Raw genomic sequence first — 55,123 nt, 5'->3', positions numbered from 1 at the left:
GTGGCCGCAGGCAACGACCGGGCTAGAGGGTCCTCCGCTCTGCGGTCTCCGGCCCGCTACGATGGCCTGACCAGCGGCCGTTGCTGAATGGTATAAGCAGAGGTTTTAGGTGCCTCGGGGCTTTTGCCCATGTGGGTTCGACTCCCATCGGCCGCACAGCACAGAGGGGCCGCCCCACCAGGCGGCCCCTCTTCCGTTGCTCAGCCCAACAGCTCCCGTATCACCGGTACCAGCCCCCGGAACGCCTTCCCCCGGTGGCTGATCGCGTTCTTCTCGTCCGGGGTCAGTTCCGCGCAGGTTCGGGTGTCGCCGTCCGGCTGGAGGATCGGGTCGTAGCCGAAGCCGTTCGTGCCCGTCGGGGCGTGGCGCAGGACGCCGGGCAGGCGGCCCTCGACCACGCGTTCCGTGCCGTCCGGCAGGGCGAGGGCCGCCGCGCAGGCGAAGTGGGCGGCGCGGTGTTCGTCGGCGATGTCGGAGAGCTGGGCGAGGAGCAGGTCGAGGTTGGCCTTGTCGTCGCCGTGGCGGCCGGCCCAGCGGGCGGAGAAGATGCCGGGGGCGCCGCTGAGGACGTCGACGCAGAGGCCGGAGTCGTCGGCGACGGCGGGCAGGCCGGTCGCGCGGGCGAGGGCGTGGGCCTTGAGGAGGGCGTTCTCGGCGAAGGTGACGCCTGTTTCGCGGACGTCGGGGATCTCGGGGTAGGCGTCCGCGCCGACGAGGTCGTGGGGCAGTCCTGCGTCGGCGAGGATCGACCTGAGTTCGGTGATCTTTCCGGCGTTGCGGGTGGCGAGGATCAGGCGGGTCATGGGGTCCAGTATCGCCAGTCGCCGCAGCGGTGCGTTACGGGGTGCAGACCTTGGTCAGTTCGCCGGCCGCGTCGGTGACGGGGCTGAGGTCGGGGGTCTCGTCGCCGTTCCTGACGGCCGTACGGACGTTGTCGACGGCTTTGCCGAGGCCGTCGACGGCCTCGTTGACGTCGGTGTTGTCGGTCCTGTCCCCTATTTTGTCGAGGTTGTTCTCGATGGAGTTGAGGGACTGGTCGAGCCGGCTGGGGTCGTTGGAGGCGTTCTCCACGGCCTGCTGGAGGTCGGTGACGCTGTCGGCGATGACGTCGGCGGTCTGGACGCAGTCCAGGGCCGTGGTGACGGCGTCGCAGCCGGTGGTGAGACCGGTGGTGAGTGCGACGGCCGCGACGGCGGCGGCGATGGCGGTGCGGCGGCCTCGGTGGCGACTCGCGGACATGGCTGTGTTCCTCCCCTGGGCAGGCCCGAGGGCCCCCGTTTGCCGGCCGGGCGCACGGTGGTGGGCCGTGCGCCCGTATGCGTAGGGACGCGGGGGCGGGCGGCCGGGTTGCCCGTACGGCGGCCCTTGTTGGTGCGCCCTTCACGTCGGAGCGTTTCCGCTTCGACGGGGGTGCCGGGCCGCTACTTGTCGGTGGCGGTGTCGAGGGCGGCGCGCTGGAGGGCGGCCAGGTCGGTGCAGCCGGCGACGGCCAGGTCGAGGAGGGAGTCGAGTTCCTCGCGGGCGAAGGGTTCGGCTTCGGCGGTGCCCTGGACCTCGACGAAGCGGCCGTCGCCGGTGCAGACGACGTTCATGTCGGTGTCGGCGCGTACGTCTTCCTCGTAGCAGAGGTCGAGGAGCGGGACGCCGCCGACGATGCCGACCGAGACGGCGCTGACGGTGCCGGTGAGGGGCTGGCGGCCGGCCTTGATCAGTTTCTTGCCCTGGGCCCAGGCGACGGCGTCGGCGAGTGCGACGTAGGCGCCGGTGATGGCGGCGGTGCGGGTGCCGCCGTCGGCCTGGAGGACGTCGCAGTCGAGGACGATGGTGTTCTCGCCGAGTGCCTTGTAGTCGATGACGGCGCGCAGTGAGCGGCCGATGAGGCGGCTGATCTCGTGGGTGCGGCCGCCGATCCTGCCGCGGACGGATTCGCGGTCGCCGCGGGTGTTGGTGGCGCGCGGGAGCATGGAGTACTCGGCGGTGACCCAGCCTTCGCCGCTGCCCTTGCGCCAGCGCGGGACGCCTTCGGTGACGGAGGCGGTGCAGAAGACCCTGGTGTCGCCGAAGGAGACGAGGACGGAGCCTTCGGCGTGCTTGCTCCAGCCGCGTTCGATGGTGATCGGGCGGAGTTGTTCGGGGGTGCGGCCGTCGATTCGAGACATGGCGTCGAGCCTAGTGGTAGATGCGGAAGGGCCTCCTCCCGCGGTGGGAGGAGGCCCTGTCCGGTGAGCGGGCGGCCCCGGGGGGCGGGTGGCTCACATCATGTCTTCGATCTCCGCGGCGATCGGGTCGGCGTCGGTGCCGATGACGACCTGGATGGCGGTGCCCATCTTGACGACGCCGTGTGCGCCGGCGGCCTTGAGGGCGGCGTCGTCGACCTTGCTCGCGTCGACGACCTCGGTCCGGAGGCGGGTGATGCAGCCCTCGACCTCTTCGATGTTGTCGATGCCGCCGAGCCCGGCGACGATCTTCTCAGCCTTGGTGGCCATGCTCTGTCTCCCTGATCCGAACCGCTTTTTCGCAGTAACCCACAGTTGGCCCATCTTCGCGAGCGGTCCTGCCGTGGGTGCCGAAGGATGGCGTGCACGACAGCGAGAACCGTCCGCCGACTGGTCTACACCACCGGGTGGACGGTCGCCAAACGCGGGTCCGGCCGGGAGGAGTTCGGATGAGCGCCAGCGGCGCCGCTACCGCCGATGGTGGTGTGAACCCCGTGCGGGTGCGGTGGAACAAGCTGTTCCAGGGGCTGCAGAAGATGGGGCGCAGTCTTCAGCTGCCCATCGCCGTGCTGCCGGCGGCCGGCATCCTCAACCGGCTGGGTCAGCCGGACGTGTTCGGGGACGAGGGGCTCGGCTGGACGAACGTCTCGAAGGTGATGGCGGGTGCGGGTGGGGCCCTGCTCAACGGTGAGCTGGGGCTGCCGCTGCTGTTCTGTGTGGGTGTCTCCATCGGCATGGCGCGGAAGGCGGACGGTTCGACGGCGCTGGCGGCCGTCACGGGGTTCCTCGTCTACTACAGCGTGCTGCGGCAGTTTCCGGAGGGTTGTCCCGCGGGGGCGAAGGCGATTCCCAACATCGGCTGCCAGGCGACCGTGGACGGCACGGTGGTGGCGTTCACGTTCCAGAATCCGGGGGTGTTCGGCGGCATCGTGATGGGGTTGGCGACGGCGTTCTTCTGGGCGCGTTTCCATCGTACGAAGCTGGTGGACTGGCTGGGTTTCTTCAACGGGCGGCGGCTGGTGCCGATCATCATGGCGTTCGTGGCGATCCTGTTCGCGGCGCTGTGCCTGTGGGTGTGGCCGCCGATCGGTGACGGGCTGGAGAGTTTCAGCAACTGGATGAGTGATCTGGGTGCGTGGGGTGCCGGGGTGTTCGGTCTGGCGAACCGGGCGTTGCTGGTGATCGGGTTGCACCAGTTCCTGAACGTGCCCATCTGGTTCCAGTTCGGTTCGTACACGAAGCCGGACGGGACGGTGGTGCACGGTGACATCAACATGTTCCTGGCGGGCGACCCGAACGCGGGGCAGTTCACGTCGGGGTTCTTCCCGATCATGATGTTCGCGTTGCCGGCGGCGGCGCTGGCGATGACGCACTGTGCGAAGCCGCACCGCCGCAAGGAGGTGGGGGGTCTGATGCTGTCGGTGGCGCTGACCTCGTTCGTCACGGGTATCACCGAGCCGATCGAGTACTCGTTCCTGTTCGTCGCGCCGGTGTTGTACGTGGTGCACGCGGTGTTGACGGGTGTGTCGATGGCGGTGACGTGGGGGCTGGGTGTGCATGACGGTTTCAGTTTCTCGGCGGGCCTGATCGACTACGTCATCAACTGGAATCTGGCGACGAAGCCGTGGGCGATGATTCCGATCGGGCTGTGTTTCGCCGCGGTCTACTACGTGGTCTTCCGGTTCGCGATCACGAGGTTCGACCTGAAGACTCCGGGGCGGGAGCCGGAGGACGAGGTCGAGGACGTCACAAAGGTCTGACGCCGTAGTCGAGTTGGGCCCCCGGACCGTCGGTCCGGGGGTCTTTCGACGTGCTCGTGCCGTTTTGGCGGCGGCTTTCGAGGGGGCGGGAGAGGGCACGGAGCGTAGTGCTCCGGTTGCAGAACTAGCGGGTTCCTTATACGGCCTTCACCGTGCTAAAACATGGTCTACACCACTGAGTGGTGTAGACCACCACCCGATGGAGGAAGTATGAGCTCCGCCACCGCGACACCGGCGGCCCCCGCGAAGAAGCGAGGATCCGGCCTGCTCCAGGGCCTGCAGAAGGTCGGCCGCAGCCTGCAGCTCCCGATCGCCGTACTGCCGGCGGCGGGACTCCTGCTCCGCTTCGGCCAGCAGGACATCCACGACAAGCTGAACCTGCCGGACAAGGTCACGGCCGTCTTCGCCACCGCCGGCGGCGCGATCTTCGACAACCTGCCGATGCTGTTCTGCATCGGTGTCGCGATCGGTTTCGCCAAGAAGTCCGACGGCTCGACCGCGCTGGCCGCCCTGGTCGGCTTCCTGGTCTACAGCAACGTCCTCAAGGCGTTCCCGGTCACCGAGGCCAAGGTCCAGTCGGGCGCGGACATAGCCGCGACCTACAACAACCCCGGTGTCCTCGGCGGCATCGTGATGGGTCTGCTGAGTGCCGTCATCTGGCAGCGCTTCCACCGGACGAAGCTGGTGGACTGGCTCGGCTTCTTCAACGGCCGCCGCCTGGTGCCGATCATCATGGCCTTCGTCGGCACCGTCCTCGGTGTCTTCTTCGGTCTGGTGTGGGAGCCGATCGGTGAGGTCATCTCCAACTTCGGCGAGTGGATGACGGGTCTCGGCTCCTTCGGTGCGGCCCTGTTCGGCCTGATCAACCGTGCGCTGATCCCGGTCGGCATGCACCAGTTCGTGAACTCCGTCGCCTGGTTCCAGATCGGCGACTTCAAGGACTCCGCCGGTGCCGTCGTGCACGGCGACCTCACGCGCTTCTTCGCCGGTGACCCGACCGCCGGTCAGTTCATGACGGGCTTCTTCCCGATCATGATGTTCGGCCTCCCGGCCGCCGCGATCGCCATCGCGCACAGCGCCCGCCCCGAGCGCCGCAAGGCCGTGCTAGGCATGATGATCTCGCTCGCGCTGACCTCGTTCGTGACGGGTGTGACCGAGCCCATCGAGTTCTCGTTCATGTTCATCGCGCCGCTGCTCTACGTCATCCACGCGGTGCTGACCGCCCTGTCGATGGCGATCACCTGGGCGCTCGGTGTGCACGCCGGCTTCACCTTCTCCGCGGGCTTCATCGACTACGCGCTGAACTGGAACCTGGCGACCAAGCCGTGGCTGATCATCCCGATCGGTCTCGTCTTCGCCGCGATCTACTACACCGTCTTCCGCTTCGCCATCACGAAGTTCAACCTCCCCACCCCGGGCCGCGAGCCCGAGGAGGAGCTGGAGGACCTCACGAAGGCGTGAGCCCCGGCCGTACGGCATGACGAAGGCCCCGGAACCGACCAGGTTCCGGGGCCTTCGCGCGGGGTGCGTCAGATCTCGTACGACGCCCTCGGCTTCGCCAGTTCCACCGGGCCGTCGAAGGCCGCGCGCGCGTCGGTGAGGTTGACCCGCGGGTCGGTCCACGGGGGGATGTGGGTGAGCACCAGGCGGCGGGCGCCCGCCCGGGTCGCCGTCTCGCCCGCCTCGCGGCCGTTGAGGTGCAGGTCGGGGATGTTCTCCTTGCCGTGCGTGAACGCCGCCTCGCACAGGAACAGGTCACTGTCGCGGGCGAGCTCGTCCAGCGCGGGGCTGACGCCGGTGTCGCCGGAGTACGTCAGGGTCTTCCCGCCGTGCTCGACGCGGATGCCGTACGCCTCCACGGGGTGGGCCACCCGCTCGGTGTGCACCGTGAACGGGCCGATCTCGAACGTGGACGGCTTGACCGTGTGGAAGTCGAAGACCTCGCTCATGGAGGAGGCGGTGGGGGTGTCGGCGTAGGCGGTCGTCAGCCGGTGTTCGGTGCCCTCGGGGCCGTAGACGGGGAGCGGGTCGCAGCGGCCGCCGTCGTGGCGGTAGTAGCGGGCGACGAAGTACGCGCACATGTCGATGCAGTGGTCGGCGTGCAGATGGCTGAGGAAGATCGCGTCGAGGTCGTAGAGACCGCAGTGACGCTGCAGCTCGCCGAGGGCGCCGTTGCCCATGTCGAGAAGCAGCCGGAAGCCGTCGGCCTCTAGGAGGTAGCTCGAGCAGGCCGATTCCGCGGACGGGAACGACCCCGAGCAGCCGACGACGGTGAGCTTCATGAAGCAGAAACCTCCGCTGGCGGGGAACTTTTCTGGAAAGGAGACGGGGGTCGTGCGGTGCGTCGAGCGTAAGGCGCAAAACGTCGGGTCGCTCCTCCGCCAAGGGCTGTTGTGGGCGAACTCACCTGTGGTGTCACCGGTTCGGCTGGAAGAGGGGTGCATGAGGTGTGAGAGAGGGCGCGCGACGGAGATCGCGCGCCGGTAACGTCTTCGGCATGAACACGTCCTGGTGGCTCGCGCTCGTGGCGGTGATGCTGCTCGCCCTGGTGGCCACGCTGGTCGACGGCTGGGGGCGGGGGCACCGGCCGAGGGGCCGCGGAAGCAGACCGCCGGGGCGCCCGTCGGGACCGCGCGGGCGGGCGGCGGCGCCGCGGGCGGCGGAGATCTGGTGGGCGAACGTGCCCTTCGAGGACGGCCGCGGAGCGGGCGGGCCCCCGCGCGGGGCGGGTGGCGGGCGGGCGAAGGACCGGCCGTGCCTGGTGCTCGCGGTGCGCGGGCGGCGGGCGACCGTCGTGAAGATCACCAGCAAGTACCACGGGGAGCGGCCCGGGGTGATCGCGCTGCCGCCGGGCGCCGTCGGGGACGCGCAGGGCCGCGCCAGTTTCCTGGAGACGGACGAGCTGCGGGAGGTACCGGTGGGCGACTTCCGGCGCCGGGTGGGGGTGGTGGACCCGGTCCTGTGGGACCAGGTCCGTCACCTCGCGGGCTGAGCCGGCCGGCGGCTCACGCCCAGAGCTGGCCGTGCAGGGTCTCGATGGCCTCTTCCGTGGTGGCCGCCGTGTAGACGCCCGTGGAGAGGTACTTCCAGCCGCCGTCGGCGACGAGGAACACGATGTCCGCGCTCTCGCCCGCCTTGACGGCCTTGTTGCCGACGCCGATCGCCGCGTGCAGGGCGGCGCCGGTGGAGACACCGGCGAAGATGCCCTCCTGCTGGAGCAGCTCGCGGGTGCGGGTGACGGCGTCGGCGGAGCCGACGGAGAAGCGGGTGGTCAGGACGGAGGCGTCGTAGAGCTCCGGGACGAAGCCCTCGTCGAGGTTGCGCAGGCCGTAGACCAGGTCGTCGTAGCGCGGCTCGGCGGCGACGATCCTCACGTCCGGCTTGTTCTCGCGCAGGAAGCGGCCGACGCCCATGAGGGTGCCGGTGGTGCCGAGGCCCGCGACGAAGTGGGTGATCGAGGGCAGGTCGGCGAGGATCTCCGGGCCGGTGCCGGTGTAGTGGGCGCCGGCGTTGTCGGGGTTGCCGTACTGGTAGAGCATCACCCAGTCGGGGTGCTCGGCGGACAGCTCCTTGGCGACGCGTACGGCGGTGTTGGAGCCGCCCGCGGCGGGGGACGGGATGATCTCCGCGCCCCACATGCCGAGCAGGTCACGGCGTTCCCGCGACGTGTTCTCGGGCATCACGCAGACCATGCGGTAGCCCTTGAGCCTGGCCGCCATGGCAAGGGAGATGCCGGTGTTGCCGGAGGTCGGCTCCAGGATCGTGCAGCCGGGGGTGAGACGGCCGTCCTTCTCCGCCTGCTCGATCATGTGCAGGGCCGGGCGGTCCTTGACCGAGCCGGTCGGGTTGCGGTCCTCCAGCTTGGCCCAGATGCGGACGTCGGCGGACGGCGAGAGCCGCGGCAGGCGCACCAGAGGGGTGTTGCCCACCGCGGCGAGCGGGGAGTCGTAACGCATGGGTGCGCTACGGCCGCTCAGGCCATGCCGCCGGCGACGGCCGGCAGGATCGTGACGTTGTCGCCGTCGGCGAGCTTGGTGGAGATGCCGTCGAGGAAGCGGACGTCCTCGTCGTTGAGGTAGACGTTGACGAAGCGGCGCAGTTCACCGCCGTCCACGATGCGGGCCTGGATGCCGGTGTGCCGGGTCTCGAGGTCGGCGAAGAGGTCGGCGAGGGTCTCTCCGCTGGCCTCCACCGCCTTCTGGCCGTCGGTGTACTGGCGGAGGATGGTCGGGATGCGGACCTCGATGGCCATGGCTCAGGGCTCCTGTCGGATGGTGTCTGGTCGGTGGGCGCGCGGCGGCGGCACGGGCGCGTGGTCGTGCGCGGAGTGGGGCGGTCGCCGCGGCTCACGGCCGTACGGCGGCGGGGCCGGCGTCAACAGATGGCGCTGGCGAGCCTGCACAGGTCGACGTGCAGCCGCGCCACGAGCAGTGTGCCCGGCGTCTTGTCGCTCACGTCGTGGAGAACCATGGGCTCATCGTATCGATTCCCCCTCGGGCTCCTGGAATGTGATCTCACTCTTCGGACACTTTTCGTCCGAGGTACGAGATCAGTACGTCTCCACCACCCTGACCTCCTCCTCCGTGACCTCTCCTTCCACGATCCGGAACGAGCGGAACTGGAACGGGCCGGCGTCGTCGGTGTCGGCGGTGGAGACGAGGACGTAGTGGGCGCCGGGCTCGTTGGCGTAGGAGATGTCGGTGCGGGAGGGGTGGGCCTCGGTGGCTGTGTGGGAGTGGTAGACGATCACCGGCTCCTCGTCGCGGTCGTCCATCTCGCGGTAGAGCTTGAGGAGGTCCTGCGAGTCGAACTCGTAGAACGTGGGCGAGCGGGCGGCGTTGAGCATCGGGATGAAGCGCTCGGGGCGGTCGGTGCCCGCCGGGCCCGCGACGACCCCGCACGCCTCGTCGGGGTGGTCCGCGCGGGCGTGGGCGACGATCTGGTCGAACAGGGCCTGGGTCAGGGTCAGCATGCGGGTCAGGATAAACAGGGCGGCCGAGCGTGCCGGGGGGTGGTGCGCGGCCGCCCCGTACCGGTGGGCGGTACGGGGCGGCTCGGATGCCGGACAGGGGGTCCGGAGGGGTGTCAGCGGACGTTCGCCGGTTCCGGTTCGCGGCGCTCGGCGATGCGCGGGTCGCGGCTCCTGAGGACCGCCCAGCCGATGCCGAGGGCGACGGCCCAGCCGGCCATCACGTACAGGCAGACGCGGGAGTCGGCGTCGTAGGCGATGAGGCCGGTGACGAAGAGCAGGAACGCGATCGCGACGTAGGAGCACACCGCGCCGCCCGGGGCGGGGAACGAGGAGGCGGGCAGCCGGCCGGCCTCGACGGCGCGCCGGTAGAGGACGTGGCTGATCAGGATCATCAGCCAGGTCCAGATGCCGGCCGCGGTGGCCACCGAGGTGACGTAGCCGAACGCCTTCTCCGGGACGACGTAGTTGAGGAGCACGCCGATGCCCATGAAGGCGACGGAGACGGTGATGCCGAGGGCCGGGGTCTTGGTGGCCGACAGCTTGCTGAAGGCGCGCGGGGCCTCGCCGTTGGCGGCCAGGGTGCGCAGCATGCGGCCCGTGGAGAACATGCCCGAGTTGCAGGAGGACAGGGCGGCGGTGAGGACGACGAAGTTGACGATTCCCGCGCCGGCCGGGATGCCGATCACCGCGAAGGCCTTCACGAACGGGCTGACGCCCGGGGCGAACTCCGTCCACTTCACGACGCAGAGGATGACCGTGAGCGCGCCGACGTAGAAGAGGGCGATGCGCCAGGGAAGGGTGTTGATCGCCTTCGGGAGCGTCTTCTCGGGGTTCTCGGACTCGCCGGCCGTGACGCCGACCAACTCGACGGCGAGGTAGGCGAACATGACGCCCTGGAGGGTCATCAGGGACGAGCCGACGCCCTTGGGGAAGAAGCCGTCGAACTGCCAGAGGTTGGCGACCGCGGCCGTGTCACCGGCGGAGCTGAAGCCGAAGGTGAGGACGCCCAGGCCGATCACGATCATGCCGATGAGGGCGGTGACCTTGATCATCGAGGCCCAGAACTCGATCTCGCCGAACACCTTCACGGAGATCAGGTTGGCGGCGAACAGGACGACCAGGAAGACCAGGGCCGACACCCACTGCGGGACGGACGGGAACCAGTAGTTGATGTAGATGGCGGCGGCGGTCAGTTCCGCCATGCCGGTGACCACCCACATCAGCCAGTACGTCCAGGCGGTGAAGTAGCCGAAGAACGGGCCGAGGAACTCGCGGGAGTACTCCGCGAAGGAGCCCGACACCGGGCGGTAGAGCAGCAGTTCGCCGAGCGCCCGCATGATGAAGAAGATGATCACGCCCGCGAGGGCGTACATCAGGATGAGGCTGGGGCCCGCCTTGGCGATGTTGGCCCCGGCGTTGAGGAACAGGCCGACGCCGATGGCGCCGCCGATCGCGATCATCTGGACCTGGCGGCTGCCGAGCCCGCGCTCGTACCCCTCTCCGGGGGCGTCGCCGTGCGCGGCCTCACTGCCGTCGTGTGCCGTACCGACCTGCGACGAGGTCATGTGTGGTGCGCCTTTCTCCATGCCGGTCCGCGCCAGTCCCGTGGCGTCGGATCGGATTCCGGTCCCCCCGGACAGGTGGAGCTTCGTGCCTGGCCGGCGGTGACCGGCTCGGTGGCGCACCCGGCCGGGCATGGGTGGTGCCGGCCGGGCGGTCGTGAAGATTTATCACGGCCGCAACAGAGATCACCCGGGCGCCGTGTGGCGCGGGTCACGGGGAGAACCGGACAAACGGAGCCCGCGCCCGCATAAACGGCCGGACCGGTAATCTGATCGTTATCCGGATTTGAGCGTCCGCTGAGCGAACAATGGGTGAGGCCGAACCCCTCCGCGAGAGCGGCGGACTCAGGGCATGAGCGTCGAGACGAGCGACTCCTGGAGACCGCCCAGCCACAGGTACGCCATCACCATCGGCTTGCGCGGGTCCTCGTCCGGGAGCCGGTAGAGCAGGTCGGTGTCGTCCTCGTCGCTGATGTCCAGCCGCGAACCGATCGCCAGCCGCAGGTCGTTGAGGGCCCCGAGCCACTGCTTGGACTCCTCCGGCGCCAGCTTCAGCACCGCCCCGCCGTCACCGGCGGAGGTCAGCAGGTCGAGGGAACGGATCACGGCCAGAGCGCTCTCCCGCTTGCCGGCCCGCAGGTCGTTCTCGGTGTAGCGGCGGAACTCCGAGGAGTGGGCCCGCTGCTCCTCGGCGTCGCGCGGCCCCGGGCTCGCCTCCGGGTCGCCGTAGGCGTCGGGGAAGAGACGGCGCAGCACCGGGTCGGCGGGCGGTTCGCTCGGGCCCTCGGCGAACAGCTCGGCGAGCGGGTCGTCGCCCGCGTCCTCGGCGGGGCCGGGGCCGATGAGCTCCAGGAGTTGCACGGCCAGCGAGCGGATGATGGAGATCTCGACGTCGTCGAGGGCGACGGCCGCGCCGCCGCCGGGGAGCGGTTCGAAGTGTCCGGGCATCAGGGGATATCGCTACTTCCGGTCCTGCTGGAGGGTGGCCCACAGACCGTAGCCGTGCATGGCCTGCACGTCGCGTTCCATCTCCTCGCGGCTGCCGCTGGAGACGACCGCGCGGCCCTTGTGGTGGACGTCGAGCATGAGCTTGGTGGCCTTGTCCTTGCTGTAGCCGAAGTACGACTGGAAGACGTACGTCACATAGCTCATGAGGTTGACCGGGTCGTTGTGCACGATGGTGACCCAGGGGACGTCGGGCTCGGGTACGGCGAAGACCTCCTCCGCCGACTCGGTGCGTTCGATCTCAAGGGGAGCGGGTGACGTCACAGTGCCCATGCTGCCACCGCAGGGGGGTGGTCGCACAAACCGGCTGCGTGCGCTGTCCCGCGAACGGGTTCGCGGACCAAATCGTCAGAGTGACGAAATGGGGGTAGGATCCGTCGGCATGAACACAGCGGACCTTGGCCTGCCGGTGGACGTTCCCTCGACGGCACTCTTCACGGACCAGTACGAGCTCACCATGCTGCAGGCCGCTCTCAGGGCGGGCACCGCCGAACGGCGCAGCGTGTTCGAGGCCTTCACCCGCCGGCTGCCGGAGGGGCGCCGGTACGGCGTCGTCGCGGGCACCGGCCGGGTGCTGGACGCCGTGGAGAACTTCCGTTTCGACGCGGACGTCCTCGGATTCCTGCGCGCGCGGCAGATCGTCGACGAGCCGACCCTGGAATGGCTCGCCTCCTACCGCTTCGGCGGTGACGTCTGGGGCTATCCCGAGGGCGAGGTGTACTTCCCGGGCTCGCCGATCCTGCGGGTGGAGGGCACCTTCGCGGAGTGCGTGCTCCTGGAGACCGTGATCCTGTCCATCCTCAACCACGACTCGGCGATCGCCGCGGCCGCCTCCCGGATGTCCTCGGCGGCCGGCGACCGGCCGCTGATCGAGATGGGCGCCCGGCGCACCCACGAACTGGCCGCGGTCGCCGCCGCCCGCGCCGCCTACGTCGGCGGCTTCACCACCACCTCCGACCTCGCGGCCGGGTTCCGCTACGGCATCCCGACCGTCGGCACCAGCGCACACGCCTTCACCCTGCTGCACGACCACGAGCGGGACGCCTTCCAGGCCCAGGTCGACTCACTGGGCCGGGGCACCACCCTCCTCGTCGACACCTACGACGTCACCGAGGCCGTCCGCGCGGCGGTCGAGGTCGCCGGGCCCGAGCTGGGCGCGGTCCGCATCGACTCCGGCGACCTGCTGCTGGTCGCGCACCGGGTACGGCAGCAGCTGGACGAGCTGGGCGCGACCGGCACGAAGATCATCGTGACCTCCGACCTCGACGAGTACGCCATCGCCTCGCTGGCGGCGGCGCCCGTGGACGCGTACGGCGTCGGCACCCAGCTGGTGACCGGCTCCGGCCACCCGACCGCGTCGATGGTCTACAAGCTGGTCGCCCGCGCCGAGACCTCCGACCCGAAGGCGCCGCTGGTGGCGGTGGCGAAGAAGTCCAGCGGCGGCAAGACCTCCGTCGGCGGCCGCAAGTGGGCCGCGCGCCGCCTGGACGCGTACGGGGTGGCGGAGGCGGAGGTCGTCGGCACCGGCCCGGTCCCGGCCGAGCTCGCCGACCGTCAGCTGCTGGTGGAACTCGTCAAGGGCGGCGAGGTCGTCGCCCGGGAGCCCCTCGACGTGGTGCGGGAGCGGCACGCGGCCGCCCGCGCCAACCTGCCGCTGTCGGCGGCCCAGCTCTCGCGCGGGGAACCGGTCCTTGCGACGGAGTACGTACTCGGGCACTCGGGTAGCTAGTGGGGGTGTCCTCCCCGACTCGGGGTGGGGCACCCGGTTCCGACCCCTCCCCTACCGCCGTCGAAGTCAATAGGCTCGGAAGCTCACCGGCCGGGCCCGCACCCCTTCCTCTCCCGACCTCATAGTCGAAGGACACCGACCATGCGCCGCGCCTTGATCGTCGTAGACGTGCAGAACGACTTCTGCGAGGGGGGCAGCCTCGCGGTGACCGGGGGCGCCGACGTGGCCGCCGCCATCACCGAGCTGATCGGGCAGGCGCCCGCCGGCTACCGGCACGTGGTGGCGACCCGCGACCACCACATCGCCCCCGGCGGACACTTCGCCGACAACCCCGACTACGTCCACTCCTGGCCCGCGCACTGCGTGGCCGGCACCGAGGGCGTGGGCTTCCACCCGAACTTCGCCCCGGCCGTCGCCTCCGGCGCGGTCGACGCCGTCTTCGACAAGGGCGCGTACGCGGCGGCGTACAGCGGCTTCGAGGGGCAGGACGAGAACGGCGTCTCGCTGGGCGACTGGCTGCGGGCCCGGGAGGTCGACGAGGTCGACGTCGTGGGCATCGCGACCGACCACTGCGTGCGGGCCACCGCGCTGGACTCGGTGCGGGAGGGGTTCCGCACGCAGGTCCTGCTCGACCTCACCGCCGGAGTGGCCGAGGACACCACCGGACGCGCCCTGGAGGAACTGCGCGGGGCCGGGGTGGAGCTCTCGGGGAAGCCGGTCGTCTGACCCGTTCCGTCGCCCGGCGTGGGCGGACCGGTCCGACCGGCCGTCCAGGGTGCCCTGGACGTCAGTGCGTCGCCAGGCGGGCTCCCGACAGGGCGGTGAAGGCCCGCCAGGCGGACGGCTCGCACGCGCTGATCTCCCGCCACACCAGACCGTCCGGGTGGTACAGCACCGCGGATATCTCGTCCGGCGTCGGCGGTGCCGCGTTGCCTCGCAGGTAGATCGCGCGCAGCCCCAGATTGCGGAGCCTGGTCAGCGCGCGGGCCCGGTTGACCGCGTGCACCAGCACCCGCACCCCGGTCTCGCCGCCGGGTGCCGGAGTGGGCAGGTTCAGCGCCACCACGACACTGCCGGTCGGCAGCTTGCAGAAACCTCCTGCGGCCATGCGGTCATACCCCCGTGCGATTCGGTGTCAATAAGTCAGCCACAGGACGCACCTAAACACGATCGGCGGCAACCCGCCAGGGGGTCACCGCCGATACGCTTCTGACCTGCGAAAACAGAGGTTACTTCGCGGAAGGACCAACCTTGAGCGAGATCGTCGAGCCGCTCAGCGGCTCCTTGACGACCGTGATCCGGGTGTTGGTGTCAGTGATCTTGACACCCGCGTACGGGTTCGACGCGTCGTAGTACGACGACCTGCCGTCGTCGAAGACCGGGACGCCGGCACGCGCCTTGATCTTCGTCGCGACGTCCGCCTTGTGCAGGGTGATCGCGTCCGTCGGGTACCAGCCGAAGGTGGAGTCGAAGGCCTGGATGCGGTTGCGCATCAGGGTGCCGTCGGACCACTTCAGCGGGGTCGGGTGCGAGTCGATCGGGAGGATCAGGCCCTCACCCGGGTGGGCGCTGGTGTTGTCGTCCGCCTGGGAGGTGTCCCACTTCCAGATGAGCAGACCGTTCTGGTAGGCGTAGTGCTCCACCCAGTCCGGACGGGTCGTCGAGAAGCCGTAGTTGTACGGGCCGACCTTCAACACCTTGTCGTACGACACGTACTGGCGGTTCTCGGCGATGTAGTACTGGTCGTAGTCGTCCGTGATGGACGTGCCGATGCGGGAGAAGCCGCTCGCCGTCCAGGCGGCGTCCGCGGACTCGGCGTTGTCGGCGAAGACGGTGGCGCCGTCGGCGGTCACCGTGATCTCGTCGGCCGCGAAGCCCTTCTGCGCCACACCGCCGTCGGTCTGGTAGCGGAAGCGCACGTCGATCTTCTTGCCCGCGTAGGCGTCGAGCGGGTACGTGAGCTTCTGGTAGGCGGCCACCGTGCCGGTGAGGGCGGGCTTGTCGCTGCCGTCACGCGTGATGGGGGTGCCGTCGGCCAGAGTCCCGTCGATCGGCGTCCAGTTGGCGCCGTCGGTGGAGACCTCGGTGTAGAGGTAGTCGTAGTCCTGCTCGATGTCCCACCAGCCGTCGAGCGTGAGGCTCGCGGAGCTCTTGCCGGTCAGGTCGACCGAACGGGACAGGGAGTTGCGCAGGTCGTTGCCGCTGCCGCTCCACCACTGCGTGCTGCCCTGGGCGGGGGCGACCACCTGGGTGGTGACCTCCTTCTTCGGCAGCTGGACCACGAGGGACTGCGGGTTCTTGGTGTTGTACTCCGCCACCCCCAGCGTGTGGTGCGAGCGGGCGCCGGCCTTGGCGGTGTCGTAGTCGAGCCAGCCCAGCTGGAGCTTGTCCCAGGCGTTCATGTCGCCGGGGAGGTCGCCGATGGAGTCCTTGCCGGTGCCGAGCCAGGAGCCGGACGACATCAGGGTCCAGAAACCGGTGGAGTTCTCGCCGCCCGCCGTGTCGTACTCGTCGGGCAGGCCGAGGTCGTGGCCGTACTCGTGGGCGAAGACGCCCAGGCCGCCGTTCTCCGGCTGGATGGTGTAGTCGCCGACCCAGACGCCGGTGTCACCGATCTGCGTGCCGCCGAGCTTGTTGGTGTCCGGGCCGGTCGCGCCGGCGTCGGTGCCGAAGGCGTACCAGCGGTGGGCCCAGATCGCGTCCTCGCCCTGCGCGCCGCCGCCCGCGGACTCGTCCTCACCGGCGTGCACGATCTGGAAGTGGTCGATGTAGCCGTCGGGCTCGTTGAAGTTGCCGTCGCCGTCGTAGTCGTAGCGGTCCCACTGGTCGAACTGGGCCAGCTCCGTCTTGATCTCGCCGGCGGTGTCACCGGCCGCCTCGCGCTCGGCGACCCAGGCGTTCACGCCGTCCTGGACCGCGTACCAGGCGCCGGTGGAGGCCTTGTTGGAGCCGTAGCGGGCCTCGTTGTAGGGGACCTTGACCCAGTCGGTGACCTCGCCCTCGACCGAGTAGCGGCCCGAGGACTGCCTCTCGTAGTACTTCTTCAGCGACTCGGTCTTCTTGCCGGTGCCGAAGTACAGGTCCTGGAAGTGCGCCTGGTTGTAGTCCGCCCGCCAGGCCGTGCTGTTGTCCTTGGCGCGGTCCGGCGCGGCGATCTCGTTGTGCGCCGGGCCCGCCGTGCCGCCGTAGCGGCTGTCGGTCTTGTCGCCGAACTCGACCAGGATCGTGAAGATCTTGTCCGTCTTCTCCCGGCCCAGCTCGACGTACTTGTCCTTGCCCTTGAGCTTCACGACCTTCGAGCCGTTGTGGTCCTTGACGGACGCGGTGCCCGATATGACCTGGTCCAGCGCCTCCTGGTACTGGGCCTCCTGAGTCTTCGTCAGGGGTCCGTCGAGGTCGTGCTTCTTGCTCCTGACCGGCTGCGGATCATGCCGGTCCACCGCGGCGTTCGCCGCGGATCCGCCGTCCGCGGCCTGTGCCACGGCGAACGCAGAGAACGTGGCCGAGGCCGCCGCGAGGGCGACGACCGTCGCTGCCGTTCTGAACGTCCAGGTTCTACCCGTCACTTGATGCCTCCCCTAACGCGCCCGGCCGCACGGAAGGGGGGTCCTGATCAAGGGGGTCCTGATCAACGAGGTCCGCGGGCGGTATACGCGTGTAGTCAAGTGACGACATTTGACTACTGGTTTACGAGAAAAGACAGACCTTGACTTGGACAGAACAATTGCATTATTAGGAGGTGGCGTTCGCATTGCGGACACGAGACCGTAACGAACAGGCGCGCGAGAGGGTCCACTTGGTGGACGTCATGACTCCGTGCGCCCCCTGTGCACCGGCACTGTTGGTTAGGTCACGCTTACCGTTCGTTCCCCTCGGGCATGCAGCCGATTAGAGTCGTTTGGCGGAACGCCCCGCATCGGCGGAAAGCCAGGCCGACGACCCCCGTGGACCCCCACTTCCGAGGACACGATTGCCATGCCTCGTCCGACTGCCGCACAGCTCGCCTACGGTTCGTTCACCGTGATCTTCTCGACGCTCGCCATGCTGCTGCTGTCACAGACGAGTTCGGGCCTGGGGATCGCGGTCGTCGCCACCGCGGGGCTCGCCCTCGGCCTCCTCGTCGCCATGACGGTCCCGCTGCCCCGGCAGAGCGCCGCCCGGGCACCGCGGCCCGTCACGGCCGCGCAGCAGGCGCCGACGCCCCTGCGGGCCCCGGTCGCCGCTGTGGCGTCCGAGCCGGTGCACGAACGCGCCGCGTCCTGAACCCGCCCGGCGCCCGCCGGTGCCGGACCCGCTCGGTGCCGTCCGGCGCGGGCCCGGCCGGCCGGTGGGTCAGCCGGTCCTGACGACCACCGTCTTGGCCGCCTTGTCGTGCAGGCCCTGCTTGTAGGGCTTGTCGAAGAAGCTCCAGCCGCCCGCGATCGCGGTCCAGATGCAGGCGCAGCAGAAGGCGAACGGGATCCACAGCACCGCCGAGCGGACCAGCATGGTCTGCACGGAGGGCGTGGCGCCGTCGTCCAGCCTGGCCACCCGCATGCCCAGCCACCTCTTGCCGAGCGTCTGCCCCGACCTGCTCATCAGGACCGTGTCGTAGGCGATGTACAGGACGGCTGCGGTGAGGGACTGCGCGAAGGACCGGCCGGCCTGGAAGTCGTTGCTGTCCACCTGGTACTCGCGGACGTTGAACGCCCAGGTCAGCAGCCATACGACGATACCCACGAGGATCATGTCGATGATCCGCGCGAGCGTGCGCTTGCCGCTGTCCGCGAGCGGCGGCATCCCGGCCAGCGGGTCCGAGGGGTACGGACCACCGCCGTAGGGACCGCCACCGCCGTAGGGGTCACCCCCGCCGGGGCCGCCGCCGTAGGGACCGCCACCGCCGTAGGGGTCACCCCCGCCGGGGCCGCCGCCGTAGGGACCGCCACCGCCGTAGGGGCCACCGCCGGCCTGACCGCCGCCGTACGGGTCGCCGCCGTACGGGTCGCCCTGGTGGGGCGGGGGCGGGCTGCCGGACGGGGGGTGCGGGCCCGGTCCGGGAGGGCCGGACGGGGGCCGCTTCCGGAACGGGTCGTCATCCGGTGGCTGCTGACCGGAGCCGGGAGGCGGTTCGCTGCTCATGGCCCGAGTCGACCGCGAACCCGCCGCCTCCGCATCCGGCGAGCGGCCGTACGGGGGACCGGACCGCGGGCCGGCCCGCCCGCCTCCCGCGCCGGGTGCGGTCAGCCCGCCACGAACGTGTGCGCCGCCTTGTCGTGCCAGCACTGGTGCCAGGGCCGGTCGAACAGGCCCCACAGGACTCCCACTACGCCCACCAGGAGCAGTCCGGGCACGCTGTAGACGAGCCAGCGGCGCAGCGCCCCGCCGAAGGTCGGGGGCTCGTGCGCCTCGATGTCCCGCACCTGGAGGCCGAGCAGCTTCTTGCCGAGGGTGCGGCCCCATCTGGCCGTGGGCAGCGCCTCGTAGAGCACGCCGAAGACCAGCAGGACGGCGAGGACGGCACCGAGGTACACCGAGGTCGTCCCGTCGAGCAGCCAGACGGTGACGGTCCGGCCGGACAGCTTGGCCGCGTCGATCTTCTCGTCGACGTGGTCGAGCGCCCGGGTGCCGAGCGGCCTGATGTCGTCCGGCGACAGCGCGCCCTTAGCGATGACATGGTCCCCGGAGGACTCGCCGCGCAGGCGGCGGCCGATCCACGGCACCAGGTACTCGCGCGCCCAGTGGACGTCGTCGCGCCGGACGTCGAGGGTGCCGCGGGGCGGGAGCAGCGGCCAGGGCTGCTCCGGGTCGGCCGGGATCTCCAGGCCGAGGGCCTGGCCGGCGCGCAGTGCCACGCGGGTGTGGCCCTCAGGCGACAGGTGAAGGCGGTCGCCGTCCCAGGCCCGGCGGTCCTGAACGGTCTTCAGGGACCACAGGTCGAGGACCGGACAGCCGTACCGGTCGGCCACGGCCCGCACATGGCCGTTGTAGGTGGCGATCTTGCCGCGCAGATGTCTCAGCACGGGGACGCCACGGGTGTCGAAGCCGGTGGTCACCATGACGGTGCCGGCGACCGCGGCGAGCCGGGCGACCGCCCGCTCGAAGCGCTCGGCGACCTCGTCGGGGTCGGTACCGGGCCGGATGATGTCGTTGCCGCCGGCGCTGAACGACACCAGGTCGGGGGCCATGTCGACGGCCCGCGGAAGCTGGTCCTCGATGATCTGGTCGAGGAGCTTGCCGCGCACCGCGAGGTTCGTGTAATCGAAGTCGCCCTCGGGACGCCGGTCCGCGAGAAGTACCGCGAACCGGTCGGCCCAGCCGACGAACGCCCCGTCGGGGCCCGGGTCGCCGACGCCCTCGGTGAAGCTGTCCCCCAGCGCCACGTACGACCCGATCACTGATGTGTTGTCACTCTTCGAACCGTCTGCCACATCGGCCCATGATTCACCTTCGGATGTGACCTACGCGATCGTAGGAAGGGGCTGACCAGCGGTGAGATAAGCCACTCGTAAAGTGTTCCCCAAGCCCGGAATAGGCTGCTGGTCAGGGCTGTTGACGCGACGACCGCCACACCCGGAAGCCGGTGATCCGGAAATGGCTCCAGGTGGTCCGGAAGGCGAAGTGCCCACTCGTGTACGGCTGCGGGTCGGTGTAGTCGAAGACGAGCCGTCCGTTGTTCCACCATCGCACGGTGGAGCCGTCGGACACGATCCGCACCTGGTTCGGCCGGTTCGCCACCAGCAGCGGCTCGGTGTAGTCGCGGACCAGCGGGCGCACGCCGGGTTCGCCGACGTAGCGCCGCAGGCGGGTGGTGGTGTTGCCGTTGGCGCCGTAGCCGACGTAGTACGTCGTGAGGTGGTCGTACTCCGCGAGCGCCCCGCTCCTCGGGGTGGCGAAGAGGTCGCCGGGCGAGCGGACGTCGACCGCGTTCCAGAAGTTGTTGAGGTCGGAGACCCGGTCGTTGACCCCGCCCCGCGCCACGGGCGTGGCCGTGTACTCGATGGCATAGGGGCCTTCGAGCCGCTGCCTGAACCAGATCGTCGCCCCGGCCGGCACGTCGACCTCCAGGGTGCCGCGGGAGGCGGTGACGGTGCCGCCCTGCTCCAGTTCGACGGCCCACCGGCCGAGGCCGTGGCGGAAGTCGTCGTGGGCGATCAGACGGCGGTGGCTCGCGTCGGCGGCGGGAGCGAGGGCTGCCAGGGCGGCGCCCGCGGTGAGGGCGCCGAAGGCTCTGCGCGTGGTCGTCACGAGGGTGCGGCTCCTTCGGCGGGAGGGACGGGTCAACAGTTTCGGGACAGAGCGGCTCTGCGTGCCGCCGAGGGTTCGGCGGACGTCCCACGACGGGGAGAAAGCGCTTGCCCCACAACGGAGTTCACTCTGTCCCACCCGGCCCCGCCTGTCGACACCGGCGGGCGCCCCGCCACACGACCGCAACACGGACGATCATGGCTGCCGTCCACCCGGGGCGACGCGGACGATCACGACGGCCGTCCGCCCGGGGGTAGCGCCGTGCGGAACCGCGGACATACCGAAGGCCGGACCCAGGGGATAGGGGTCCGGCCTTCGGCAGCGTGTCAGGCAGGGGTGGTGCGGGTGGTCAGCCCACGGCGACGCCGTGCGCGCGCAGGTAGGCGACCGGGTCCACGTCGGAGCCGTAGTCCGGCGTGGTGCGGATCTCGAAGTGCAGGTGCGGGCCGGTCACGTTGCCGGTCGCACCGGAGAGGCCGACCTGCTGTCCGGCGCTGACGGTCTGGCCGGCCGAGACGGAGAGCTGGGACAGGTGGCCGTACTGCGCGTAGTAGCCGTCGGCGAGCTTGATGACGACCTGGTTGCCGTAGGCGCCGCCCCAGCCCGCGGAGACGACCGTGCCCGCGCCGACGGCCTTCAGCGAGGTGCCGGTCGGGACGACGAAGTCGACGCCGGTGTGGTAGCCGCTGGACCACATGCTGCCGGCCACGTGGTAACCCGTGCCGACGGCGCCGCCGCTCACGGGAAGCGTGTAACCGCTGGAGGTGCTGGTGGAGTCGGCTGCCTTGGTGGCGGTCGTCACCTTCGACGAGGACGAGGCGGACGACGAGGCGGACGAGGAGGACTTCACGGCCGGCTTCGAGGACGTGCTGGTCTTCGTCGGGCCGTTCGAGCCCGTCGTCCCGGTCGTCGCCTTCTTGCCGATGCTGAGCTTCAGGCCGGGGTGGATCAGCGAGGGGTCCTCGCCGACGGCCGTGCGGTTGTCCTCGTAGAGCTTGTGCCAGCCACCGCTGACGTGCTGCTCGTCGGCGATCTTCGACAGGTAGTCGCCGGCCCGGACCGCGTAGGTCCGCGTGCCGGAGTTGTGCTGGGCGCTCTTCGCCGCAACGGCCTTCACACCGGCGGCGGGAGCGGACTGCGGGGCCTTTTCCGCCACGTTCCGCGGAATCGACTGCGCGGTGGCCGCGTGGGCGCCGGTGGCGCCGAGAAGCGGGAGGGCGAGCGCTGCGCCACCGGTTCCGGCGACGGCGATCGTGCGGGTGAAACGCTGGGACTTGGGACGGCGGTGCTTACCCTTCGCGGGCATGGCGAATTCCTCTCCGGCGCCTGCGAGGTGAGCTGTCGGGTGCGGACTGGAGATGCCCGGCCGCGCCGAAGCGCGGCTTTACCCCTAGCCGTTCCGGAGACCGGAACAGGCGGTTCTACCTGTGGGTCCCCCGCTCCTGCCGTGGACGGGTGTGTGTGCGGGCTCCGGGCGGCGGCAGGATTGGGCGTCCGTCCGGATCGGTGGTGAACGTAAGCGACCGGGACGCGAGGGAACAAGTGACGGTTGACCGTGCATGTGTTTCGTTTGCGCATTTCCGGGAATTACCGGTCACCCTGCGTCAATCCAAAGGCGGCCGGTTTATGCAAACGCCCTTGAAACGCATGCGAATTACGTGAACATGACGGGCGACGCACGGTCACGAATATGACGCTGCTCACGCACCTGCGCCCAGGAGCCCCCATTCCAGGTGGAGTTGGAATGAAGGCTACAAAGGCGTCAATACGGACAGACAGATCAGATGCGGCGGAGTCGGAAGACCGCGGCATCGAGGTCGCCCCGCAGCCCCGTGCGCAGCCCGTGGTGCAACAGCACCGCCCCTCGGTGAACTTCGCCCGTTTCGCGGCATTCGTACGCAGCTGTCGGGTCCAGCCCGCGCAGCCGGAGCGCCGGAACGGGCTCACCGTGGTGCTGGGCCTGGAGGCAGGCGAGCACGACGGCCTCGTCGCCGAGCACGTACTGCACGGCGCTCAGCCCGCCGTCCGGCGGGCGCAGCCGGTACTGCTCGCCGCGCTGCACGAGGGGCCTGATCTCCTTGTAGAGCTCCACCCACTCGCGTGCCTCCGCGAGTTCCTCCTCGGTCCACCGGGTGAGGTCCCCGCCGACCCCGAGCACACCCGCCATCGCGCTCACGAACCGGAAGCGCAGTGAGCTGACCCGGCCGTTGAGCTGCGTGTTGGGGCTGTCGGTGACCCAGGCGGCCATCACCCGGGCGGGGTGGATCTGGCTGAACCCGTGCTGGATGCCGAGCCGGTCCAGCGGATCGGTGTTGTCGGAGGTCCACACCTGGTCGCTGCGCCCGAGGACGCCGAGGTCGATCCGGCCGCCGCCGCCGGAGCAGGCCTCGAAGGCGACCCCGGGGTGGGCCGCGCGCAGCCGGTCCAGCAGGCCGTACAGGGCGTGCACATGGTCGACCCACAGGCGCTGCGGGTACGGCTCGCCGGGCCAGCCGGCGTCGGTGAAGCAGCGGTTGAAGTCCCACTTGACGTAGTCGACGGGGGCGCTGGAGAGCAGCCCGTGGAGCTTTTCCCAGAGGTACTCCTGGACGTCCTCGCGGGCGAGGTTCAGGACGAGCTGGTTGCGCAGCTCGGTCCGCCTGCGTCCCGGCTGGAACTGCACCCAGTCCGGGTGGGCCCGGTAGAGGTCGCTGTCCGGGTTGACCATCTCCGGCTCCACCCAGATGCCGAACTGCATGCCGAGCGCGTGCACGTGCTCGGCCAGGGGGGTGAGGCCACCGGGGAACCGGTCCGGGTTGGGCGTCCAGTCGCCGAGTCCGGCGCGGTCGCTGGTGCGGGCCCCGAACCAGCCATCGTCGACCACGAACAGCTCCACGCCGATCGACGCGGCCCGCCGCGCCAGCGTGCCCTGCTGCTCCTCGGAGATGTCGAACTCGGTCGCCTCCCACGAGTTGAAGAGCACGGGCCGGTCCCGGTCGGCGTCCGGGATGACGTACGCGCGCTGGTAGGCGTGCCAGGCGCGGCTCGCCCCGCCGAAACCGCCGTCGTTCCACAGGCCGGCGAACACCGGTGTGGTGAAGGACTCGCCGGTGTCCAGCCGGAGCAGTCCGGAGTCGTCGTAACCGGCGCCGCCGGTGATCTGCACGCGCGCGTCGGGCAGTTGGGCCACCCCGATCCGCCAGGAACCCGACCAGCCGAGCGCGCAGCCGTAGACCTCGCCGCGCTCCTCGGTCGCGTCGGTGTCGAGTGCGACCCAGGGCAGATGCTGATGGCCGGTGTGGCCGCGGCGGCTGCCGATGACCTTCTCGCCGTAGGTCAGCTCGCCGCGCACGAGCCGGGACTCGGCGGCCCAGCGCCCGTGCAGCTGGGACAGGTGCCAGCCCTCCCGGTCGGGCAGCGTCCAGGTCGCTGAGTCGGCGCGCAGCAGCTCCAGTGCCGGCCCCTCGTTGGCCAGCGTCACCCGGCGCTCCACGACGTCGTCGCGCATGCGGTAGTGCAGGGTGACGGCGAGGCCGCCGTCGCGGAAGCGGAGCCGCAGCTCCTCGTCCTCGACCTCGTGGCGTTCGAAGGTCCACTCGGTGCCGCGGCGCTCGTCGGTGCGCACGGACAGCGCGGGGCGCACGAAACGGGGGCCGCCCTCGACCGGGTACTCCTCGCGGCCGTCGAGCGGGGACTCGAAGGGCCAGTAGTCGGGCAGCGGGCGGACGGCCAGCGCCTCCGCGTCGGCGAGCGCGATCCGCGGCCCCCAGTGCAGGTGCAGCAGCTCGTCGGCCTCGGTCAGGTGGACGGCGTAACTGCTGGCCAGCCCGGACAGCAGCCAGGTACGGCCGTTTTCGGCGATTTCCAGCATCAAGCCCTCACAGATACGAACAGGTGCACTCAAGGACCAACATCATCAAGGTCCGTGGGCCTGCGAGGCAACGCCTGTGGACAACTCATTGCCCCGGGAACCCATGTCGTATGGTCGACAGCGAGCCCGCCGGTGAGCCGCGTCGGCGGGACCGACCGGGAGGAGCCCCCGTGACGCAGCAGGTCCCGTCCACCGAGCCCGAGCTCGCCGGTGTGCGCAACTTCCGTGACGTGGGCGGGCTGCCGACGGTGGACGGTCGCCGGGTGCGCCACGGCGTACTGTTCCGCAGCGGTCACCTCGCGCACGCCACGGCAGAGGACGCGGCCTTCCTGGACACCCTGGGCCTGCACACGGTCTTCGACTTCCGCAACGCGGCGGACCAGAAGCTCGAAGGCCCCGACGTCGAGCTGCCGGGCGTGCGCAACGTGAACCTGCCGCTGAGCGACCCGGCCGACGGTGCCGAGTTCTGGAAGATGGTGCGCGACGGCGAGATCGACCAGCTGCGGGCGATCCTCGACGACGGCAAGGCGGCGAACCGGATGATCAACTCCTACCGCGCGATCATCAGGGACCGCACCGCCGAGCACGCCCAGGTGCTGCGCTCGCTGGCCGAGGACAGCGTCCCGGCCCTGATGCACTGCGCGGCCGGCAAGGACCGCGCGGGTCTGTCCGTGGCGGTGACCCTGCTCGCGCTGGGCGTGGAGCGGGAGGCGATCGTCGCCGACTACCTGGAGTCCAACGCCAAGCACCGCCGCTACAAGGTGCACCGCAGTGGCGGTTCCTCCTCGGCCTACTCCTCCGAGGTCATGGAGCTGCTCAGCCCCCTGTTCGACGCGCGCGCCGAGTACCTGACGGCGGCCTTCGACACCATCGAGGAGACCTGGGGCGGCGTCGACGCCTACCTGGAACAGGGGCTGGGGATCACGCCGGAGGTCCGCGAGCGCCTGCGGGAGCGACTGCTCGACTGAGGCCGGCCTGCCGCTACTTGGCGCCCACCGAGAACAGCAGGTAGATGAAGGCGGCGAAGAGGTGCCCCACAGCGATGTAGATGATCAGGCGCACCCACAGGGCGCGGGGGAACTTCTCCTCCATGTCGCGTTCGCTCATGATGTCTCTCCGGTGACGGGGCCCAGGCACAGCGCGGCCGTGGGACTCTGCAGAAGGGTGTGGACGAACAGGAGGTCGACGCCGTCGGGGTCCACGGCGGCGATGCGGTGCGGGGTCAGCGAGTCGAAGTGCGCGCTGTCGCCCGGGGCGAGCCGGTGCGTGGCGTCTCCCAGGCGCAGCCGCAGTCGGCCGTGCAGGACGTACAGCCACTCCTCGCCGGGGTGCACCCGCACGATGTCGCCCTGCGAGCCGTCCGGGACGTGCACGCGCAGGGCCTGCATGCCCCGGCCCGAGGCGCCGGCCTGCCAGTAGGTCCAGCCGCCCGCCTCGGTGGGTTCCATGCCGGTGGCGCGCACGACGGCGTCGCGTTCGGCGACCGTCTCGCCCAGCAGCTCGGAGACCGTCGTACCGTAGATGCGGGCGAGCGCCAGCAGCATGGGCAGGGACGGCTGCCGCTGCCCGGTCTCCAGCCGGGAGAGGTGGGCGGGCGACAGGCCGGCGGCGCGGGCCGCGGCCTCCAGGGTGAGGGCGGCCCGGCGGCGCAGCGAGCGGAGCTGCGGGGCGACGGCGGGCAGATCGGCGACCGGCCCGGTCGGCGGCGGGGTGTCGGCTTCCGGAGAGCTCATGCACTCCATTGAGCCGCGGACTTGCCTCTGCGGCAAATTTTTTGCCTCAGAGACAAGAAAAACTGGTCCTACCGATGGGCGACCGCCTGCTTGACGAGTGTCCGGCTGAAGTCCCACATCAGGCCGCCGCCGCTGTGCGCGTCGTCCATCACGGCCGTGAACGCGTCCACGAACCGGTCCACGTCCGGCTCCCCGATGACCAGCGGCGGGATGAGCTTGATCACTTCGAGGTGGTCGCCGGACACCTGGGTCAGGATACGGTGCCGCTGGAGCAGCGGTACGACCACCATCTGCGCGAACAGTCCCTTGCGCGCGGCCTGGAGCATGGTCCAGCGGCTGCGCAGTTTCAGGGATCTCGGCCTGCCGAACTCGATGCCGATCATCAGCCCGCGACCGCGGACGTCGGCCAGCAGCTCGTACCTGTCCGTCAGGGCCGCGAGCCGGGACCTGAGCAGGTCGCCCGTGCTGCGGGCGTTCGCGACGATCTCCTCGTTCTCCATGACGGACAGGACCGCCAGGCCCGCCGCCATCGCCTGCGCGTTGGACCCGAAACTCGCCGAGTGGACCAGGACCCGGTCCATGGACGAGTAGACCTTCTTGAAGATCCAGTCCTTGCCGAGGGTGGCACCGACCGGCACATACCCGCCGGAGAGCGCCTTCGCCACGCACACCAGGTCCGGTTCGACGCCCTCCTCGTGCTGGTAGGCGTAGAAGTCGCCGGTCCGCCCCAGGCCCGTCTGCACCTCGTCCGCGATGAGCAGGGCCTTGTGCCGGCGCAGCAGCTCCTGGGCGGCGCGCAGATAGCCGGGCGGCGCCTCGTGCACGCCCTTGCCCTGGATCGGCTCTACGACCAGCGCGGCCACGTCGCCCTTCTTCAACTCCCGAGCCAGGGCGTCGAGATCACCGAGCGGCACGGCCGTGTCGGGCAGCAGCGGGGCGAAGCCGTCCCGGAAGCCGTCCTCGCCGTTGACGGACAGCGATCCGGTCGTCAGGCCGTGGAAGGCGTGGTCGCAGTAGAGGATCCGGGGCCTGCCGGTGGCGTAGCGGGCGAACTTCAGCGCGGTCTCGACCGCCTCCGTACCGCTGTTGCCGAAGAACACCCGGTCCAGGTGCGGGCTGTGCGCGAGGAGCTTCTCGGCCAGCAGCCCGGGCAGCGGCTGGCAGTCGAAGCGGGTGAGGTCGGCGAGCTGGGCGTCCAGGACGTCGTGCAGCGCCTTGCGGACGACGGGGTGGTGACGGCCGAGGCCCATCACGCCGAACCCGGCGAGCATGTCCAGGTAGTCGTTGCCGTCCGCGTCCCAGAAGTGGGCGCCTTCGGCCCGCTCGTAGACCTTGTCGAAGCCGATGGTGTGCAGCATGCGCGGGAGCTGGTGGTTGAGGTACCGGGCGTGCAGCTCGTAGCGCTCGGCTCCGCGTTCGGCCAGCAGCGCGCCGATGTCGAACTCCTTGGTCATTCGGCTTTCTCCTTGACTGGCACGACGGCGACCGGCCGGGCGGTGGCGTCCGGCGTGCCGGAGTCCGTCGCGTCCGGCGTGCCGGAGTCGGTGGCGGCGGCGTCCGGCACGGCGGCGGGAGTGTCCGGGCCGCTCCCGGTCTGCTCGCGGACGGCCAGACTGGCGCTGATCCGGCTCGCCACCTCGACGGGGGTGAGGCCGATGTCGGCGAGCACCTCCGCGCGTTTGGCGTGCGCGAGGAACTGTTCCGGGATGCCGAACCGCCGTACGGGAACGTCGACTTCGGCGTCACCCAGGGCCAGCGCCACCGCGGCGCCGACGCCGGCCGCCCGGCTGTTGTCCTCCACGACGGCGACCAGCCGGTGGGCGGCGGCGAGGGCCGGAAGCGCCGGGTCCACGGGTTTGACCCAGCGGGGGTCGACGACCGTGCAGGGGATGCCGCGCGCCTCCAGCAGCTCGGCGGCCTGCAGACACACCGTCGCCATCACGCCGACGGCGACCAGCAGGACCTGCGGCGGCCGTGGGGAGCGGTGCAGGACGTCCATGCCGCCGACCCGGTCGAGCGCCGGCAGCCGGGGCCCCACCGACTCCTTCGGGAAGCGGACCAGGGTGGGCGCGTCGTCGACGGCGACCGCCTCCCGCAGCTGCGCCCGCAGCTGGTCGGCGTCGCGGGGCGCGGCGATTCTGAGCCCCGGTACGACCTGGAGGATCGACATGTCCCACATGCCGTTGTGGGAGGGGCCGTCGACCCCGGTGATCCCGGCGCGGTCCAGGACGAAGGTGACCCCGCAGCGGTGCAGCGCCACGTCCATCAGCAGCTGGTCGAAGGCGCGGTTGAGGAAGGTGGCGTAGACGGCGACGACCGGGTGCAGTCCGCCGGTCGCGAGGCCGGCCGCGGAGACCGCCGCGTGCTGTTCGGCGATGCCGACGTCCCACACCCGGTCGGGGAACCGGGCGGCGAACGGTCCCAGACCCACCGGGTGCAGCATGGCCGCCGTGATCGCCACGACGTCCTCGCGTTCCTCCGCGATCCGCACGATCTCCTCGCCGAACACGGACGTCCAGGACGGTCCGGCGGAGGGCACGAGGGGTTCGCAGGTCAGCGGGTCCATCACGCCGACGGTGTGGAAGTGGTCCTCCTCGTGCGCGAGGGCGGGTTCGTAGCCGCGGCCCTTCTCGGTGAGGCAGTGCACGAGGACCGGGCCGTGGAAGCGTTTGGCGCGCCGCAGCGCCGACTCGACGGCCCCGACGTCGTGTCCGTCGATCGGGCCCACGTACTTCAGGCCCAGGTCCTCGAACATGCCCTGCGGCGCGAAGGCGTCCTTGAACCCCTTCTTCGCGCCGTGCAGCGACTCGTAGACGGTGTGGCCGACGACCGGCGTGCGCAGCAGCACGTCCTTGCCCCAGGCGAGCACCTTCTCGTAGCCGTCGGTGGTGCGCAGGGTCGCCAGGTGGTTGGCGAGTCCGCCGATGGTCGGGGAGTACGACCGCTCGTTGTCGTTGACGACGATGATCAGCGGGCGGTCCCTGGCGGCCGCGATGTTGTTGAGGGCCTCCCAGGCCATGCCGCCGGTCAGCGCCCCGTCGCCGATGACCGCGACGACGTGGCCCTTCTCCCCCCGCACCTGGCGGGCCTTGGCGAGTCCGTCGGCCCAGCCGAGGACGGTGGAGGCGTGGCTGTTCTCGATGACGTCGTGCTCGGACTCCTCGCGGGAGGGATAACCGGACAGCCCGCCCTTGCCCCGCAGCTTGGAGAAGTCCTGACGCCCCGTCAGGATCTTGTGGACGTAGCTCTGGTGGCCGGTGTCCCACAGGATGCGGTCGACCGGCGACTCGAAGACCCGGTGGAGCGCGACGGACAGTTCCACCACCCCCAGATTGGGTCCGAGGTGTCCGCCGGTCCTGGCGACCGCGTGCACCAGGAAGTCCCGGATCTCCTCGGCCAGTTCACCGATCTCCGTCTCGGACAGCGCCTTCAGGTCGCGCGGCCCCCGGATGTTCTCCAGAATCGACACACTCGGGCCCCCTCTCGGTCCGTGCCTTGTTTCACATCACTGTCACTGCCGGTGCCCCCGTGCCGCCGGGGGCCTCGGACCCGGTGCCGTCCCGCTCGATCTGTTCCGCGAGCTTCAGCGCTTCCTCGATGAGGGTCTCCACGATCTTCGACTCGGGGACGGTCTTGATGACCTCGCCCTTGACGAAGATCTGGCCCTTGCCGTTGCCGGAGGCGACACCGAGGTCGGCCTCACGGGCCTCGCCCGGCCCGTTGACGACGCAGCCCATCACCGCCACCCGCAGCGGGACCTCCATGCCCTCCAGGCCCGCCGTGACCTCGTCGGCCAGCTTGTACACGTCGACCTGGGCGCGGCCGCAGGACGGGCACGAGACGATCTCCAGCCGGCGCTGCCTCAGGCCCAGCGACTCCAGGATCTGGATGCCGACCTTGACCTCCTCCACGGGAGGCGCCGACAGGGAGACCCGGATGGTGTCGCCGATGCCCTGGGAGAGCAGCGCGCCGAAGGCGACCGCCGACTTGATGGTGCCCTGGAAGGCCGGCCCGGCCTCGGTGACGCCGAGGTGCAGCGGGTAGTCGCACCGGGCGGCGAGCCGGCGGTACGCCTCGACCATCACGACCGGGTCGTTGTGCTTGACCGAGATCTTAATGTCCCGGAAGCCGTGCTCCTCGAACAGGGACGCCTCCCACAGGGCGCTCTCCACCAGCGCCTCGGGCGTCGCCCTGCCGTACTTCCTCAGCAGCCGCCGGTCCAGGGAACCCGCGTTGACCCCGATCCGGATCGGCGTGCCGTGGTCCTTCGCGGCCCGCGCGATCTCCCTCACCTTGTCGTCGAACTGCTTGATGTTGCCGGGATTGACGCGTACGGCCGCGCAGCCGGCCTCGATCGCGGCGAACACGTACTTCGGCTGGAAGTGGATGTCCGCGATCACCGGGATCTGCGACTTGCGGGCGATGGTCGCCAGGGCGTCCGCGTCGTCCTGCGTGGGGCAGGCCACGCGGACGATCTCGCAGCCCGACGCGGTGAGTTCCGCGATCTGCTGGAGGGTGGCGCCGATGTCCGACGTACGGGTCGTCGTCATCGACTGCACCGACACCGGGGCGCCGCCCCCGACCGGCACCGGCCCGACCCGGAGGCCGCGCGACACCCGCCGCTCGGCGACCGGCCGGACCGGTACCTCGGGAACGCCCAGGGAGACGGCGGTCACGACGTCACTCCCGGTTGCCGTTGACGGTCTCGCGCATGGCCCGCAGCGACTCCTTCAGGGAGCCCATGGTGGCCAGGACGGCGGTGGGCTCGTAGCCGCAGTGCGCCATGCAGTTGGCGCAGCGCGGGTCCTTGCCGCGGCCGTACTTGTCCCAGTCGGTCTTCTCGATCAGCTCGCGGTACGTGGGCACGTATCCGTCACTCATCAGGTAGCAGGGGCGCTGCCAGCCGAAGAGCGAGTAGTTGGGGATCGCCCACGCGGTGCACGGGAAGTCGACCTTGCCCTCCAGGAAGTCCAGGAAGAGCGGGGAGTGGTTGAGCCGCCAGCGGCGCCGGTTGCCGCCCGCGAAGGCCTTCTTGAACAGCTCACGGGTCTGCTCCACGCCCAGGAAGTGCTCCTGGTCGGGGGCTTTCTCGTAGGCGTAGGCGGGCGAGATCATCATCTCGTCGACCTTGAGGTCGTCGTTGAGGTAGTTGAGCACCTCGATGATGGTCTGCGGGGTGTCGGTGTTGAAGAAGGTGGAGTTGGTGGTCACCCGGAAGCCGCGCCGCTTGGCCTCCTTGATGGCCGCCACCGCCTCGTCGAACACGCCCTCCTTGGCAACGGACTCGTCGTGCCGCTCCCGCAGCCCGTCGATGTGCACCGCGAAGGCGAAGTAGGGGGAAGGCGTGAACTTGTCCATCTTCTTGCGCAGCAGCATCGCGTTGGTGCACAGGAAGACGTACTTCCGCTTCGCCACCAACTGCCGGACGATCTCGTCGATCTGAGGGTGCATCAGAGGTTCGCCGCCCGCGATCGACACCATCGGGGCACCGGACTCCAGCACCGCCCCCACGGCCTGCGCCACCGGCATGCGCTGCTTGAGCACCCCGGCCGGATGCTGGATCTTGCCGCAGCCCTCGCAGGCGAGGTTGCAGGCGAAGAGGGGTTCCAGCTCGACGATCAGCGGGAACTTGTCCCGCTTGCGGATCTTCTGTTCAGCCAAGTATGTAGCGACCTTGATGGACTGGCGCAGCGGCATGGCCATCTGGCTCACCTCCTGGGGAGCAGCAAAGAACGGTGCCATTCGAAAAAAGCGGGCAGTACGCGGCGAAGAACACGGAAAGCTGATATTCCGCCGCGCACCGTGCCGATCCGGACGAGTTCATGTTCAGGAGCGTCCACGACCACCCGGACGGCCGCAACCGGGCGCTCGCCCGCGCGGACGGCGCTCAGCAGTGTCGCCGCCGACTCCATGTCGACCGCGATCGCGCCGGTCGCGAGCAGGTCCGAGCGTTCCGGACCGCGCACGACGTGGTCGGACCCGATCAGCGGTCCGGTGTGGACGGTGCGCCCGGGCACGGCGCGCACCAGCTCCTTGACCAGCAGGTCGGTGGCCACGCAGGGGACGGTCCCCCGCGGGTCCCGGGTCTCCTCGGCGACGACCAGGTCGCCGGGGTGCATGCCGGGTGCCAGCCCCGCGCAGAAGCCGGTGGCCAGCACGGCGGCCCCGGCGAGCGCCGGATCGGCCAGCAGCCCGGTGACCGAGCGCTCGGCCGCCTTCGGGCCCATGCCGGTACGCAGGACGGTGACCGGCCCGCCCGCGCCACCGCGGTCGCTGGTGCGCAGGGCGAGGTGCTCGATGCCTAGCGCGCAGGCGATCAGCAGCGGGTCCGGGGCGGGCTGTGCGCTCATCAGCCCCCCTTCGCCTCGGTGAGCGGCTTCTCGGCGAAGGGCTCCCCGTGGACGTACCGGCCGAGCGCGGTCAGCGGGAACACCTGCCGGTAGAGGTGGTAGTTGATGGAGAAGTCCCAGGGGAACCCGGTGCCGGTGAAGTACGGCTCGTCCCAGGAACCGTCCTCGCGCTGGGTGGCCGCGAGCCATTCGACACCGCGCACGACGGCCTTGGAGTCCCGCTCCCCCGCTGCCAGCAGCGCCATGAGCGCCCACGCCGTCTGGGAGGCGGTCGAGGCGCCCCGGCCGCTCCACTCGGGCCGGCTGTAGGAGCGCAGGTCCTCGCCCCAGCCGCCGTCCTCGTTCTGGACGGACTCCAGCCAGGTCACGGCCCGCCGGACCGCCGGGTGCGAGGCGGGGATCCCGGCGGCGGTCAGGGCGGGCACCACCGACCCGGTGCCGTAGACGTAGTTGACGCCCCAACGCCCGAACCACGAGCCGTCCGGCTCCTGTTCGGCCAGCAGCCACTCGATGCCGCGCCGGGTGCGCGGGTCGTGCGCGAGGCCCTCGACCGCCAGCATCTCCACCACGTGCGCGGTGACGTCCGCCGACGGCGGGTCGATGACCTCACCGAAGTCGCAGAACGGCAGCCGGTTGGGGAACGGGCTGGTGTTGTCGACGTCGAAGGCGCCCCAGCCGCCGTTCTTCGACTGCATGCCGAGGTTCCAGCGCACCCCGCGCCCGATCGCGTTGTCCACCCGCTCCGGGTCGTGGTGTCTGACCCGGCGCAGCGCGAGCACGACCTCGGCGGTGTCGTCGATGTCGGGGTAGTTGTCGTTGTGGAACTCGAACGCCCAGCCGCCGGGCGGCAGTCCGGGCCGCTTGACCGACCAGTCGCCGGGCCGGACGATCTCCTCCCCGAGCATCCAGTCCGCCGCCTTCACCACCTGTGGGTGGTCCGCGGGCACCCCCGCGTCGACGAGCGCGATGGTGGCCAGACAGGTGTCCCACACCGGCGACTGGCAGGCCTCGATCATGCGGGCCCCGTCCTCGCGCCACACGGTGAACCGGTCCAGCGACTCCAACCCGGCACGCATCACCGGGTGTTCGAGGTCGTAGCCGAGCAGGTGCAAGGCGATGACGGAGTACACCGCCGGGGGCTGGATGCCGCCCCAGCAGCCGTCGTTCTCCTGCCGCTCGATGATCCAGCGGGCCGCGCTGTTCATGGCCGCCCGGCGCAGCCGGCGCGGGGCGATCCCGCGCAGGGCGTGCAGCACCTTGTCCAGGCGCTGGAAGGCGCCGTCCCAACTCACCACCGGGGCAAAGGGCTGGGCCGGATTGGGGTCGTCGGGGTCGGTGTGCAGTTCGTCCAGCGGGAAGGGCGCGGGCCGTACCGGGCGCTTGGCGGAGACGATCGTCAGCGGGACGATGGTCTGCCGGGCCCAGCACCCGAAGTCGTAGATGTTGAGCGGTGCCCACTTGGGGAAGTAGATGAGTTCCGGCGGGAGTTCGGGCAGGTCCTCCCACTTCCACCAGCCGAACAGGGCCAGCCAGATCCGGGTGAAGACGCGCGCGGAGGCGATCCCGCCGCGCTCGCGGACCCAGGCGGAGGCCCTCGCCATGTGCGGTGCGTCCGGCGCGTCGCCGGCCAGCCGGAGGGCGACATAGGCCTCGATGGTGGTGGAGAGTTCCCCCGGACCGCCGTAGAAGCTCGCCCAGGTGCCGTCCGCGCGCTGCTCGCCGCGGATGAAGAGACCGGCGGCATGGGTCGTCGCCTCGTCGCGGATACCCAGGAACTGGCGGAGCAGCAGGTCCTCGGCGTCCATGGTGACGTTCGTCTCGAGGTCGCCCTTCCACCAGCCCTCGGCGTCCTGCAGGGAGAGCAGGAAGTCGGTGGCGCGTTGCACGGCGCGGGCAGCGGCGTCGTGCACCCCGGCCGTGACGGGAGTGGTGAGGTGGGTTTCGCTGGCCGCGGCAGCGCGGGGCGGCAGTGCCCCGGTGCTTCCGTCGGTCGTCGCTGTCATGGCTTCCCCTTCGTGCAGTCGTACGAGTCGTGCTGCTGTGGGTCCGCCGTCGGCCGGTGCTCCGATCCCGCGACACCGGCCGGCGACTACGCGAGGGCTATTCGACCAATAGTGATCATCTCTTTCGTACGACGACGAAGTCGGCGAGTGCCACGAACCGCGCCCGCACCCGGTCGGGCATGTCGACGGCGTCCAGGGCCTCGACCGCGACGGTGTGCTGACGGCGTGCTTCCTCGGCGGTCCACTCGCGGCCGCCCGCCTCCTCGATGAGGGCGGCGCGGGCCGCGAACTCCTCCTCCGAGAAGTTCTCGAAGTCGCTGCTCTTGGCGTCGGCGGCGAGCAGGTCGCCGAGCCGCTCGGCGGCGGGACCGCTGGCCGCGAGGGCGGCCACGACCGGCAGGGACTTCTTGCGCTGGCGCAGGTCGCTCCAGGTCTGCTTGCCGGTCGACACCGGGTCGCCCCAGATGCCGAGGAGGTCGTCGACGGCCTGGAAGGCGAGGCCGAGGTGGTGGCCGTACTTCTCCAGGGCGTCGGCGGTGCGGTCGTCCGCGCCGCCGAGCACGGCGCCGATGGAGCTGGCGCAGGCGAGCAGGGCGCCGGTCTTGTTGCCCTCCATCTCCAGGCACTCCTCGACGCTGACGCGGTCGCGGTGCTCGTAGGAGATGTCCTGCGCCTGGCCGTCGATCAGGGCGCGGGTGGCGCTGGTGAGCCGGCGGGTGGCGCGTCCGGCCTCGACGGTGCCGAGTTCCAGCAGCACCTCGTTGGCCAGGGCGAACAGGGCGTCGCCGACCAGGATGGCCTGGGCGGGGCCGTGCACCTTCCAGACGGTGTCGCGGTGACGGCGCTGTTCGTCGCCGTCCATCAGGTCGTCGTGCAGCAGCGAGAAGTTGTGGACCAGTTCCACGGCGACCGCGCCGGGGACGCCCACCTCGGGCCCGGCGCCGGTGACCTCGGCGGAGAGCACCGCGAGCGCCGGGCGGACGGCCTTGCCGCCGTCGCCGGCCGCGGGGTTGCCCTCGGCGTCGATCCAGCCGAAGTGGTAGGCGGAGACGGTGTCCATGGGCGGTGCCAGGCGGTCGACGGCCGCCCGCAGCACCGGTGTGGCCAGGGTCCGGCCGCGCTCCAGGAGCGCGGTCACGTCCACCGCGTCGGCAGCCGTCTCGGCCGGGGGCACAGTGGGCACAGTCTCTCCTCTTGTTGCGGTACCGGGGGTGCGGGGGCCTGCCGCCTGCCGATCGAGCATCAGGCCGCCTCCTCGAACTCGAAGAGGTGGCGCGGGCGGGGCCGGCCGAGGGCGGCGAGGGCGGCGTCGGCCGCGCTCACCCCGCTGCGGACCGCGCTCTCCATGGTCGCGGGCCACCCGGTGGCGGTCCACGCTCCGGCCAGGTACAGGCCGGGTGCCTTGGTGCGGGCGCCGGGCCGCAGTCGTCCGACGCCGGGGGTGGGGGCGAACGTCGCCGTGCGCTCCCTGGTCACGAAGAAGTCCTGCACCCGGGCACCGCGGGTGGCGGGCAGCAGGCGTTCCAGCTCGGGCAGATACCGCTCGCGCAGGGCGGCGACGGGCGCGTCGATGTCGTCCCGCGCGGCCGACTGGGAGAGCGCGAGGTACTGGCCCTCGCCCAGTCCGGAGGCCGCGGTGCGGTCGAAGACCCACTGCACCGGGGTGCCGAGGGCCGCGAAGAAGGGCTTGCGCAGCACCGTACGGTCGTAGACGACGTGGATGTTGAGGATCGGCGCGGTGCCGATGCGCAGCAGCCGCTCCGGGTCGTCGAGCGCGTCGCCGGGCAGCAGGCCGTGGGCCTCGCGCTGCGGTACGGCGAGGACGACCGCGTCGGCTTCGAGCGTCTCGCCGGGAACCTGAACGCTCCACCGCCCGTTCTCGTTTACGAAGACGGAGGTGACGCGTGTACGGACCTCGGTACGCACGCCCGCGGAGTCGAGCGCCTTGCGGGCGAGACGGTCGTGCAGTTCACCCAGCGGCACATGGGCCCAGCCGATGTCGGCCGCGCCCGGGTCGGACAGCAGACCGGTCTTGAACACCATCGCGGCCAGTGCCAGCGAGCAGTCGCCGGCGACCGCGTTGAGGGTGGCGACCCCCACCAGGTCCCACAGTGCCTCTACGGCGCGCGCCGACTGACCGTGCGCGGCCAGCCAGCCGCCGAAGTCCTGGTCGTCCAGCGCGGGGTCGGTGAGGTCCAGGGCTCTGAGCGCGAGCGCGGCACGTCCGACCTTCGCCCTCTCGGCCAGTGAGAGGTGCGGATAGGCGGCGAGGCTGCGTCCCAGGTGCAGGGGCACCGGCAGCGGGTCGCGCCTGAGTCTGCCGAGCCGTCTCCCCTCGGGCCGCGCCACGTCGAGTACGGGCACGTCGAGACGATCCTGCAGGGGCGCGAGTTCGGTGGCGTCGATGCGGTCGAGGAACCAGCGGTAGGCCGTGCAGCAGCGCAGGTAGACGTGCTGTCCGTTGTCGACGGTCAGGGCGCCGCGCTGGAAGGAGAAGGCGAGTCCGCCCAGGCGCGGGCGGCCTTCGAGCAGGGTCACGCGGACCCCGGCGTCGGCGAGCGCGAGCGCGGTGGTGACGCCGGCGAGCCCGCCGCCGACCACGACGGCGTGCCGTGCCGTTCCCCTCGCGGATTCCGCGAGGGGCTCCCCGGCCCCCGTGTCCTCGCTCATCGTGCGCCCTCCCCCACGCACCCGCCGTGCCGCTGGACGCGTGCACCGCGGGTCGTCGCAGTCAGGGACGCGTGGCCGCACCGGAGGGTTGCCTGCCGCTTTTCGCCGACGGCATCACCTTGGACCGGATTGTCCATCAAGCGCGCCTCCTGACGGTCCGCCGGGTGACGTGCCGGCTGTCCAGACCGGACAGCCCTCGCACGGCGACGTACGCCTTCTCGCGTCCGGGCAGCGAGACCCGGCCGCGCAGCACGGCCTCCGGGTCGCGTTCGATGCGGTCCAGCAGCCGGCGGTAGATGCCGGCCATGGCGGCGACGCACGCGCCGCTGCGCCGGTCGAGCATGGGGAGCAGCCGGTAGCCCTCGGCGAACAGGGCGCGGGCCCGTCGCACCTCGAAGTGCACGAGGCCCGCGAAGTCCGAACCCTCCGGGGGCCTGGGCCCCTTGAACCCGGCCGAACAGCCGAACTTGGCGAGGTCGTCGGCGGGCAGGTAGGTGCGTCCGGTCTCGGCGTCCTCCCGGACGTCCCGCAGGATGTTCGTCAGCTGGAGCGCGAGCCCGAGCGTGTCGGCGTACTCCGGCGCGCGCTCGGCGCCACGCGCCCCGCTCTCGGTGCCGAACACGCCGAGCGAGAGCCGGCCGATGGCCCCCGCCACACAACGGCAGTAGACCTTCAGGTCGTCCCAGGTCTCGTAGGTCTCGCCGCGTACGTCCAGCAGGACGCCGTCGATGAGCTCGTCCAGGCCGCCGAGCGGGATCGGGAACGTTTCGGCGGCGTGCGTGAGGGCGACCGCGACCGGGTCGGTGTCGTCCTCCTCGACCGCGCCGTCACGGACCCGGGTGAGCAGCGCCCGGGTGTCCTCCAGCCGCGCCGCCTTGACGTCGTCGGCCAGCGCGCCGTCGCCGATGTCGTCGACGCGCCGGGAGAACGCGTAGAGCGCCGACATCGCGCGCCGCTTGGGCGCCGGCAGCAGCCTGATGCCGTACGCGAAGTTGCGGGCCTGCTGGCCGGTGACCGTCTCGCAGTAGCTGTAGGCGGCGAGTACCGGTGCGGACACGCGTGGTGAAGAGTCCACGGTCCGGATCACCCCTCTCCTCGCAGAGTCACGCCCACCTCACGCAGCAATCGGAGCTTGCGGGGCTTGGGCGGGCCCTGAAGTACGTCGTAATCGGCGGCGGCGACCGCGTGGATCGCCGCCCTTCCCCCCGCCACGAACCCTGCGAGCAGCAGCTTCAACCTGCCGTGGACGCTACCCACCAGGGGGGCGCCTTCATTCAACAGATCGCGGGCGCGTTGCGCTTCGTATGCAACCAGTGCGCGCACCGACGCGCTCGTGATTTTCGTGGCGAGATCCGCTTCCTGGACGTGAAAGCGCTTCATGTCCTCGGCGGGCAGGTAGACGCGGTCGCGGCCGAGGTCCTCGGCGACGTCCTGGAGATGCTCGACGATCTGCAGCGCGGTGCAGATCGCGTCGGAGAGACGGATCCGCTCGGGCGTCGAGGTGCCGGTGACGGACAGGACCAGGCGGCCGACGGGGTTGGCCGACAGCTCGCAGTAGGCCAGGAGGTCGTCGAAGGTCTCGTACCGGGTGACCAGCTGGTCCTGGCGGTTGGCCGCGATCAGGCCGAGGAAGGGCTCGGGGGTCAGCCCGCGGCGGCGGACCGTGGGCTGGAGGCGGCGCAGCAGGGGGTGGCCCGGGGTGGAGTCGAAGACCCGGTTCAGGTCCGCCTCGAAGGCGTCCAGCAGGTGCAGCCGGTCCCCGGCCCGCTCCGGCGCCACGCCGAGCAGCCGGGCGTCGGCGCCGCCGGGTGCCAGGTCGCCGTCGCCGATGTCGTCGACGAGGCGGGCGAAGCCGTACACGGCCATGAGGTCGGCGCGCCAGTCCGCGGGCAGGAAGAAAGGGGCCACGGGGAAGTTCTCCGCCGCGGCCTTGTCGAGCGTGCCGCGCTCCGCGTCGGCGACACGCGCCGCGCCGGTTCCCGTCACCGCGGACCGCCGGGGGCGGGGACGGCACATGCTGCGTGAAGCAGGGGAGTCTCCGTAGCCATTGCCGTCACATCTCCCGTTCTACACTGCCGACCCAACGCACACTATTTCGGACACGCCGCCCGGCTCTCCGCACGGCCGCCCCGGCAGAGGGTGTCGCGCGGTATCGCCCCGATTGCCGCCTTTCGGGACCGGTACAGTTTACGTTGTACAACGCGGCCAGGTGTGCTGGGGTGTCCTGCACATCACAACAACACACCGATTGGCGCCAAGATTCCTAAGGCCGCCCGAAGTTGACGTTTCCTTTGCAGACGCAGGGCCCCGCCGGAACAGTTCCGGCGGGGCCCTGCGCGGTCCGGTCTACTTGCCGGTGAACTTCTCGTACTCCTTGAGCACCTCGTCGGTGGGGCCGTCCATGCGCAGCTCGCCGCGCTCCAGCCACAGCACGCGGTCGCAGGTGTCGCGGATCGACTTGTTGTTGTGGCTGACCAGGAAGACCGTGCCGGCCTCCTTGCGCAGTTCCCGGATGCGCGCCTCGGAGCGCTTCTGGAAGTTGCGGTCGCCGGTGGCGAGGGCCTCGTCGATCATGAGGACGTCGTGGTCCTTGGCGGCGGCGATGGAGAAGCGCAGGCGGGCCGCCATGCCGGAGGAGTAGGTGCGCATCGGCAGGGTGATGAAGTCGCCCTTCTCGTTGATGCCGGAGAAGTCGACGATCTCCTGGTAGCGCTCCTTGATCTCCTCGCGGGACATGCCCATGGCGAGGCCGCCCAGGATGACGTTGCGCTCGCCGGTGAGGTCGTTCATCAGGGCCGCGTTGACGCCCAGGAGGGACGGCTGGCCGTCGGTGTAGACCTTGCCCTCCTCGGCCGGCAGCAGGCCCGCGATGGCGCGCAGCAGGGTCGACTTGCCGGAGCCGTTGGAGCCGATCAGGCCGATCGCCTCGCCCCGGTACGCGACGAAGGAGACGCCCTTGACGGCGTGCACCTTGCGCACGCCGCGCTCCTCGCCGCGCTTGAGGATGCGGCTGAGGGCGGCGGTGGCGCTGCCCTTGCCGGTCTTGGCGCCGTTGACGCGGTAGACGATGTGCAGCTCGTCCGCGATGACGGTGGGGATGTGCCCGTCGGTCCTGTCCTCAGCCACGGCCGTACCTCTCCTCAGCCTTCCAGAAGTACACGAACCCGCCGAGCGCGAACAGGACGGCCCAGCCGGCCGCCGCCGCCCAGACGTGCTCCGGCAGGTTCTCCGAGCCGTAGCCGTCGATGAGGGCGAAGCGCATCAGGTCCATGTAGATCGCGGCGGGGTTCCACTGCAGGACGTCCGCCAGCCACTGCGGCTTGTCCGCCAGCATGATCGGGATGGAGAACATCACGCCGGACGCGTACATCCAGGTGCGCATGACGAACGGCATCAGCTGCGCCAGGTCCGGGGTCTTCGCACCCGCGCGCGCCATGATCAGCGCCAGCCCGGTGTTGAAGAGGAACTGCAGCACGAGCACCGGGACGATCAGTGCCCAGGACAGGTCCGGGTAGCTGCCGAAGGCGATCACCACGGCGAACAGCACGAGCATCGAGGCCAGCAGCTGCTGGAGCTGCTGGAGCGCGAAGGACACGGGCAGCGAGGCCCGCGGGAAGTGCAGGGCGCGGACCAGCCCGAGGTTGCCGGAGATCGCGCGCACGCCCGCCATGACCGAGCTCTGCGTGAAGGTGAACACGAACACGCCCGTCACCAGGAACGGGATGTACACGTCCTTCGACATGCCGCGGCCGGCGTTCAGGATGACGCCGAAGATGAAGAAGTACACGGCGGCGTTCAGCAGCGGGGTGGCCACCTGCCACAGCTGGCCGAGCTTCGCCTGGCTGTACTGGGCGGTCAGCTTCGCCCGGGAGAAGGCGAGGATGAAGTGGCGCCGGTCCCACAGCTGACGGACGTACGCGGCGAGGGAGGGCCGGGCCCCGCTCACCGTCAGCCCGTACTTGCCGGCGAGCCGGCTCGGCGTGAGGCCCTCGTCGGGCGACGCGAACGCGTTCACCGCGACCGTGCCGTCGTGCGTTGTCTCACTCACTGGCGGAAACTTTCGTCTTCGAGATGCCCGGCCTGTGCGGACATGGCGTGAGCCTGGGGCCCTGGTGGGGCCCGCCTGCTCTCGGACACGAGCTTGTCAGATGACGGGGGGCCGGCCCAGCCGGGTCAGGCGCCACACGGTGCGCCACTTCATCGGGCGGCGCGGTCCGCAGGGTGTGGTCCAGCCTTCCCGGAATCCGCCGAACCACGCCCGCAGGGCGGAGCGTGAGGGGCGGCGCAGCAGGGTGAGCAGCAGCCAGACGCCGAGGTAGACCGGGACCAGGAGCGCGGGGAGGTTGCGGCGGGCGAGCCAGACGCGGTTGCGGGCGACCATGCGGTGGTAGACCGCGTGCCGCGAGGGCGCGGTCGTGGGGTGGTACAGCACCATGTCGGACCGGTAGTCGATCATCCAGCCGGCGTCGAGGGCCCGCCAGGCGAGGTCGGTCTCCTCGTGGGCGTAGAAGAACTCGTCCGGGAGTCCGCCGACCTCTTCGAAGACCTTCGTACGGACGGCGTTGGCGCCGCCGAGGAAGGTGGTGACCCGGGAGGAGCGCATCGGGTCGGCGGCGCGCAGCCGGGGCACGTGGCGGCGGGCGGTGACCCCGGTGTCGGGGTCGGCGATGCGGAAGCTGATGATGCCGAGCCGCGGGTCGGCCTCGAAGGCCGAGCGGCACAGTTCGGCGGTGTCGTACTGGGCGAGGAGCCCGTCGTCGTCGAGGAACAGGAGTATCTCGACGTCGCGGCCGCCGGGGCCGAAAGCCTCGATGCCGACGTTGCGGCCGCCGGGGATGCCGAGGTTCTCCGGCAGCTCGACGGTGCGGACGCCCTCGGGGACGTCGGGGACGGGCGAGCCGTTGCCGACGACGACGACCTCGACCTTGTCGCCGTCCTGCTTGGCGATCGAGTCGAGCAGGGCGCGGAGTTCGTCGGGGCGGTTGCCCATGGTGATGACGACCGCGCCGACCTTCGTGCGGGCGCTCATCGCAGCCTGCTCGAGGCCATGACGGACACCAGGTGCAGGACGGCCTGCACCAGCGCGATGCCGGCCAGCACCGCGACACCGAGCCGGGTGAAGAACAGGTCGCCGCGCACCTGGTCCACGATCGCGAGGACCAGGATCAGCAGGGACGCCTCGATGCCGAGCACCAGGCGGTGGAACCGGACCGCGGAGGCGGCCCTGCGGGCCAGCGCCATCCCCGAGGAGCGCGGCTCGGAGGCCGCCTCCTTGACCGGGGGCAGCCCGACCTGGTGACGGGCGACGCCCACCAGGTCGGTCTCGGCCTTGATCAGGATCGCGCCGAGCGCGGCCAGGGTGCCGAGGAAGGCCCACAGCCAGTCGATCCGGCCGGGGCCCCACAGGTCGGCGGCGCGCAGTCCGAGACCGACGAGCACGGCGGCGTCGGTCAGGTAGGCACCGACCCGGTCCAGGTAGACCCCGCCGAGCGAGAACTGCTGCCGCCAGCGGGCGATCTCGCCGTCCACGCAGTCGAGCAGCAGGTACAGCTGGACCATCACCACACCGAGCACGGCGCCCGCGATCCCCGGCACCAGCAGGGCCGGGGCGGCGAGGACGCCGCAGACGGTCATCAGGTACGTGAGCTGGTTGGGCGTGATCCTGGTGTCGACCAGGTAGCGGTCGATGCGCAGGGACACCTCACGCATGTAGAGGCGTCCCGCCCAGTGCTCACCGCTGCGCCGGTCCTTGACCCCGGCGGGGTGGACGACCGGTCGTAGTTCAGCTACCGATGGCCTTGACATAGTCGACGTAGACGTCCTTGATCTGTTCGGTCGTGAGGTCGAGGTGTTCGAGGATCGTGTAGCGGCCTGGGCGCGTCCGGGGGGCGTACTCCACGACCCGGACGAACTCGTCCGTCGTGAAGCCGATCTCCTCCGGCAGCACCGGCAGGCCGTGCCGGCGCAGTACCCCGGCCATGTGGGCCGAGTCCTCGTGCGCCCCGCGCAGGTACATCGCGAAGGCCGCGCCCAGGCCGCACTGCTCGCCGTGGGCGGCCGCGCGCTTGGGGAAGAGCAGGTCGAAGGCGTGGTTGATCTCGTGGCAGGCGCCGGAGGACGGGCGGGAGTCGCCCGAGACCGACATGGCGATGCCGCTGAGGACCAGCGCCTCGGCGAGCACCTGGAGGAAGTCGTTGTCGCCGACGCCTCCGGGGTGGCGCAGCACGGCCTCGCCGGCCTGGCGGGCCATCGCCGCGGCGAGACCGTCGATCTTCTCGCCCTTGACGCGGTTGGCCAGCTCCCAGTCCGCGATCGCGGAGATGTTGGAGACGGCGTCGCCGATGCCGGCCCGCACGAAGCGCACCGGTGCCTCGCGGATGACGTCGAGGTCGATGACGACGGCGATCGGGTTCGGCACGCCGTAGGAGCCGCGGCCGGCGTCGTTGTCGAGGGTGGCGACCGGTGAGCAGAGGCCGTCGTGCGCGAGGTTCGTCGGTACGGCGACCAGCGGCAGGCCGACGCGCGCCGCGGCGAACTTGGCGCAGTCGATGATCTTGCCGCCGCCCAGGCCCACGACGGCGTCGTAGTGGCCGGCCTTTATGTCGCCGGCCAGCCGGATCGCGTCGTCGAGGGTGCCGCCGCCGACCTCGTACCAGGTGGCGCCGGGCAGGGAGGGGGCGAGGCGCTCGCGCAGCCTGGCTCCGGAGCCGCCGCTGACCGCGACGGCGAGCTTGCCGGAGTGCGACACGCGCTCGTCGGCGAGCACCCCGGCCAGGTCGTCGAGGGCACCCGGGCGGATGTCGACGACGACCGGCGAGGGGATGAGCCTGGTCAGTACCGGCACGCGATCTCCCGTCCCCGGGCGAGGTCGTCGTGGTTGTCGATCTCGACCCACGTGACGTCACCGATCGGCGCCACGTCGATGCGGAAGCCCCGGTTCACCAGTTCCTGGTAGCCGTGCTCGTAGAACTGCTGCGGGTCGGTCTCCCAGACCGTCTTCAGCGCGTCGGCCAGTTCGGGGGCGGCGTCGCCCTCGATGAGCGTGACGCCGATGTACTCACCGGTCGCCTCGGCGGGGTCCATCAGCTTGGTGATCCTCGTCATGCCCTTGGCGGGGTCGACGACGACCTTCATCTCCTCGTCCGCGAGGGGCTTGACGGTGTCGAGGGCCAGGATGATCCTCCGGCCCTCACCGCGGGCGGCGAGCAGGGTCTTCTCGACGGAGACCGGGTGCACGGTGTCGCCGTTGGCGAGGATCACGCCGTCCTTGAGGGCGTCCCGGCCGCACCACAGGGAGTAGGCGTTGTTCCACTCCTCGGCCTTGTCGTTGTCGATCAGGGTGAGCTTGAGGCCGTACTTCTGCTCCAGGGCGGCCTTGCGCTCGTACACGGCCTCCTTGCGGTAGCCGACGATGATCGCGACCTCGGTCAGGCCGATCTCGGCGAAGTTCCCGAGGGTCAGGTCCAGGACCGTGATGCTGTCCTCTATACCCGCGGGCCCCACCGGCACCAGTGCCTTGGGAAGGCTGTCGGTGTAGGGGCGCAGACGCCGTCCGGCGCCGGCCGCCAGCACGAGGCCGATCATGCGGGTTCTCCTTCATCGTGTACGGCGGGTGCGCCGCCCTTGTGGGCGGACACCCAGAAGTGGATGCTCTCGACGAGCACCACCAGGGCGACGGCCACGGCGAGGACCGTGAGCGAGACCGTGAACTGCGCGGCGGTGAGCGCCGCGGCCAGGACGGTGACGACCAGCGTCCGTCCTTCGTGTCCCCCGATGGAACGCACCAGCCAGGCCGGCGGCGCTCCGGCGTTGCCGCGGATGCGGTACACCGTGTCGTAGTGATGGTAGGCGACGGCGCCCACCAGCCCGAAAGCCGCAGGAAGCGCCCCGTTCACGTCCGCGTGGGCCGCCAGTACCAGGACCGTGCCGTATTCGGCGGCCCGGAACAGCGGGGGGACCAGCCAGTCGAGGGCGCCCTTGAGGGGGCGGTACAGCGCCTGACCCGCGGTGACGGCGTAGACGACGGCGCCGGCGACGGGTGCCCAGGTCGCGCCGGAGAAGAGGGCCACGGCGAGGATCGCGGTACCGGCCGCCGCCACCAGGAGCGGTGCGCCGAGGCGGGCCCGGGTGACCCGCGCGACGAAGGAGGCGAGCGGTCCGTTGTCCGCCAGGTCGGCCAGGGCCCGCGCCGCCCGGTCGGTGCGGGTGGCCCTGCGGGTCAGCGAGCGCAGGACGCGGCCTGCCGTGGTGTAGGTCGCGGCGAAGGCACAGCCCGCGAGCAGCACGTAGAAGGTGATGCGCGGGGTCGTGACGGCGGTGAGGACGGCGATCATCGCCCAGCGTTCGCCGATCGGCAGGACGATCATGCGGCGCAGCCAGACCGTCCAGCCGACGCTGTCGAGCTTGTCGGAGAGCGCGGCGGTGGGGCTGGTGTTGGCGGTGGCGTCGTGGTTGGCCTCGTTGAACGAGAAGTCGACGACGTGCCGGCAGGTCTGGAGGATCATCGCGCCGAGCGCGAGGGCCCATACGTCGTCATGGCCGCCCCGGGCCGCGCCCAGGGCGAGGCCCGCGTAGTAGGCGTACTCCTTGGCCCGGTCGAAGGTGGCGTCCAGCCAGGCGCCGAGCGTGGAGTACTGCAGGGAGTAGCGGGCGAGCTGTCCGTCGGTGCAGTCCAGGACGAAGGAGGCGATCAGCAGGACGCCGGCGGCGACGAACCCGGCGCGGGTGCCGGTGGCCGCGCAGCCCGCCGCGATCAGCGCGGTGAGCAGCGAGGCGGTGGTGACCTGGTTGGGGGTCAGTCCGCGCCGTGCGCACCAGCGGGCGAGGTAGCGGGAGTACGGGCTGATGCAGTAGGTGGTGAAGAAGCCGTCGCGGGCCTTCACCGCGGACTTGAGGCGTACGGCCTCGTCGTCGACGTCGGCCACGGCCTGCCGTGCCTCGTTGCGGGCCTGCGGGTCCACGGGCACGGCGGCGACCAGGCTGCCCAGCTCGGGACGGTGCACCTCGGCGCCGTCGGCCTCCAGGGCGGTGACTATGCGGTCGGCGAGGCTGTCGACGGCGAGGGCCGTGCCCCCGCCCGCGGAGTTGTCCCGGGCCACCGCGCGGGTCAGCTCCTGCCTGCCCTCGGGCCGGGCCGTCACCGCGCCCGGCACCGCGGCGAGCGGGAAGCGGGGGTCGGTGAGGCCGAGGCGCAGCGCGTGCGGGTGGCCGACGAAACGGGCGTCGACGACGGCGACCCGTTCGCCGGCGGGCACCCGGGCGAGCAGCGCCTCGGCGTCGACGGCGTCGACGGCGACCCGTACGTCGAAACCGAGGGACCGCAGGTCACCCTCGATCGACGATCCGGGGACCGGCTGACCGGTGAGGATGGCGGTCGACAACCGAACTCACTCCCTGGGTGCCGACGCCTGGCGCCGGTCGTCTGCGTGGTGGGGCGCCCCTCGCCGGTGGCGGCCGGGCGGCATGTCGGCAGAGGCTATCGGATGCCCGGAAGCCCGCGTTCACCGCCTGTTCAGCGGTCCGATCAACGTGGTTCGCCCAAGCCCCTGCCGCGATCATCATCGGGGATCCGGGCCCCGGCCCACAAACCGCGCCCCCAAGCCCGGGCATTGGGGACATTGCGCCGGTCCCCGCGGCCTCGGCATAGGGTGGGCGACCATGACCTGGCTGATCACCGGCGGTGCCGGATACATCGGGGCCCATGTGGCGAGGGCCATGGCCGACGCCGGCGAGCGCGTCGTCGCCCTGGACGACCTGTCGGCCGGGGTCCCCTCGCGGCTCCCGGCGCACGTCCCGCTCGTCCGCGGTTCCTCGCTCGACGGGGACCTGCTGAAGCGGCTCTTGGCGGAGCACACGGTGACCGGGGTGGTGCACCTCGCCGCGCGCAAGCAGGTCGCCGAGTCCGTGGCGCAGCCCACGCGGTACTACCGGGAGAACGTGGGCGGACTCGCCACCCTGCTGGACGCGGTGGCCGGCGCCGGGATCGAGCGGTTCGTGTTCTCCTCGTCGGCGGCCGTCTACGGCAACCCCGACGTGGATCTCATCACGGAGGACACCCGCTGCGCGCCGGTCAACCCGTACGGCGAGACCAAGCTCGCCGGGGAGTGGCTGGTGCGGGCGGCGGGCCGGGCGCACGGCATCTCGACCGTGTGCCTGCGGTACTTCAACGTGGCGGGCGCGGCCGCTCCGGAGCTGGCCGACACCGGGGTCTTCAACATCGTCCCGATGGTCTTCGACCGGCTCACCCGCGACGAGGCCCCGCGGATCTTCGGCGACGACTATCCGACGCCGGACGGCACCTGCGTCCGCGACTACATCCACGTCGCGGACCTGGCCGAGGCGCACCTCGCGGCGGCCCGGCGGCTGGCCGGCGGGGACGTCCGGGGCGACCTGACGGTGAACATCGGCCGCGGCGAGGGAGTGTCGGTCCGCGAACTGGTGACCCTCATCGGCGAGGTCACCGGTGACCGGCGGTCCGCCCTGGTCGAGGGGCGCCGGCCGGGGGACGCGCCCCGCGCGGTCGCCTCGGCCGCCCTGGCCGCCGCGGAGCTCGGCTGGAGCGCCCGGCGCGGGGTGCCCGAGATGGTCGCCTCCGCGTGGCGGGGCTGGCAGTCACACCACGGCGGCTGAGCGCTCGTGACACTCCCGCGACGGCTCTGACCTGCCCCGTCGTTTCCGCAGGTCAGGGCACATGACAACGGTGTTCAGTGCCGCGTTGCCCGATACCCCCCGGCCGTAGTTCACTGATCCGGGGCGACACAGGAGGCGGCTTTCATGGGGTCCGGTCACGATCACGGCCACGCGCACGTACCGCCGGCCGGCGGTACGGCGACCGCGGCGTACCGCGGGCGGCTGCGGATCGCGCTGTCGATCACGCTCGGCGTCATGGTGGTCGAGATCGTCGGCGGTGTGGTCGCCGACTCGCTCGCCCTCGTCGCGGACGCGGCGCACATGGCGACCGACGCGCTGGGCCTCGGCATGGCGCTGCTCGCGATCCACTTCGCGAACCGGCCGCCCACCGGCAACCGCACCTTCGGGTACGCCCGGGCGGAGATCCTCGCCGCCCTCGCCAACTGCCTGCTGCTGCTGGTGGTCGGCGGTTACGTCCTCTACGAGGCGGTCCAGCGGTTTGTGACGCCCGCGGACACCGAGGGCGGGCTCATGATCGTGTTCGGGCTGATCGGCCTGGTCGCGAACATGGTGTCGCTGTCGCTGCTGGTGCGCGGCCAGAAGGACAGCCTGAACGTGCGGGGCGCGTTCCTCGAGGTGGCGGCGGACGCACTGGGCTCGGTCGCGGTGCTGATCTCGGCGACGGTGATCCTCACCACCGGCTGGCAGGCCGCCGACCCGATCGCCTCACTGGTCATCGGTCTGATGATCGTGCCGCGCACCCTCAAGCTGCTGCGCGAGACCCTGGACGTCCTGCTGGAGGCGGCGCCCCGGGACGTCGACATGGCGGACGTCCGGGCGCACATCCTCGCGCTGGACGGCGTCGAGGACGTCCACGACCTGCACGCCTGGACCATCACCTCCGGGATGCCGGTCCTGTCCGCCCATGTGGTGGTGCGCTCGGACGTACTGAGTGCGATCGGTCACGAGAAGATGCTGCACGAACTCCAGGGCTGCCTCGGCGACCACTTCGACGTGGAGCACTGCACCTTCCAGCTGGAACCGGGCGGCCACGCGGAACACGAGGCACATCTGTGCCATTGAGGCAGGTGGGGTGCCCGGGGCGCGGAACGCACCCGTCCGGCGCGCGGACGCGTCCTTGCGCCCACAGCCCCGCCGCGGACGGTTCCCCGTCCACCCCGCAGGGCACGATCACCTGCCGGGCCGCCACTCCGGGTGCCCGGCCGGTGACGCGCTCGGGACATGCGGGTGCCGCGAAGTGCCGGGAGTGCCGGATTCGTACGGCAGACTTGGGGCGCGAAGACCGATGCGAAGGATGGGTATGCCGATCACACCTGCCACCGCGACGCACAGTTCGTCGAACGGCACCGTGGACGCGATTTTGCTGGAACTGGTCGACGAGAACGGTGTGACCGTCGGCACCGCCGAGAAGCTCGCCGCCCACCAGCCGCCGGGGCAGCTGCACCGCGCCTTCTCCGTGTTCCTCTTCGACGAGCGCGGCCGGCTGCTGCTCCAGCAGCGGGCGCTGGGCAAGTACCACTCCCCCGGCGTGTGGTCCAACACCTGCTGCGGCCACCCCTACCCGGGTGAGGCGCCCTTCGCGGCCGCGGCCCGGCGGACGTACGAGGAGCTCGGGGTCTCCCCCTCGCTGCTCGCCGAGGCCGGCACGGTCCGCTACAACCACCCGGACCCGGCCTCGGGCCTGGTCGAGCAGGAGTACAACCACCTCTACGTCGGGCTCGTGCAGTCGCCGCCGCGGGCGGACCCGGAGGAGGTCGGCGCGACGGCGTTCGTGACCGCGGCCGAGCTCGCGGAGCGGCATGCGAAGGACACCTTCTCCGCGTGGTTCATGACGGTCCTGGACGCGGCCCGGCCAGCGGTCCGTGAGCTGACGGGGGCGTCGGCCGGCTGGTGACCCCGGGCCCGGTCCGACCGTCGGCGCCGCCCGGCCATAAGGTCCGGACGCGGCCGGTGCTGCGGCCGGGAAGGTTCACCGGCTCGCGCATCGCTAGCGGACGCGGGCGGAGCTGAGCGGCAGGGCGGCCCAGATCACCTTGCCGCCGCTCGACGTGTGTTCCACGTCGCACACCCCGCCCGCCTCCCGCGTGATCTCGCGCACGAGCAGCAGGCCGCGGCCGCCGGTCCGGGCGTGGTCGGCCTCCAGGGCGGTGGGGCGGTAGGGGTGGTTGTCCTCCACGGACACCCGCACCCACTCGGCGCCCACGGCGACCTCCACGGCGAGCATCGGCGACAGCAGCGCCGCGTGCCGGACGGCGTTCGTGACCAGCTCCGAGACGATCAGCAGAATGCCCTGTGCCAGGTCCTCCGAGACCGGTACGCCCTGCCGGTGCAGCAGGTCCCGCACGGCGTGCCGGGCCTGCGGGACGGAGACGTCGGCGGCGGGGGCGGTGAACCGCCACACGCCCTCGTACGGCAGCGGATCCGGTGGCGTCGGCCGAGCGGGCTCGGCTTCGCCACCCGCTGGGCGTGGGTCGGGCCCGCGCCCATGATCGTCCATTGTCCGTTCGCCACCCTCGCGCTCGATTGTCACCACACGTCGAGTGTTGGTACCGAGCCGCTTCACTCCGGATGACTGAACAGAAGTCAGCACCTATCGAGTACTTCTGACCGAGGGCTTACGAAGCGGTCGACTTCGAGACCGTTCCTGTCCCCGCTTATGCCGATTCGGCGAACTATTCGGGTTGTACGGGTTTGGTGACACCCTGATCGACCACGGTGCCCCCTCCCGGCGCGACCCCCTCGTCCGCCGCGGCGGCGCCCCGTGCCGGTGCCGCCGGGATGTCCTCGGCGGCGGCCAGCCGGTCGGTGACCATGCCGACGATGCGCCGGCCGCCGAACCCGGTCGCGATCAGGCCGAGCCCGTCGAAGAGCAGGGCGAGGGAGAAGAAGGAGCCGATGACGTACTGGCTGCTGCTCGGCCAGTTCGCCAGCACCAGGACGCCCAGCAGAAGGTCGAAGGCGCCCAGCATCAGGGTCCAGCCGAACTGGGGGCCACGCACCACCAGGCTGCCGACCAGGCGGAACAGACCGGCGGTGAGGAAGAGCAGGGCGGCGAACATGGTGAGCGTCTCGGCGGCGGCGTCGGGCCTGCTGATCACCACCACGCCCGCGGCGATGTTGAGGGCCGCGACGATGACGCCGAGCCAGAAGAAGTTGCTGCCCCGGGCCTGGACGGCGTGCAGCAGGCCGACGGCGCCGCCGATCAGCAGCAGCCAGCCGAACAGCAGCATGGAGGTCAGGGTCGCCACCGCGGTGTAGACGAGCCCGACGAGACCGGCGAGGACGAGGACGATCCCGAGGGCCGCGAGCCAGCCGAAGCCCCGGTGCAGTTTCGCCGCCTCGTCCTCGGACCTGGTGGACATCAGCGCCTCCTCGTCGTCGGGGCCGGCGCCTTCCTGATGTCGGGCCGGCCCCTTGTGCTCACTCCTAGTCCCCCTGCCCGCTGTTCCGTAACTCTCACCGGCGGCTTCTTGATCGGCCACCGGGCGGGTGGAAGCATCCGGCCCATGGAGCCCCAGCTGCTGCACGGCGTCACCCACTCGGTGGCCACCGTCACCGTCCACCATCCGGCCAAGCGCAACGCCATGACGGCCGCGATGTGGCGGGCGCTGCCGCCGCTGCTCGACACGCTGGCCGCCGATCCGGACGTACGGGCGCTGGTGCTGACCGGGGAGGGGACGACGTTCTGCGCGGGGGCGGACATCTCCACGCTGCGGGGGTCGCCGCGGGAGGCGCAGCGGCTGGCCGTGGACGCGGAGGACGCGCTCGCCGCGTTCCCGAAGCCGACGCTCGCCGCCATCCGCGGGCACTGCGTGGGCGGCGGGTCCCAGCTCGCGGCGGCCTGCGACCTGCGGTTCGCCGAGGAGGACGCGCTGTTCGGGGTGACCCCGGCCAAACTCGGCATCGTGTATCCGGCGTCCTCGACCCGGCGACTGGTGTCACTGGTGGGGCCGGCCACCGCGAAGTACCTGTTGTTCTCCGGTGAGTTGATCGACTCGGCGCGCGCGCTCGCCACCGGTCTGGTGGACGAGGTGCTGCCGGCCGGCGGACTGGCCGCGCGGGTCGCGGAGTTCACCGGGGTCCTGGCGTCCCGTTCGCAGCTGACGCAGGCCGCGGCGAAGGAGTTCGCCGACGGGCGCACGGACCGCGACGCCCACTGGGCGGCCCAGGCGGCCGGCAGCGGCGACACGGCGGAGGGCGTGGGGGCGTTCCTGGAGCGACGGCAGCCCCGGTTCACCTGGACGGTTACCGACCAGTCGGTATCCTACGGGGCATGACTACCGCCGCTCTCGACCCGCGCTCCGGTCGCCGCTGCCACAACGCGCTCAACTCGCTGCACGCCACGCACTACTTCGCCCCCGAGCTGGGCGCGGAACTGGGCGCCCTCGGGGTCACCAGCCCCCGAGCCGTCAACTTCGCGGTGCGGGCCGCCGCCCTCGGGCCGGTCGGCGCCGGGGCCGTGACGGCCACGTTCTACAACTACAAGTACGAACTCGTGGCGCGGCACGTCCCCGCGGTGTGGGAGACCGCCGCACCCGGGCAGGTGCTGGCGGCCCGGACACGGGCCGTCGACGCCTCACTGCGCCGCCTGCTCGGCGAGGAGACGGTGACCTGCCCGGAGATGGCGGAGGCCGCGGAACTGGCGCTGCGCGCCGCCGAGGCGTGCTCGCGCGGTGGGCGCCCGCTGTACGCCGCCCACGCCGACCTGCCGGTCCCCGACGAGCCGCACCTCGCGTACTGGCACGCCACCACGCTGCTGCGCGAGCACCGCGGCGACGGGCATCTGGCCGCGCTGATCGCGGCGGACCTGGACGGCCTGGAAGCGGTGGTGACCCACACCGCGACCGGCCGGGGCATGACACCGAAGTGGGTCTTCGGCACCCGCGGCTGGAGCCAGGAGGACTGGGACGCGGCGACCGGGCGGCTGCGTGAGCGCGGGCTGCTCGACCAGTACGGCGAACTCACGGAAGCGGGCCGCGCGCTGCGCGAGGAGATCGAGCACCGCACCGACGTACTCGACCGGGCCCCCTACGAGCACCTGGGGGCACCGGGCGTCGCCCGCCTGACCGACCTGGCCCGCGCCTTCGCGGGCGCGGCCCTCGCGGCGGGCGCCTACCCGGCCGACCTGGTGGGGAAGGGCTGAGGGACGAGGACGGCGCGGGGGCGGGGGCGGTTGTCCGGCGGTGCCTCGGGCTCCTCACGGGGACGCCGGGCTGACTCCCGTCGACGCCCCGCCGCCGGGTGCGCCCTGATCCCCGACTGTCGGTGTCACCTGCCACAATTGCCGCGCAACCTCAGTGAGAAGGCGGTACGGGCGTGACGACACCCCTCGTAGGGTCCATCGAAGGCAGGATCGCCGCGGAACTCGGCGTCCGTGAGCGGCAGGTCAGGGCTGCCGTGGAGCTGCTCGACGGCGGTTCGACAGTGCCCTTCATCGCCCGCTACCGCAAGGAGGCCACCGAGCTGCTCGACGACGCCCAGCTGCGCACGCTGGAGGAGCGGCTGCGCTATCTGCGCGAGCTGGAGGACCGGCGTACCGCGATCCTCGACTCCGTGCGCGAGCAGGGCAAGCTCTCCGAGGAGCTGGAGGGCCGGATCCGGGCCGCCGAGACGAAGGCGCGGCTGGAGGACATCTACCTGCCGTACAAGCCCAAGCGGCGCACGAAGGCGCAGATCGCCCGGGAGGCGGGGCTCGAACCGCTCGCCGAGGGCCTGCTCACCGACGCCTCGGTCGAGCCGCTCGCCGCGGCCGCCGCCTTCGTCGACGCGGACAAGGGCGTCGCGGACCCGCAGGCCGCGCTGGACGGCGCGCGGGCGATCCTCACCGAGCGGTTCTCGGAGGACGCCGACCTGATCGGCGAGCTGCGCGAGCGGATGTGGGTGCGGGGGCGGCTGGCCGCCAGGGTGCGCGAGGGCAAGGAGGAGGCGGGCGCCAAGTTCGCCGACTACTTCGACTTCGCCGAGGCGTTCACCGCGCTGCCCTCGCACCGCGTGCTCGCCATGCTGCGCGGTGAGAAGGAGGAGGTCCTCGACCTCGTCCTGGAGCCCGAGGAGCCGACGGAGGGGCCGTCCTCGTTCGAGGGAATCGTGGCGAACCGGTTCGGCATCGCCGAGCGCGGCCGCCCGGGCGACAAGTGGCTGAAGGACACGGTCCGCTGGGCGTGGCGCACCCGCATCCTGGTGCACCTCGGCATCGACCTGCGGCTGCGGCTGCGCACCAGGGCGGAGGACGACGCGGTGGGCGTCTTCGCGACGAACCTGCGCGACCTGCTGCTCGCGGCGCCGGCCGGCACCCGCGCGACGCTGGGCCTGGACCCCGGTTTCCGGACGGGCGTGAAGGTCGCCGTGGTCGACGCGACCGGCAAGGTCGTCGCCACCGACGTCATCCACCCCCACGTCCCGGCCAACCGGTGGGACGAGGCGATCGCGAAGCTGGCGCGTCTGTCGAAGGAGCACGCGGTCGAGCTGATCGCGATCGGCAACGGCACGGCGTCCCGTGAGACGGACAAGCTCGCCGGTGAACTCATCGACAAGCACCCGGAGTTGAACCTCACGAAGGTGATGGTGTCGGAGGCCGGCGCCTCCGTGTACTCGGCGTCCGCCTTCGCCTCGCAGGAACTGCCCGACATGGACGTGTCGCTGCGCGGCGCGGTCTCCATCGCGCGCCGTCTGCAGGACCCGCTCGCGGAGCTGGTGAAGATCGACCCTAAGTCGATCGGCGTCGGCCAGTACCAGCACGACCTGTCCGAGCTGAAGCTGTCGCGCTCGCTGGACGCGGTCGTCGAGGACTGTGTGAACGGCGTGGGCGTGGACGTCAACACCGCGTCCGCCCCGCTGCTCTCCCGGGTCTCCGGCATCACCTCGGGGCTCGCCGAGAACATCGTGGCGCACCGCGACGCGAACGGCCCGTTCCGGTCCCGCACCCAGCTGAAGAGCGTGGCGCGGCTCGGGCCGAAGGCGTACGAGCAGTGCGCGGGCTTCCTGCGGATCCGCGGCGGCGAGGACCCGCTGGACGCCTCCAGCGTGCACCCGGAGGCGTATCCGGTCGTACGGCGGATGGTGAAGACCTCCGGTCAGGAGGTGGCCTCGCTCGTCGGCAACACGGGTGTGCTGCGCTCGCTGCGCGCCGAGAACTTCGTGGACGAGAAGTTCGGTCTGCCGACGGTGACCGACATCCTGAAGGAGCTGGAGAAGCCGGGGCGTGACCCGCGGCCCGCCTTCAAGACGGCCACCTTCAAGGACGGCGTGGAGAAGATCTCCGACCTGGCGTCCGGCATGGTCCTGGAGGGCGTCGTCACCAACGTGGCCGCTTTCGGCGCGTTCGTGGACGTCGGTGTCCACCAGGACGGGCTCGTGCACGTCTCCGCGATGTCGAAGACGTTCGTCAAGGACCCGCGGG

55 protein-coding genes, 1 tRNA gene, 1 pseudogene and 1 riboswitch (1 of these 58 cut by a window edge) are annotated in these 55,123 nt (G+C 71.0%); of the genes and pseudogenes, 15 read left to right on the top strand and 42 right to left on the bottom strand.

All coding sequences use genetic code 11. The features are described from left to right. Together ABZT03_RS20365 and ABZT03_RS20360 are read left to right on the top strand one after the other, a co-directional pair. A protein-coding gene (locus tag ABZT03_RS20365) for an HNH endonuclease (protein WP_356041221.1) crosses the window boundary here: on the top strand, positions 1-26 show its final stretch. It extends 643 nt beyond the left edge of the window; the window shows 26 of its 669 coding nt (coding positions 644-669); the start codon falls outside the window, past its left edge; its stop codon occupies positions 24-26. Positions 27-73: 47 nt separating this feature from the next. Continuing rightward, positions 74-156: transfer RNA gene (locus tag ABZT03_RS20360), tRNA-Leu, on the top strand. A gap of 44 nt (positions 157-200) precedes the next feature. On the opposite strand, the gene rdgB is transcribed toward ABZT03_RS20360, so the two are convergent. From rdgB to ABZT03_RS20340, 4 genes are all read right to left on the bottom strand, one after another. After that, positions 201-803 (bottom strand): RdgB/HAM1 family non-canonical purine NTP pyrophosphatase, encoded by a 603-nt coding sequence (rdgB, locus tag ABZT03_RS20355; protein ID WP_356041219.1) that lies wholly within the window; start codon positions 801-803, stop codon positions 201-203. A 34-nt stretch (positions 804-837) separates the two neighbouring features. Continuing rightward, the gene (locus tag ABZT03_RS20350) at positions 838-1,239 is read right to left on the bottom strand and encodes a hypothetical protein (RefSeq protein WP_356041217.1); all 402 of its coding nucleotides are present in this window, start codon (positions 1,237-1,239) and stop codon (positions 838-840) included. Between the two features lie 182 nt (positions 1,240-1,421). Continuing rightward, the gene (rph, locus tag ABZT03_RS20345; RefSeq protein WP_356041215.1) at positions 1,422-2,159 is read right to left on the bottom strand and encodes a ribonuclease PH; all 738 of its coding nucleotides are present in this window, start codon (positions 2,157-2,159) and stop codon (positions 1,422-1,424) included. A gap of 93 nt (positions 2,160-2,252) precedes the next feature. Beyond that, entirely contained in the window at positions 2,253-2,486 is a 234-nt protein-coding gene (locus ABZT03_RS20340; protein ID WP_356041213.1) for a PTS glucose/sucrose transporter subunit IIB, read from the bottom strand. Positions 2,487-2,665: 179 nt separating this feature from the next. Here ABZT03_RS20340 and ABZT03_RS20335 point away from each other — a divergent pair, with 179 nt between their 5' ends. Then, positions 2,666-3,976, top strand: a complete 1,311-nt coding sequence (locus ABZT03_RS20335) for a PTS transporter subunit EIIC (protein ID WP_356041211.1) — start codon at positions 2,666-2,668, stop codon at positions 3,974-3,976. 210 nt (positions 3,977-4,186) lie between these two features. Further along, positions 4,187-5,437: a PTS transporter subunit EIIC gene (locus ABZT03_RS20330; protein ID WP_356041209.1), complete on the top strand. Its 1,251-nt coding sequence runs from the start codon at positions 4,187-4,189 to the stop codon at positions 5,435-5,437. A 68-nt stretch (positions 5,438-5,505) separates the two neighbouring features. On the opposite strand, the gene ABZT03_RS20325 is transcribed toward ABZT03_RS20330, so the two are convergent. Further along, on the bottom strand, positions 5,506-6,258 hold the full coding sequence (locus ABZT03_RS20325) for an MBL fold metallo-hydrolase (RefSeq protein ID WP_356041207.1): 753 nt from the start codon (positions 6,256-6,258) through the stop codon (positions 5,506-5,508). 215 nt (positions 6,259-6,473) lie between these two features. On the opposite strand from ABZT03_RS20325, the gene ABZT03_RS20320 reads away from it, so the two are divergent. Then, positions 6,474-6,968 carry a type II toxin-antitoxin system PemK/MazF family toxin gene (locus tag ABZT03_RS20320; protein WP_356041205.1) on the top strand — a complete coding sequence of 165 codons (495 nt, stop codon included), beginning with the start codon at positions 6,474-6,476 and terminating at the stop codon, positions 6,966-6,968. A gap of 13 nt (positions 6,969-6,981) precedes the next feature. Here the strand turns inward: ABZT03_RS20320 and ABZT03_RS20315 are convergent, their stop codons facing one another. The 7 genes from ABZT03_RS20315 to clpS form a co-directional block, all read right to left on the bottom strand. After that, positions 6,982-7,932, bottom strand: coding sequence for a cysteine synthase (locus ABZT03_RS20315; RefSeq protein WP_356041203.1), 951 nt, complete (start codon positions 7,930-7,932; stop codon positions 6,982-6,984). Between the two features lie 17 nt (positions 7,933-7,949). Then, positions 7,950-8,228, bottom strand: a complete 279-nt coding sequence (locus ABZT03_RS20310) for a MoaD/ThiS family protein (protein ID WP_356041201.1) — start codon at positions 8,226-8,228, stop codon at positions 7,950-7,952. A 122-nt stretch (positions 8,229-8,350) separates the two neighbouring features. Continuing rightward, positions 8,351-8,446 (bottom strand): putative leader peptide, encoded by a 96-nt coding sequence (locus tag ABZT03_RS20305; RefSeq protein WP_356041199.1) that lies wholly within the window; start codon positions 8,444-8,446, stop codon positions 8,351-8,353. Positions 8,447-8,525: 79 nt separating this feature from the next. Next, positions 8,526-8,948, bottom strand: a complete 423-nt coding sequence (locus ABZT03_RS20300; RefSeq protein WP_356041197.1) for a M67 family metallopeptidase — start codon at positions 8,946-8,948, stop codon at positions 8,526-8,528. A gap of 113 nt (positions 8,949-9,061) precedes the next feature. Continuing rightward, positions 9,062-10,513, bottom strand: coding sequence for an amino acid permease (locus ABZT03_RS20295; protein WP_356041195.1), 1,452 nt, complete (start codon positions 10,511-10,513; stop codon positions 9,062-9,064). Between the two features lie 342 nt (positions 10,514-10,855). Beyond that, positions 10,856-11,458 carry a DUF2017 domain-containing protein gene (locus tag ABZT03_RS20290; RefSeq protein ID WP_356041194.1) on the bottom strand — a complete coding sequence of 201 codons (603 nt, stop codon included), beginning with the start codon at positions 11,456-11,458 and terminating at the stop codon, positions 10,856-10,858. A gap of 12 nt (positions 11,459-11,470) precedes the next feature. Continuing rightward, the gene (gene clpS / locus ABZT03_RS20285; protein WP_344454134.1) at positions 11,471-11,788 is read right to left on the bottom strand and encodes an ATP-dependent Clp protease adapter ClpS; all 318 of its coding nucleotides are present in this window, start codon (positions 11,786-11,788) and stop codon (positions 11,471-11,473) included. Positions 11,789-11,897: 109 nt separating this feature from the next. On the opposite strand from clpS, the gene ABZT03_RS20280 reads away from it, so the two are divergent. Next, positions 11,898-13,244 (top strand): nicotinate phosphoribosyltransferase, encoded by a 1,347-nt coding sequence (locus ABZT03_RS20280; protein WP_356041192.1) that lies wholly within the window; start codon positions 11,898-11,900, stop codon positions 13,242-13,244. Positions 13,245-13,385: 141 nt separating this feature from the next. Beyond that, on the top strand, positions 13,386-13,970 hold the full coding sequence (locus ABZT03_RS20275; RefSeq protein ID WP_356041190.1) for a nicotinamidase: 585 nt from the start codon (positions 13,386-13,388) through the stop codon (positions 13,968-13,970). Between the two features lie 61 nt (positions 13,971-14,031). On the opposite strand, the gene ABZT03_RS20270 is transcribed toward ABZT03_RS20275, so the two are convergent. Together ABZT03_RS20270 and ABZT03_RS20265 are read right to left on the bottom strand one after the other, a co-directional pair. Beyond that, positions 14,032-14,352, bottom strand: a complete 321-nt coding sequence (locus ABZT03_RS20270) for a hypothetical protein (protein WP_356041188.1) — start codon at positions 14,350-14,352, stop codon at positions 14,032-14,034. Positions 14,353-14,473: 121 nt separating this feature from the next. Next, entirely contained in the window at positions 14,474-16,810 is a 2,337-nt protein-coding gene (locus ABZT03_RS20265; RefSeq protein ID WP_356041186.1) for an immune inhibitor A domain-containing protein, read from the bottom strand. A 409-nt stretch (positions 16,811-17,219) separates the two neighbouring features. On the opposite strand from ABZT03_RS20265, the gene ABZT03_RS20260 reads away from it, so the two are divergent. Next, positions 17,220-17,507 carry a hypothetical protein gene (locus ABZT03_RS20260; RefSeq protein WP_356041184.1) on the top strand — a complete coding sequence of 96 codons (288 nt, stop codon included), beginning with the start codon at positions 17,220-17,222 and terminating at the stop codon, positions 17,505-17,507. A gap of 69 nt (positions 17,508-17,576) precedes the next feature. On the opposite strand, the gene ABZT03_RS20255 is transcribed toward ABZT03_RS20260, so the two are convergent. From ABZT03_RS20255 to ABZT03_RS20230, 6 genes and pseudogenes are all read right to left on the bottom strand, one after another. Then, positions 17,577-18,362, bottom strand: a complete 786-nt coding sequence (locus ABZT03_RS20255; protein WP_356041183.1) for an RDD family protein — start codon at positions 18,360-18,362, stop codon at positions 17,577-17,579. Positions 18,363-18,463: 101 nt separating this feature from the next. Then, complete coding sequence (locus tag ABZT03_RS20250) at positions 18,464-18,754, bottom strand: RDD family protein (RefSeq protein WP_356041287.1); 291 nt, start codon at positions 18,752-18,754, stop codon at positions 18,464-18,466. Positions 18,755-18,856: 102 nt separating this feature from the next. Continuing rightward, positions 18,857-19,618 (bottom strand): annotated as a pseudogene (locus ABZT03_RS20245) (SGNH/GDSL hydrolase family protein); the annotation flags it as partial. Positions 19,619-19,763: 145 nt separating this feature from the next. Next, positions 19,764-20,468: a DUF6250 domain-containing protein gene (locus ABZT03_RS20240; RefSeq protein WP_356041181.1), complete on the bottom strand. Its 705-nt coding sequence runs from the start codon at positions 20,466-20,468 to the stop codon at positions 19,764-19,766. A gap of 349 nt (positions 20,469-20,817) precedes the next feature. Then, a complete protein-coding gene (locus ABZT03_RS20235) occupies positions 20,818-21,774 on the bottom strand; it encodes a LysM peptidoglycan-binding domain-containing M23 family metallopeptidase (protein ID WP_356041179.1) in 957 nt (318 codons plus the stop codon). Between the two features lie 4 nt (positions 21,775-21,778). Further along, positions 21,779-21,936, bottom strand: a riboswitch (cyclic di-AMP (ydaO/yuaA leader). 312 nt (positions 21,937-22,248) lie between these two features. Beyond that, positions 22,249-24,318 carry an alpha-galactosidase gene (locus tag ABZT03_RS20230; protein ID WP_356041177.1) on the bottom strand — a complete coding sequence of 690 codons (2,070 nt, stop codon included), beginning with the start codon at positions 24,316-24,318 and terminating at the stop codon, positions 22,249-22,251. 170 nt (positions 24,319-24,488) lie between these two features. Here ABZT03_RS20230 and ABZT03_RS20225 point away from each other — a divergent pair, with 170 nt between their 5' ends. Next, a complete protein-coding gene (locus ABZT03_RS20225) occupies positions 24,489-25,286 on the top strand; it encodes a tyrosine-protein phosphatase (RefSeq protein WP_356041175.1) in 798 nt (265 codons plus the stop codon). Between the two features lie 13 nt (positions 25,287-25,299). Here the strand turns inward: ABZT03_RS20225 and ABZT03_RS20220 are convergent, their stop codons facing one another. The 20 genes from ABZT03_RS20220 to ABZT03_RS20125 form a co-directional block, all read right to left on the bottom strand. Next, on the bottom strand, positions 25,300-25,425 hold the full coding sequence (locus ABZT03_RS20220) for a DUF6126 family protein (RefSeq protein ID WP_356041173.1): 126 nt from the start codon (positions 25,423-25,425) through the stop codon (positions 25,300-25,302). Next, entirely contained in the window at positions 25,422-26,051 is a 630-nt protein-coding gene (locus tag ABZT03_RS20215) for an XRE family transcriptional regulator (protein ID WP_356041171.1), read from the bottom strand. The genes ABZT03_RS20220 and ABZT03_RS20215 overlap by 4 nt, the downstream gene beginning before the upstream one ends. Before the next feature lie 68 nt (positions 26,052-26,119). Next, the gene (locus ABZT03_RS20210) at positions 26,120-27,505 is read right to left on the bottom strand and encodes an aspartate aminotransferase family protein (RefSeq protein WP_356041169.1); all 1,386 of its coding nucleotides are present in this window, start codon (positions 27,503-27,505) and stop codon (positions 26,120-26,122) included. Beyond that, on the bottom strand, positions 27,502-29,520 hold the full coding sequence (gene dxs / locus ABZT03_RS20205; RefSeq protein WP_356041167.1) for a 1-deoxy-D-xylulose-5-phosphate synthase: 2,019 nt from the start codon (positions 29,518-29,520) through the stop codon (positions 27,502-27,504). The genes ABZT03_RS20210 and dxs overlap by 4 nt, the downstream gene beginning before the upstream one ends. Positions 29,521-29,551: 31 nt before the next feature. Continuing rightward, a complete protein-coding gene (gene ispG / locus ABZT03_RS20200) occupies positions 29,552-30,727 on the bottom strand; it encodes a flavodoxin-dependent (E)-4-hydroxy-3-methylbut-2-enyl-diphosphate synthase (RefSeq protein ID WP_356041165.1) in 1,176 nt (391 codons plus the stop codon). A gap of 4 nt (positions 30,728-30,731) precedes the next feature. Continuing rightward, complete coding sequence (hpnH, locus tag ABZT03_RS20195; protein ID WP_356041163.1) at positions 30,732-31,754, bottom strand: adenosyl-hopene transferase HpnH; 1,023 nt, start codon at positions 31,752-31,754, stop codon at positions 30,732-30,734. 5 nt (positions 31,755-31,759) lie between these two features. Further along, positions 31,760-32,401, bottom strand: a complete 642-nt coding sequence (locus tag ABZT03_RS20190; RefSeq protein WP_356041162.1) for a 1-hydroxy-2-methyl-2-butenyl 4-diphosphate reductase — start codon at positions 32,399-32,401, stop codon at positions 31,760-31,762. Beyond that, the gene (gene shc, locus ABZT03_RS20185; protein ID WP_356041160.1) at positions 32,401-34,404 is read right to left on the bottom strand and encodes a squalene--hopene cyclase; all 2,004 of its coding nucleotides are present in this window, start codon (positions 34,402-34,404) and stop codon (positions 32,401-32,403) included. Before shc ends, ABZT03_RS20190 begins: the two co-directional genes overlap by 1 nt. 115 nt (positions 34,405-34,519) lie before the next feature. Continuing rightward, positions 34,520-35,647 carry a polyprenyl synthetase family protein gene (locus tag ABZT03_RS20180; protein ID WP_356041159.1) on the bottom strand — a complete coding sequence of 376 codons (1,128 nt, stop codon included), beginning with the start codon at positions 35,645-35,647 and terminating at the stop codon, positions 34,520-34,522. Next, entirely contained in the window at positions 35,647-37,074 is a 1,428-nt protein-coding gene (hpnE, locus tag ABZT03_RS20175; protein ID WP_356041157.1) for a hydroxysqualene dehydroxylase HpnE, read from the bottom strand. Before hpnE ends, ABZT03_RS20180 begins: the two co-directional genes overlap by 1 nt. Continuing rightward, the gene (locus tag ABZT03_RS20170) at positions 37,071-37,211 is read right to left on the bottom strand and encodes a DUF6380 family protein (protein WP_356041156.1); all 141 of its coding nucleotides are present in this window, start codon (positions 37,209-37,211) and stop codon (positions 37,071-37,073) included. Before ABZT03_RS20170 ends, hpnE begins: the two co-directional genes overlap by 4 nt. Beyond that, positions 37,211-38,161 (bottom strand): presqualene diphosphate synthase HpnD, encoded by a 951-nt coding sequence (gene hpnD / locus ABZT03_RS20165; protein ID WP_356041154.1) that lies wholly within the window; start codon positions 38,159-38,161, stop codon positions 37,211-37,213. The genes ABZT03_RS20170 and hpnD overlap by 1 nt, the downstream gene beginning before the upstream one ends. Then, entirely contained in the window at positions 38,158-39,060 is a 903-nt protein-coding gene (hpnC, locus tag ABZT03_RS20160) for a squalene synthase HpnC (RefSeq protein ID WP_356041153.1), read from the bottom strand. Before hpnC ends, hpnD begins: the two co-directional genes overlap by 4 nt. Positions 39,061-39,420: 360 nt before the next feature. Further along, entirely contained in the window at positions 39,421-40,200 is a 780-nt protein-coding gene (locus ABZT03_RS20155) for an ABC transporter ATP-binding protein (protein ID WP_356041152.1), read from the bottom strand. Beyond that, the gene (locus tag ABZT03_RS20150; RefSeq protein WP_356041151.1) at positions 40,193-41,122 is read right to left on the bottom strand and encodes an ABC transporter permease; all 930 of its coding nucleotides are present in this window, start codon (positions 41,120-41,122) and stop codon (positions 40,193-40,195) included. The genes ABZT03_RS20155 and ABZT03_RS20150 overlap by 8 nt, the downstream gene beginning before the upstream one ends. A gap of 96 nt (positions 41,123-41,218) precedes the next feature. Continuing rightward, positions 41,219-42,103: a glycosyltransferase gene (locus ABZT03_RS20145; RefSeq protein ID WP_356041150.1), complete on the bottom strand. Its 885-nt coding sequence runs from the start codon at positions 42,101-42,103 to the stop codon at positions 41,219-41,221. Then, positions 42,100-42,879 (bottom strand): CDP-alcohol phosphatidyltransferase family protein, encoded by a 780-nt coding sequence (locus ABZT03_RS20140; protein ID WP_356041149.1) that lies wholly within the window; start codon positions 42,877-42,879, stop codon positions 42,100-42,102. Before ABZT03_RS20140 ends, ABZT03_RS20145 begins: the two co-directional genes overlap by 4 nt. Beyond that, positions 42,857-43,918 carry an iron-containing alcohol dehydrogenase family protein gene (locus ABZT03_RS20135; protein ID WP_356041148.1) on the bottom strand — a complete coding sequence of 354 codons (1,062 nt, stop codon included), beginning with the start codon at positions 43,916-43,918 and terminating at the stop codon, positions 42,857-42,859. Before ABZT03_RS20135 ends, ABZT03_RS20140 begins: the two co-directional genes overlap by 23 nt. Continuing rightward, positions 43,906-44,658, bottom strand: a complete 753-nt coding sequence (locus ABZT03_RS20130; protein ID WP_356041147.1) for a phosphocholine cytidylyltransferase family protein — start codon at positions 44,656-44,658, stop codon at positions 43,906-43,908. The genes ABZT03_RS20135 and ABZT03_RS20130 overlap by 13 nt, the downstream gene beginning before the upstream one ends. Next, a complete protein-coding gene (locus tag ABZT03_RS20125; RefSeq protein WP_356041146.1) occupies positions 44,655-46,454 on the bottom strand; it encodes a DUF5941 domain-containing protein in 1,800 nt (599 codons plus the stop codon). Before ABZT03_RS20125 ends, ABZT03_RS20130 begins: the two co-directional genes overlap by 4 nt. A gap of 277 nt (positions 46,455-46,731) precedes the next feature. Between ABZT03_RS20125 and galE the strand changes: the two genes are divergently transcribed. From galE to idi, 3 genes are all read left to right on the top strand, one after another. Further along, positions 46,732-47,703, top strand: a complete 972-nt coding sequence (gene galE / locus ABZT03_RS20120) for a UDP-glucose 4-epimerase GalE (protein ID WP_356041144.1) — start codon at positions 46,732-46,734, stop codon at positions 47,701-47,703. 144 nt (positions 47,704-47,847) lie between these two features. Next, positions 47,848-48,786 carry a cation diffusion facilitator family transporter gene (locus tag ABZT03_RS20115; RefSeq protein WP_356041143.1) on the top strand — a complete coding sequence of 313 codons (939 nt, stop codon included), beginning with the start codon at positions 47,848-47,850 and terminating at the stop codon, positions 48,784-48,786. A 238-nt stretch (positions 48,787-49,024) separates the two neighbouring features. Then, positions 49,025-49,618: an isopentenyl-diphosphate Delta-isomerase gene (gene idi / locus ABZT03_RS20110; RefSeq protein ID WP_356041141.1), complete on the top strand. Its 594-nt coding sequence runs from the start codon at positions 49,025-49,027 to the stop codon at positions 49,616-49,618. Between the two features lie 93 nt (positions 49,619-49,711). On the opposite strand, the gene ABZT03_RS20105 is transcribed toward idi, so the two are convergent. Together ABZT03_RS20105 and ABZT03_RS20100 are read right to left on the bottom strand one after the other, a co-directional pair. Further along, entirely contained in the window at positions 49,712-50,221 is a 510-nt protein-coding gene (locus tag ABZT03_RS20105) for an ATP-binding protein (RefSeq protein WP_356041139.1), read from the bottom strand. A 175-nt stretch (positions 50,222-50,396) separates the two neighbouring features. Beyond that, the gene (locus ABZT03_RS20100; protein WP_356041137.1) at positions 50,397-51,086 is read right to left on the bottom strand and encodes an HdeD family acid-resistance protein; all 690 of its coding nucleotides are present in this window, start codon (positions 51,084-51,086) and stop codon (positions 50,397-50,399) included. 144 nt (positions 51,087-51,230) lie between these two features. Between ABZT03_RS20100 and ABZT03_RS20095 the strand changes: the two genes are divergently transcribed. From ABZT03_RS20095 to ABZT03_RS20085, 3 genes are all read left to right on the top strand, one after another. After that, the gene (locus ABZT03_RS20095) at positions 51,231-52,001 is read left to right on the top strand and encodes an enoyl-CoA hydratase/isomerase family protein (protein ID WP_356041135.1); all 771 of its coding nucleotides are present in this window, start codon (positions 51,231-51,233) and stop codon (positions 51,999-52,001) included. Then, positions 51,998-52,867 carry a hypothetical protein gene (locus tag ABZT03_RS20090; protein WP_356041134.1) on the top strand — a complete coding sequence of 290 codons (870 nt, stop codon included), beginning with the start codon at positions 51,998-52,000 and terminating at the stop codon, positions 52,865-52,867. Before ABZT03_RS20095 ends, ABZT03_RS20090 begins: the two co-directional genes overlap by 4 nt. 173 nt (positions 52,868-53,040) lie before the next feature. Then, the coding region (locus ABZT03_RS20085; RefSeq protein WP_356041132.1) for a Tex family protein at positions 53,041-55,123 on the top strand (2,083 nt) is incomplete at its 3' end.

It is taken from the genome of Streptomyces sp. NPDC005574, from assembly GCF_040605435.1.
Taxonomy (GTDB): Bacteria; Actinomycetota; Actinomycetes; order Streptomycetales; family Streptomycetaceae; genus Streptomyces.
This window is presented reverse-complemented; position numbering and strand designations above follow the sequence as displayed.

Excerpts from the sequence above, each read along its gene's own strand:
- rdgB (WP_356041219.1), bottom strand. The coding sequence starts at position 803 with ATGACCCGCCTGATCCTCGCCACCCGCAACGCCGGAAAGATCACCGAA.
- ABZT03_RS20350 (WP_356041217.1), bottom strand. The coding sequence starts at position 1,239 with ATGTCCGCGAGTCGCCACCGAGGCCGCCGCACCGCCATCGCCGCCGCC.
- rph (WP_356041215.1), bottom strand. The coding sequence starts at position 2,159 with ATGTCTCGAATCGACGGCCGCACCCCCGAACAACTCCGCCCGATCACC.
- ABZT03_RS20340 (WP_356041213.1), bottom strand. The coding sequence starts at position 2,486 with ATGGCCACCAAGGCTGAGAAGATCGTCGCCGGGCTCGGCGGCATCGAC.
- ABZT03_RS20335 (WP_356041211.1), top strand. The coding sequence starts at position 2,666 with ATGAGCGCCAGCGGCGCCGCTACCGCCGATGGTGGTGTGAACCCCGTG.
- ABZT03_RS20330 (WP_356041209.1), top strand. The coding sequence starts at position 4,187 with ATGAGCTCCGCCACCGCGACACCGGCGGCCCCCGCGAAGAAGCGAGGA.
- ABZT03_RS20325 (WP_356041207.1), bottom strand. The coding sequence starts at position 6,258 with ATGAAGCTCACCGTCGTCGGCTGCTCGGGGTCGTTCCCGTCCGCGGAA.
- ABZT03_RS20320 (WP_356041205.1), top strand. The coding sequence starts at position 6,474 with ATGAACACGTCCTGGTGGCTCGCGCTCGTGGCGGTGATGCTGCTCGCC.
- ABZT03_RS20315 (WP_356041203.1), bottom strand. The coding sequence starts at position 7,932 with ATGCGTTACGACTCCCCGCTCGCCGCGGTGGGCAACACCCCTCTGGTG.
- ABZT03_RS20310 (WP_356041201.1), bottom strand. The coding sequence starts at position 8,228 with ATGGCCATCGAGGTCCGCATCCCGACCATCCTCCGCCAGTACACCGAC.
- ABZT03_RS20305 (WP_356041199.1), bottom strand. The coding sequence starts at position 8,446 with ATGGTTCTCCACGACGTGAGCGACAAGACGCCGGGCACACTGCTCGTG.
- ABZT03_RS20300 (WP_356041197.1), bottom strand. The coding sequence starts at position 8,948 with ATGCTGACCCTGACCCAGGCCCTGTTCGACCAGATCGTCGCCCACGCC.
- ABZT03_RS20295 (WP_356041195.1), bottom strand. The coding sequence starts at position 10,513 with ATGACCTCGTCGCAGGTCGGTACGGCACACGACGGCAGTGAGGCCGCG.
- ABZT03_RS20290 (WP_356041194.1), bottom strand. The coding sequence starts at position 11,458 with ATGCCCGGACACTTCGAACCGCTCCCCGGCGGCGGCGCGGCCGTCGCC.
- clpS (WP_344454134.1), bottom strand. The coding sequence starts at position 11,788 with ATGGGCACTGTGACGTCACCCGCTCCCCTTGAGATCGAACGCACCGAG.
- ABZT03_RS20280 (WP_356041192.1), top strand. The coding sequence starts at position 11,898 with ATGAACACAGCGGACCTTGGCCTGCCGGTGGACGTTCCCTCGACGGCA.
- ABZT03_RS20275 (WP_356041190.1), top strand. The coding sequence starts at position 13,386 with ATGCGCCGCGCCTTGATCGTCGTAGACGTGCAGAACGACTTCTGCGAG.
- ABZT03_RS20270 (WP_356041188.1), bottom strand. The coding sequence starts at position 14,352 with ATGGCCGCAGGAGGTTTCTGCAAGCTGCCGACCGGCAGTGTCGTGGTG.
- ABZT03_RS20260 (WP_356041184.1), top strand. The coding sequence starts at position 17,220 with ATGCCTCGTCCGACTGCCGCACAGCTCGCCTACGGTTCGTTCACCGTG.
- ABZT03_RS20255 (WP_356041183.1), bottom strand. The coding sequence starts at position 18,362 with ATGAGCAGCGAACCGCCTCCCGGCTCCGGTCAGCAGCCACCGGATGAC.
- ABZT03_RS20235 (WP_356041179.1), bottom strand. The coding sequence starts at position 21,774 with ATGCCCGCGAAGGGTAAGCACCGCCGTCCCAAGTCCCAGCGTTTCACC.
- ABZT03_RS20230 (WP_356041177.1), bottom strand. The coding sequence starts at position 24,318 with ATGCTGGAAATCGCCGAAAACGGCCGTACCTGGCTGCTGTCCGGGCTG.
- ABZT03_RS20220 (WP_356041173.1), bottom strand. The coding sequence starts at position 25,425 with ATGAGCGAACGCGACATGGAGGAGAAGTTCCCCCGCGCCCTGTGGGTG.
- ABZT03_RS20215 (WP_356041171.1), bottom strand. The coding sequence starts at position 26,051 with ATGAGCTCTCCGGAAGCCGACACCCCGCCGCCGACCGGGCCGGTCGCC.
- ABZT03_RS20210 (WP_356041169.1), bottom strand. The coding sequence starts at position 27,505 with ATGACCAAGGAGTTCGACATCGGCGCGCTGCTGGCCGAACGCGGAGCC.
- hpnH (WP_356041163.1), bottom strand. The coding sequence starts at position 31,754 with ATGGCCATGCCGCTGCGCCAGTCCATCAAGGTCGCTACATACTTGGCT.
- ABZT03_RS20190 (WP_356041162.1), bottom strand. The coding sequence starts at position 32,401 with ATGAGCGCACAGCCCGCCCCGGACCCGCTGCTGATCGCCTGCGCGCTA.
- shc (WP_356041160.1), bottom strand. The coding sequence starts at position 34,404 with ATGACAGCGACGACCGACGGAAGCACCGGGGCACTGCCGCCCCGCGCT.
- ABZT03_RS20180 (WP_356041159.1), bottom strand. The coding sequence starts at position 35,647 with ATGCTCGATCGGCAGGCGGCAGGCCCCCGCACCCCCGGTACCGCAACA.
- hpnE (WP_356041157.1), bottom strand. The coding sequence starts at position 37,074 with ATGAGCGAGGACACGGGGGCCGGGGAGCCCCTCGCGGAATCCGCGAGG.
- ABZT03_RS20170 (WP_356041156.1), bottom strand. The coding sequence starts at position 37,211 with ATGGACAATCCGGTCCAAGGTGATGCCGTCGGCGAAAAGCGGCAGGCA.
- ABZT03_RS20145 (WP_356041150.1), bottom strand. The coding sequence starts at position 42,103 with ATGAGCGCCCGCACGAAGGTCGGCGCGGTCGTCATCACCATGGGCAAC.
- ABZT03_RS20140 (WP_356041149.1), bottom strand. The coding sequence starts at position 42,879 with ATGTCAAGGCCATCGGTAGCTGAACTACGACCGGTCGTCCACCCCGCC.
- ABZT03_RS20130 (WP_356041147.1), bottom strand. The coding sequence starts at position 44,658 with ATGATCGGCCTCGTGCTGGCGGCCGGCGCCGGACGGCGTCTGCGCCCC.
- galE (WP_356041144.1), top strand. The coding sequence starts at position 46,732 with ATGACCTGGCTGATCACCGGCGGTGCCGGATACATCGGGGCCCATGTG.
- ABZT03_RS20115 (WP_356041143.1), top strand. The coding sequence starts at position 47,848 with ATGGGGTCCGGTCACGATCACGGCCACGCGCACGTACCGCCGGCCGGC.
- idi (WP_356041141.1), top strand. The coding sequence starts at position 49,025 with ATGCCGATCACACCTGCCACCGCGACGCACAGTTCGTCGAACGGCACC.
- ABZT03_RS20105 (WP_356041139.1), bottom strand. The coding sequence starts at position 50,221 with ATGGACGATCATGGGCGCGGGCCCGACCCACGCCCAGCGGGTGGCGAA.
- ABZT03_RS20100 (WP_356041137.1), bottom strand. The coding sequence starts at position 51,086 with ATGTCCACCAGGTCCGAGGACGAGGCGGCGAAACTGCACCGGGGCTTC.
- ABZT03_RS20095 (WP_356041135.1), top strand. The coding sequence starts at position 51,231 with ATGGAGCCCCAGCTGCTGCACGGCGTCACCCACTCGGTGGCCACCGTC.
- ABZT03_RS20090 (WP_356041134.1), top strand. The coding sequence starts at position 51,998 with ATGACTACCGCCGCTCTCGACCCGCGCTCCGGTCGCCGCTGCCACAAC.